Annotated in this window: 49 protein-coding genes and 1 pseudogene (1 of these 50 running past the window's edge); 17 read left to right on the forward strand and 33 right to left on the reverse strand. The window is 58.5% G+C overall.

The features are described 5' to 3' along the window. Positions 1-1,162 precede the first annotated feature (1,162 nt). The 11 genes and pseudogenes from tssB (Z945_RS19380) to tssA all read right to left on the reverse strand — a co-directional run. Positions 1,163-1,672: pseudogene (gene tssB, locus Z945_RS19380) on the reverse strand (type VI secretion system contractile sheath small subunit); the annotation flags it as partial. A gap of 6 nt (positions 1,673-1,678) precedes the next feature. Then, on the reverse strand, positions 1,679-2,512 hold the full coding sequence (locus tag Z945_RS0105175) for an ion transporter (RefSeq protein ID WP_037970646.1): 834 nt from the start codon (positions 2,510-2,512) through the stop codon (positions 1,679-1,681). A 99-nt stretch (positions 2,513-2,611) separates the two neighbouring features. After that, positions 2,612-5,323 carry a type VI secretion system ATPase TssH gene (tssH, locus tag Z945_RS0105180; RefSeq protein WP_025051050.1) on the reverse strand — a complete coding sequence of 904 codons (2,712 nt, stop codon included), beginning with the start codon at positions 5,321-5,323 and terminating at the stop codon, positions 2,612-2,614. 22 nt (positions 5,324-5,345) lie between these two features. Beyond that, complete coding sequence (gene tssG / locus Z945_RS0105185) at positions 5,346-6,386, reverse strand: type VI secretion system baseplate subunit TssG (RefSeq protein WP_025051051.1); 1,041 nt, start codon at positions 6,384-6,386, stop codon at positions 5,346-5,348. Further along, the gene (gene tssF, locus Z945_RS0105190) at positions 6,350-8,227 is read right to left on the reverse strand and encodes a type VI secretion system baseplate subunit TssF (protein ID WP_025051052.1); all 1,878 of its coding nucleotides are present in this window, start codon (positions 8,225-8,227) and stop codon (positions 6,350-6,352) included. Before tssF ends, tssG begins: the two co-directional genes overlap by 37 nt. A gap of 6 nt (positions 8,228-8,233) precedes the next feature. Next, complete coding sequence (gene tssE, locus Z945_RS0105195; protein ID WP_025051053.1) at positions 8,234-8,731, reverse strand: type VI secretion system baseplate subunit TssE; 498 nt, start codon at positions 8,729-8,731, stop codon at positions 8,234-8,236. Then, the gene (locus Z945_RS0105200; protein WP_025051054.1) at positions 8,724-9,539 is read right to left on the reverse strand and encodes a type VI secretion system accessory protein TagJ; all 816 of its coding nucleotides are present in this window, start codon (positions 9,537-9,539) and stop codon (positions 8,724-8,726) included. The genes tssE and Z945_RS0105200 overlap by 8 nt, the downstream gene beginning before the upstream one ends. A 96-nt stretch (positions 9,540-9,635) precedes the next feature. Beyond that, positions 9,636-10,136, reverse strand: coding sequence for an Hcp family type VI secretion system effector (locus Z945_RS0105205; protein ID WP_025051055.1), 501 nt, complete (start codon positions 10,134-10,136; stop codon positions 9,636-9,638). 70 nt (positions 10,137-10,206) lie between these two features. Next, positions 10,207-11,703 carry a type VI secretion system contractile sheath large subunit gene (gene tssC / locus Z945_RS0105210; protein ID WP_025051056.1) on the reverse strand — a complete coding sequence of 499 codons (1,497 nt, stop codon included), beginning with the start codon at positions 11,701-11,703 and terminating at the stop codon, positions 10,207-10,209. 3 nt (positions 11,704-11,706) lie between these two features. Then, entirely contained in the window at positions 11,707-12,216 is a 510-nt protein-coding gene (gene tssB, locus Z945_RS0105215; RefSeq protein ID WP_025051057.1) for a type VI secretion system contractile sheath small subunit, read from the reverse strand. A gap of 74 nt (positions 12,217-12,290) precedes the next feature. Beyond that, entirely contained in the window at positions 12,291-13,319 is a 1,029-nt protein-coding gene (gene tssA / locus Z945_RS0105220) for a type VI secretion system protein TssA (protein ID WP_025051058.1), read from the reverse strand. 216 nt (positions 13,320-13,535) lie between these two features. On the opposite strand from tssA, the gene Z945_RS0105225 reads away from it, so the two are divergent. The 6 genes from Z945_RS0105225 to Z945_RS0105250 are packed head-to-tail and all read left to right on the forward strand — an operon-like array spanning position 13,536 to position 18,367. Further along, positions 13,536-15,047, forward strand: coding sequence for a hypothetical protein (locus tag Z945_RS0105225; protein WP_025051059.1), 1,512 nt, complete (start codon positions 13,536-13,538; stop codon positions 15,045-15,047). 18 nt (positions 15,048-15,065) lie between these two features. Next, a complete protein-coding gene (locus Z945_RS0105230) occupies positions 15,066-15,497 on the forward strand; it encodes a hypothetical protein (RefSeq protein ID WP_025051060.1) in 432 nt (143 codons plus the stop codon). 1 nt (position 15,498) lies between these two features. Next, complete coding sequence (locus Z945_RS0105235) at positions 15,499-16,125, forward strand: MotA/TolQ/ExbB proton channel family protein (protein ID WP_025051061.1); 627 nt, start codon at positions 15,499-15,501, stop codon at positions 16,123-16,125. A 27-nt stretch (positions 16,126-16,152) separates the two neighbouring features. Continuing rightward, positions 16,153-16,578, forward strand: a complete 426-nt coding sequence (locus tag Z945_RS0105240) for an ExbD/TolR family protein (RefSeq protein WP_277618912.1) — start codon at positions 16,153-16,155, stop codon at positions 16,576-16,578. Then, on the forward strand, positions 16,575-16,973 hold the full coding sequence (locus Z945_RS0105245; RefSeq protein ID WP_025051063.1) for an ExbD/TolR family protein: 399 nt from the start codon (positions 16,575-16,577) through the stop codon (positions 16,971-16,973). Before Z945_RS0105240 ends, Z945_RS0105245 begins: the two co-directional genes overlap by 4 nt. Next, positions 16,970-18,367, forward strand: a complete 1,398-nt coding sequence (locus Z945_RS0105250; RefSeq protein WP_025051064.1) for a DUF4384 domain-containing protein — start codon at positions 16,970-16,972, stop codon at positions 18,365-18,367. The genes Z945_RS0105245 and Z945_RS0105250 overlap by 4 nt, the downstream gene beginning before the upstream one ends. Positions 18,368-18,373: 6 nt before the next feature. Here Z945_RS0105250 and Z945_RS0105255 read toward each other — a convergent pair whose 3' ends face one another. After that, positions 18,374-19,072 carry a CpXC domain-containing protein gene (locus tag Z945_RS0105255; RefSeq protein WP_025051065.1) on the reverse strand — a complete coding sequence of 233 codons (699 nt, stop codon included), beginning with the start codon at positions 19,070-19,072 and terminating at the stop codon, positions 18,374-18,376. Beyond that, positions 19,072-24,156, reverse strand: coding sequence for a hypothetical protein (locus tag Z945_RS0105260; protein ID WP_025051066.1), 5,085 nt, complete (start codon positions 24,154-24,156; stop codon positions 19,072-19,074). Before Z945_RS0105260 ends, Z945_RS0105255 begins: the two co-directional genes overlap by 1 nt. A gap of 275 nt (positions 24,157-24,431) precedes the next feature. On the opposite strand from Z945_RS0105260, the gene Z945_RS0105265 reads away from it, so the two are divergent. From Z945_RS0105265 to Z945_RS0105295, 7 genes are all read left to right on the forward strand, one after another. Further along, on the forward strand, positions 24,432-26,207 hold the full coding sequence (locus Z945_RS0105265) for a ShlB/FhaC/HecB family hemolysin secretion/activation protein (RefSeq protein ID WP_241434464.1): 1,776 nt from the start codon (positions 24,432-24,434) through the stop codon (positions 26,205-26,207). Next, complete coding sequence (locus tag Z945_RS0105270; RefSeq protein ID WP_037970643.1) at positions 26,152-31,722, forward strand: two-partner secretion domain-containing protein; 5,571 nt, start codon at positions 26,152-26,154, stop codon at positions 31,720-31,722. Before Z945_RS0105265 ends, Z945_RS0105270 begins: the two co-directional genes overlap by 56 nt. Before the next feature lie 12 nt (positions 31,723-31,734). Then, positions 31,735-33,681: a caspase family protein gene (locus Z945_RS0105275; protein ID WP_025051069.1), complete on the forward strand. Its 1,947-nt coding sequence runs from the start codon at positions 31,735-31,737 to the stop codon at positions 33,679-33,681. Positions 33,682-33,731: 50 nt separating this feature from the next. Further along, a complete protein-coding gene (locus Z945_RS0105280) occupies positions 33,732-34,181 on the forward strand; it encodes a MarR family winged helix-turn-helix transcriptional regulator (RefSeq protein WP_025051070.1) in 450 nt (149 codons plus the stop codon). Between the two features lie 74 nt (positions 34,182-34,255). Continuing rightward, positions 34,256-35,368: a cupin domain-containing protein gene (locus Z945_RS0105285; protein WP_025051071.1), complete on the forward strand. Its 1,113-nt coding sequence runs from the start codon at positions 34,256-34,258 to the stop codon at positions 35,366-35,368. Positions 35,369-35,385: 17 nt separating this feature from the next. Then, positions 35,386-36,309 carry a fumarylacetoacetate hydrolase family protein gene (locus tag Z945_RS0105290; protein WP_025051072.1) on the forward strand — a complete coding sequence of 308 codons (924 nt, stop codon included), beginning with the start codon at positions 35,386-35,388 and terminating at the stop codon, positions 36,307-36,309. Continuing rightward, on the forward strand, positions 36,306-37,163 hold the full coding sequence (locus Z945_RS0105295) for an alpha/beta hydrolase (RefSeq protein ID WP_025051073.1): 858 nt from the start codon (positions 36,306-36,308) through the stop codon (positions 37,161-37,163). The genes Z945_RS0105290 and Z945_RS0105295 overlap by 4 nt, the downstream gene beginning before the upstream one ends. Before the next feature lie 2 nt (positions 37,164-37,165). Here Z945_RS0105295 and Z945_RS0105300 read toward each other — a convergent pair whose 3' ends face one another. The 8 genes from Z945_RS0105300 to Z945_RS0105335 all read right to left on the reverse strand — a co-directional run bounded on the left by Z945_RS0105300 (position 37,166) and on the right by Z945_RS0105335 (position 43,472). Continuing rightward, positions 37,166-37,576 carry an acyl-CoA thioesterase gene (locus Z945_RS0105300; protein WP_025051074.1) on the reverse strand — a complete coding sequence of 137 codons (411 nt, stop codon included), beginning with the start codon at positions 37,574-37,576 and terminating at the stop codon, positions 37,166-37,168. Between the two features lie 75 nt (positions 37,577-37,651). Beyond that, complete coding sequence (locus tag Z945_RS0105305) at positions 37,652-38,044, reverse strand: RidA family protein (RefSeq protein WP_025051075.1); 393 nt, start codon at positions 38,042-38,044, stop codon at positions 37,652-37,654. Positions 38,045-38,098: 54 nt separating this feature from the next. Further along, complete coding sequence (locus tag Z945_RS0105310) at positions 38,099-38,788, reverse strand: ABC transporter ATP-binding protein (protein ID WP_025051076.1); 690 nt, start codon at positions 38,786-38,788, stop codon at positions 38,099-38,101. Next, positions 38,785-39,540, reverse strand: coding sequence for an ABC transporter ATP-binding protein (locus Z945_RS0105315; protein WP_025051077.1), 756 nt, complete (start codon positions 39,538-39,540; stop codon positions 38,785-38,787). Before Z945_RS0105315 ends, Z945_RS0105310 begins: the two co-directional genes overlap by 4 nt. Beyond that, positions 39,530-40,516: a branched-chain amino acid ABC transporter permease gene (locus tag Z945_RS0105320; protein ID WP_025051078.1), complete on the reverse strand. Its 987-nt coding sequence runs from the start codon at positions 40,514-40,516 to the stop codon at positions 39,530-39,532. The genes Z945_RS0105315 and Z945_RS0105320 overlap by 11 nt, the downstream gene beginning before the upstream one ends. A gap of 1 nt (position 40,517) precedes the next feature. Further along, positions 40,518-41,435 carry a branched-chain amino acid ABC transporter permease gene (locus Z945_RS0105325; protein WP_025051079.1) on the reverse strand — a complete coding sequence of 306 codons (918 nt, stop codon included), beginning with the start codon at positions 41,433-41,435 and terminating at the stop codon, positions 40,518-40,520. A 54-nt stretch (positions 41,436-41,489) separates the two neighbouring features. Beyond that, positions 41,490-42,671 (reverse strand): ABC transporter substrate-binding protein, encoded by a 1,182-nt coding sequence (locus Z945_RS0105330; RefSeq protein ID WP_037970652.1) that lies wholly within the window; start codon positions 42,669-42,671, stop codon positions 41,490-41,492. A 336-nt stretch (positions 42,672-43,007) separates the two neighbouring features. Continuing rightward, positions 43,008-43,472 (reverse strand): c-type cytochrome, encoded by a 465-nt coding sequence (locus Z945_RS0105335; RefSeq protein WP_025051081.1) that lies wholly within the window; start codon positions 43,470-43,472, stop codon positions 43,008-43,010. Positions 43,473-43,629: 157 nt separating this feature from the next. On the opposite strand from Z945_RS0105335, the gene Z945_RS20585 reads away from it, so the two are divergent. Together Z945_RS20585 and idi are read left to right on the forward strand one after the other, a co-directional pair. After that, on the forward strand, positions 43,630-43,779 hold the full coding sequence (locus Z945_RS20585; RefSeq protein WP_161634075.1) for a hypothetical protein: 150 nt from the start codon (positions 43,630-43,632) through the stop codon (positions 43,777-43,779). A gap of 12 nt (positions 43,780-43,791) precedes the next feature. Then, positions 43,792-44,334, forward strand: a complete 543-nt coding sequence (gene idi / locus Z945_RS0105345; RefSeq protein WP_025051083.1) for an isopentenyl-diphosphate Delta-isomerase — start codon at positions 43,792-43,794, stop codon at positions 44,332-44,334. A 621-nt stretch (positions 44,335-44,955) separates the two neighbouring features. Here the strand turns inward: idi and Z945_RS0105350 are convergent. Together Z945_RS0105350 and Z945_RS0105355 are read right to left on the reverse strand one after the other, a co-directional pair. Continuing rightward, on the reverse strand, positions 44,956-46,032 hold the full coding sequence (locus tag Z945_RS0105350; RefSeq protein WP_025051084.1) for a ParB N-terminal domain-containing protein: 1,077 nt from the start codon (positions 46,030-46,032) through the stop codon (positions 44,956-44,958). Then, positions 46,029-47,333, reverse strand: a complete 1,305-nt coding sequence (locus tag Z945_RS0105355; protein ID WP_025051085.1) for an AAA family ATPase — start codon at positions 47,331-47,333, stop codon at positions 46,029-46,031. The genes Z945_RS0105350 and Z945_RS0105355 overlap by 4 nt, the downstream gene beginning before the upstream one ends. A gap of 511 nt (positions 47,334-47,844) precedes the next feature. Between Z945_RS0105355 and Z945_RS0105360 the strand changes: the two genes are divergently transcribed. After that, complete coding sequence (locus Z945_RS0105360; RefSeq protein ID WP_025051086.1) at positions 47,845-48,522, forward strand: hypothetical protein; 678 nt, start codon at positions 47,845-47,847, stop codon at positions 48,520-48,522. 6 nt (positions 48,523-48,528) lie between these two features. Here the strand turns inward: Z945_RS0105360 and hemE are convergent, their stop codons facing one another. Continuing rightward, positions 48,529-49,563 carry a uroporphyrinogen decarboxylase gene (gene hemE / locus Z945_RS0105365; protein WP_025051087.1) on the reverse strand — a complete coding sequence of 345 codons (1,035 nt, stop codon included), beginning with the start codon at positions 49,561-49,563 and terminating at the stop codon, positions 48,529-48,531. Between the two features lie 102 nt (positions 49,564-49,665). On the opposite strand from hemE, the gene hemC reads away from it, so the two are divergent. Continuing rightward, positions 49,666-50,613 carry a hydroxymethylbilane synthase gene (hemC, locus tag Z945_RS0105370; protein ID WP_025051088.1) on the forward strand — a complete coding sequence of 316 codons (948 nt, stop codon included), beginning with the start codon at positions 49,666-49,668 and terminating at the stop codon, positions 50,611-50,613. Positions 50,614-50,888: 275 nt separating this feature from the next. Here hemC and Z945_RS0105375 read toward each other — a convergent pair whose 3' ends face one another. The 9 genes from Z945_RS0105375 to Z945_RS0105410 form a co-directional block, all read right to left on the reverse strand. Continuing rightward, positions 50,889-51,692, reverse strand: coding sequence for an ABC transporter substrate-binding protein (locus tag Z945_RS0105375; protein ID WP_025051089.1), 804 nt, complete (start codon positions 51,690-51,692; stop codon positions 50,889-50,891). Further along, positions 51,689-52,405, reverse strand: a complete 717-nt coding sequence (locus Z945_RS0105380; RefSeq protein ID WP_025051090.1) for an ABC transporter ATP-binding protein — start codon at positions 52,403-52,405, stop codon at positions 51,689-51,691. The genes Z945_RS0105375 and Z945_RS0105380 overlap by 4 nt, the downstream gene beginning before the upstream one ends. Next, the gene (locus Z945_RS0105385) at positions 52,399-53,103 is read right to left on the reverse strand and encodes an ABC transporter permease (protein WP_025051091.1); all 705 of its coding nucleotides are present in this window, start codon (positions 53,101-53,103) and stop codon (positions 52,399-52,401) included. The genes Z945_RS0105380 and Z945_RS0105385 overlap by 7 nt, the downstream gene beginning before the upstream one ends. A gap of 29 nt (positions 53,104-53,132) precedes the next feature. Further along, positions 53,133-53,261 carry a hypothetical protein gene (locus Z945_RS20930; RefSeq protein ID WP_277618913.1) on the reverse strand — a complete coding sequence of 43 codons (129 nt, stop codon included), beginning with the start codon at positions 53,259-53,261 and terminating at the stop codon, positions 53,133-53,135. Between the two features lies 1 nt (position 53,262). Further along, positions 53,263-53,793: a c-type cytochrome gene (locus tag Z945_RS20990; protein WP_338152100.1), complete on the reverse strand. Its 531-nt coding sequence runs from the start codon at positions 53,791-53,793 to the stop codon at positions 53,263-53,265. Positions 53,794-53,802: 9 nt separating this feature from the next. Next, positions 53,803-54,570 (reverse strand): WD40 repeat domain-containing protein, encoded by a 768-nt coding sequence (locus Z945_RS20995; RefSeq protein WP_338152101.1) that lies wholly within the window; start codon positions 54,568-54,570, stop codon positions 53,803-53,805. Further along, a complete protein-coding gene (locus Z945_RS0105400) occupies positions 54,571-55,764 on the reverse strand; it encodes a formate dehydrogenase subunit gamma (protein WP_025051092.1) in 1,194 nt (397 codons plus the stop codon). A gap of 85 nt (positions 55,765-55,849) precedes the next feature. Then, entirely contained in the window at positions 55,850-56,443 is a 594-nt protein-coding gene (gene fdh3B / locus Z945_RS0105405) for a formate dehydrogenase FDH3 subunit beta (RefSeq protein ID WP_025051093.1), read from the reverse strand. Between the two features lie 12 nt (positions 56,444-56,455). After that, positions 56,456-57,671, reverse strand: partial view of a formate dehydrogenase subunit alpha gene (locus Z945_RS0105410; RefSeq protein ID WP_025051094.1) — the 3' portion only. It continues 1,886 nt past the right edge of the window; the window shows 1,216 of its 3,102 coding nt (coding positions 1,887-3,102); its start codon lies off the right edge, out of view; it ends in the stop codon at positions 56,456-56,458.

The raw sequence follows: 57,671 nt of genomic DNA on the forward strand, positions 1-57,671 counted from the left end.
TCTCTTCAGCAATCTCGATCCCCGCAAGAACCTCCGCGGCGCTCTCCTGCACCGGCTCTTGTGCAACCGTTTCAATCCCCGCGAGGATATCAGCGGCATCCCCATCTGGCTCAGTGTCTTCAACCGCCTCCAACCCGCCGAGGATATCGCTCGCGTCCTCCGTATCGTCGACCTCCGCGACCGGTTCGATCTCGGCGAGAACATCGGCTACGCTCTCCTGCTCGGGTTCTTCCATGGCGGCTTCAATGCTTGCGAGAATGTCGGTGGCATCTTCTTCCGGTTCGACCTCTTCGATCAGATCCAGACCAGCAAGCACCTCATTTGCGCTGTCTTCGACAACCGCGCCATCAACAATTTCTATGCCCGCAAGAACCTCCGCCGTGTCGTTAGCCTCCTCGGTCTCGGGAACAGCGCTTTCCAGTCCGGCCAGAATATCGGTGGTATCCTCGGTGTCGTCAGTTGGGGGCTCAACCGCTTCGATCCCGGCGAGCACATCTACGGCGGTGTCTTCTTCAGGCACCACTTCCACGGTGTCCAAACCAGCGAGGACATCTTCGGTTTTGTCTGCCTCCTCTGGCACTTCGACGCTTTCGATTCCGGCAAGGATATCATCGGACGTTTCGACCGCTGTATCATCCTCGACGGTCTCCAAACTGGCCAGCGCTTCGGCGGCGGCATCAGGCGCGTCGGGGGCATCCGTGGGCGTGCCCTTTTCGATCCCGGCCAGGACCTCTGCGGTACGGTCCTCCGCTAGCGCTTCTTCTGACGGGTTTGCCTCAAGCGCCGCAAGCACGGCTGCACTCTCATTAATCTCCTCCGGCGTGGCCGGCTGAACCGCACGCAAAGCGTCAAGAGTGTTGCCGCTTTCATCGGTGTGCGGCGCGTCCTCAGGAGCAGATGCCCGAAGTGCATCCAGTGCATCAGAACCGCTCTCGGTCGGTGCGACATCCACCGTTGTTTGCCGTAAGGCGTCCAGCGCGGCGTTGCTGTCGTCGGTCTTGTCTTCCGGGACCAACGTGTTGCGTAGGCCTGCGAGCGCGGCGTCGGTTGTATCATCAGGGGCAACCTCGGGCGGGGATGCGGTGCGCAAACCATCCAGTACGCCGGATGTATCGGTGCCCTTCGGTATCTCCACTTCGACGGTGCGCAATGCGTCGAGCGCTTGGGCATGGGCATCCGTTTGTTCCGCCGGATCCGTCGCCAAAGCAGAGAGCAATGCAGGGTTTGCGAGCACCTTTTCAATCAGGCTTTCGGCCCCCGCTTTGCCATCCATATAGGTCATAAGGTTGGTCAACTGCGTGCGCGCCTCAAGCAGTGGGCGCAAAGCCTCGGTCCGGGCGGCAATGGCACCCGGTTCGAAATCGGCCATTTTCTCGAACGTCAAATCAATCGCCAGATTGCCTTCGCCGGTCAGCGTATTTGGCACGGTAAAGGCCGCGCGCGGGGCTATCGCTTTCATCCGGCTGTCGAAATTATCGACGTCGATTTCCAGAAACTTGCGATCCACGACAGATCCCTGATCAACCTCTGATTTACCCGCAAGGTCGCTCATCACGCCCATCACAAAGGGCAGCTGCACCTTCTTCTCGGCCCCATAAAGCTCCACATCATATTCGATCTGGACCCGGGGTGCCCGATTGCGGGCAATGAACTTTTGCGAATTCCCGGCCATTGCGGATCAGCCTCCTCCTTCGCCACGGCTGGCGGCAATCTCTGCACGCAGAGCTTTGACCTCTTCCATCAGGGCCAGCACATTACGGTCCACCGTATCCGTTTCGTCGCGGACAAGCGCACGCAGGTTTTCAAACTCGGCCTCTGTTTCTTCTTCCACGGCCCCCTGCATGGTGTTGACCAGCAGGCCGATAAACAGGTTGAGCACGGAGAAGGCGGTGATGACGATGAACGGGACAAAGAAGGCCCAGGCCGATGGATACTGCTCCATCACCGGGCGCACGATGCCCATTGACCAGCTTTCCAGCGTCATGATCTGGAACAGTGAATAAAGGGATCGGCCCAGCGTGCCGAACCATTCGTCAAAGGCGTTGCCGTACATCAATGTGGCCATCACACCAAAGACGTAGAACACGATGGAGATCATTACGATCACCGCGCCCATCCCCGGCAAGGCATCCAGCAACGCCTGCACCACCGCACGCATTTGCGGCACCACCGACAGAAGACGCATGGCCCGGATCACGCGCAATCCGCGCAGGGCAGACAGCCCTTCCTGGCTTGGCAACAGGCCCAGACCCACAACCGCGAGGTCAAAGATGTTCCAGGCAGAGCGGAAGAATGCGAGCCGGTAGGCATAGAATTTCAACAGAAGTTCGGCCACAAAGATCGTCAACACAACGTTATCGAGCACGGACAAGAGCCCACCCATCTGCGCCATCAGATAGTCAGAAGTGGACATGCCAAGGGTGATGGCATTGAAAATGATAACGACCATGATGGCGTTCTTGAACCAGGAGGCCTCGACCAGATCATAGACCCATGCCCGGCGTGCGCTCATCTTGGTTCTGTCAATCTCTTGCACAATCTCTTTCCTTTTCGTCCGCCCGCCCCCGTTGCTTCGGGCTGTCGTTGATCAGTCGCTCAGCATGGCTTTGTGTCATCCGTCAAAGCTGTAGGTGAAGGTGCTGTCGGTGACATCGATGTTGACCGCCTTGACCGGTTTGCCCTCCATCATCCGGCGCAGAAACTCGGCCGAGATGTCGGGCAGCATGGTGTTGGTCACGATCGCGTCGATCATCCGTCCGCCGCTTTCAATCTCCTGACAACGGTCCACGATCAGATCGACCACGGCATCGGAATAGGTGAAGGGCACGTCGTGCGTTTGCTCCACCCGCTTCTTGATGCGATTCAGCTGCAGCTTCGTGATTTCGGCGATCATATGCGGGCTGAGCGGATAATAGGGGATCGTCACCAGCCGCCCCAGCAGGGCCGCCGGGAAAATCTTGAGCAGAGGATCCCTCAGCGCCTTGGCGATGCCTTCGGGTTCGGGCAGCAGATCAGGATCGCTGCACAGGTCCATGATAAGATCGGAGCCCGCGTTCGAGGTCAGCAGAATGAGCGTGTTCTTAAAATCAATCGTGCGACCTTCGCCGTCTTCCATGACGCCCTTGTCGAACACCTGAAAAAAGATCTCGTGCACATCGGGGTGAGCCTTTTCCACCTCGTCCAGCAATACGACGGAGTATGGTTTGCGCCGCACTGCTTCGGTCAGCACGCCCCCTTCTCCATAGCCGACATACCCCGGAGGCGCGCCTTTCAGTGAGCTGACGCTATGCGCTTCCTGATACTCGCTCATGTTGATCGTGATAACGTTCTGCTCGCCACCATAAAGCACCTCGGCCAAAGCCAGCGCCGTTTCGGTCTTACCCACACCGGATGTACCCGCCAGCATGAAAACGCCAATGGGTTTGTTCGGGTTATCAAGGCCCGCGCGGCTGGTCTGGATGCGTTTGGCGATCATCGCCATCGCGTGGTCCTGACCGATTACACGTTTGCCCAGATGCTCCTCAAGGCTCAGGACCGTGGCAAGTTCATCGCTTACCATGCGGCCCACAGGGATGCCCGTCCAATCACCGACAACGCTGGCGACCGCCTGTTCGTCGACGATGGGCAGGATCAGCGGGCTTTCACCCTGCGCTTCATGCAACTTTGCGTTCGCGGCCTTCAGCTTTTCCATCACTTCGGCGCGTGCAGTCTCATCCAGCGCGTCTTCGCCGCCTTCGGGGGCAAGCTCTGAACCTTCTTCAACGGGCGCACCACCGGCACGCAGTTGCGCACGCAGGTCCAGAATTTCGGCAACGATCTCTTTTTCCACGTCCCAACGGGCCTGCAGGCCGGTCAGTCGCTCTGCGACCTCGGCCTTTTCCGCCTCGACCTTGGCGCGGCGGTCTTCCACGTCAAAGCCGGCAGTTTCGTCGCGCCCGATAATCTCGAGCTCGGTCTCCAGCGCTTCGATCCTGCGCTGTGCATCGTCGACCTGCGCGGGCACGGCATGCTGGCTGACCGCCACACGGGCGCAGGCGGTGTCCAGCACGCTGACCGATTTGTCCGGCAGTTGCCGCGCAGGAATGTAGCGGGCCGACAGCGCCACTGCAGCCTCGATCCCTTCGTCGAGCACCTGCACCTTGTGATGCTTTTCCAGCATCGACGCGATGCCGCGCATCATCATGATGGCTTTGGGCACATCGGGTTCATCCACCTGCACCACCTGAAAGCGGCGGGTCAAAGCGGGGTCTTTTTCGATGTATTTCTTGTATTCGGCCCATGTGGTCGCGCCGATTGTGCGCAATGTCCCTCGTGCAAGCGCCGGTTTCAACAGGTTCGCCGCGTCGCCCGTCCCTGCTGCACCACCGGCACCCACCAGCGTATGGGTTTCATCGACGAACATGATGATCGGCGTGGGACTGGCCTGCACCTCGTCAATGACGGAGCGCAGGCGGTTTTCAAACTCGCCCTTCATGGACGCGCCAGCCTGCAGCAGACCGACATCCAGCACCAGCAGCCGCACATCATGCAGCGCGGGCGGGACATCGCCGCGTGCAATGCGCAGGGCAAAACCCTCAACCACAGCGGTTTTACCGACACCTGCCTCGCCTGTCAGGATCGGGTTGTTCTGCCGGCGCCGCATCAGCACATCAACAATCTGGCGTATTTCCTCATCGCGGCCCACGATGGGATCAATCTCGCCATTCCGCGCCTGTTCGGTCAGATCGGTGCAAAACTGCTCCAGCGCTTCGCCCTTGCCCATCTGGGCTGGCGACATCGCGTCAGAAGCTTCGCCCGGAACCGCCCCGCCGCCCGTATGCGACCCGTCCTGTGCGCCCATATGATCTTCCGGCGAGCCATTGGTGGCATCGTGAAAATTTTCGGCCAGATCGTCATGTTTGATCTTGGCCAGTTCGGGCGAAATGCTTGATAATATGTTGCGCAGCGCGGGCGTCTTCAGCATGCCAAGCAGCAGATGCCCGGTGCGCACATTCGAGGAGCTGTAAAGCAGCGAGCCAAAGACCCAGCCGCGTTCCATCGCATCCATCAGGTGATCGCTCAGGTCGGAAATGGCCGTCGCCCCGCGCGGCAGACCGTCCAGATTGCGGGTCATCTCGGCGGCGATCTTGCCCACATCCAGATCATAGTGATCGACAATGCGGTGGAGGTCACTGTCTTGCCCCTGCAAGATCTGGTGCAGCCAATGCACGACTTCGACGTATGGATTGCCACGCATCTTGCAAAAGACAGTAGCCCCCTCAACCGCCTTGTACCCAAGGCTGTTCAGCTTTCCGAACAATGCGACCCTGCTGATCTCGCTCATTGTGTTACTCCCTTAAATTCGTTCATGCCGAGGCGCTTAAATTGGTTGCCGGGGCCAGAAAAAGATCCCCCGCATCCGGGCGCGGCGTGTCATCGTCTTTCTTCATATCGACCCATGAGCTTTGGCCCAGGCGGGTGGTGCCACCCAAAACTGCGCGCGGCACGTCCTCCCCCTTGAGGATCAGCTGCACATCCCAATCCAGACTGTCGCCGACATAACTGCGCACTATCGCTTCGAGCCGGGAGAACCCCTCGTTGCCGGGTAGAAAGCGGTCATAGCGTTCGCGGTCCAATGGCCCGATGCGTAGGCGAAACTTGGCGGTGCGGCTCCAGACTTTGTTGCCAATGCTGGCGGTCTGGCCTAACCGCGCCATGCTGCCCATTTCCCAGCGGTCATCCGGCTCCAGTTGCAGCCAGCATCCCACGAATTGCTCCAGCTCGACCTGCACGTCAAAGAAGGCGGAGAGAAACGACTTCAATCCGTCCGGGTTCTTGGAATTCTGGGCCATATAGGCGGCGAAGTGACGGCGCGAGAGGTCCGGCATCGCGTCGCGTTCCTGCATCGCATCGCCGCGAAAACCTGCAACAGCCGCGACGCGGCGCTCGAACTCGTCATCCTCGCGGTCAAAGCTTGCGGCGGGCTGGCCGCTGCGCCAGGCACGGTAGAACAGACTCATCATGCGGTGGGTCAGCATGTTGGCAAAGGCCACGATCGTATGGTCGCGCTGGTTCCGCTGCCGGTTGCGCGCGTATTCTGTGAGGTGCAGCGGCAGGGGGCCATGCGGGCCGAACATCCCGAAGAACCGGTTCAGCAGCTTGCCCGGCAATTTGCCTACGCCGGGTTTGAAGCTTGAGATCGTGGAGGGCGGGAACGCCAGTTCTGCTTCTTGACCAAGGCGCACGCGGTCTTCGCGCGGACGGCGTGCGTCGCCCAGTCGTGGCGCATCGGGATAGGCCGCGTCGATGACCCGCATCGCCTGAAAGATATGATGCTTTTCAGGGTCTTCTACCAGTTTGTCGAAGTGGCTCAGAGTATCTGACCCAACCCGCTTGTTGGTCGCCATCGGGCAATTTCCCCTCGTCGTTCGGTCTTGAGAACGGTTTCTGTAAAGCTGTTGATGGTGGCATATTTGCGGAAAAACCGCTCCATCACGGAACCCAGCACATAGACGCTGGTCCCCTCAAAAAAGGATTCGTCAAATTCGATTGTGATCTCCATCCCGCGCACAGCGGTCGACAGGATCTCGTCACTCATCCGGCGCACGATGGGGCGGCTGCGCACATCGGTGATGCCTTCCAGCTGCTTTTCCGTGACGCGGTTGCCAAGCGGCGCGTAAATGCCGATCAACTCGCGCAGCGCCTCGGCTGAGCTGCCCTCATCGGTTTGTGCGATGGACAAATAATTCAGCGACAAATGACTGATCAGGCGCCATGCGGTATCGCCCTGCGCCAACGTCGGATTGGGCCGAGTGGGCGAAATGGGCGTGCGCACGGATTTGACCGGGCCACCATCAGGCAGGTGAAACACATCTGTGTCCCCAACCGACAGGAGCATCGGCAGGTCGCGGTTGGTGCACAACGCGGTGACAGCAAGCTGGTCAAGGCTGGCGCTGTAGGGGGCCTGTTTGCGGTCCACCAGCGACAGGTAAAGCTCTGACCCCAGATAGGAGGTGCGCACACCGCGCAGGCGCTCTTTCTCACTGCGCTGTCGCATCTTGCGGCTTTGGGTGTAATAGGACGTATGCACATCGCCCGCGGCGGTGAAATCGGTCGCGGAATAAAACGGCCGGAACACCACATCGTCAGACCCGTCACCGCTGATGCCCGTGACACTTTCGATGTTGTAAATCTCGTAATCCAGACCGGCGGTGCGGTTGGGTACCACATGCTGCTCTATGTCTTTCGAGGTCACATGCACCCGGTCGCAGCGCTTCTTGAACAGATTGATTGCAGGTACAGCGTTCAGGCCAAAGGCCTCCGGGGTGACAGCCGCGGCAAGGTCGCGGTTGCCATCGCCCAACAGGATATAGATGTCGACTTCATCGCCCTTGGCTTCCTTAAGGGCGGGTTGCAATCCGGCCAGCTGCACGAACAAAAAGCGTTCAGGCATCGCGAAGTATTCCTGCAGCAAACGGTAGCCGTCAAAAGAGCGGCGCGGCGTGGGCAAGAGAGCTTCTTCAGGGGTAAACCCCAGGGGATTGAGCTTGCCGTCCGGCAAGGCGAGGGTCCAATCGGCGCGCCTGTCCGCAGAGCGGCCTGCCAAGGCAACCGTTTGGGTCGAGAGCAATTCGTGCAATTGCCAGCTGCGCCCTGATTGACGTTCGAGATAGAGCGTCAGATTGTCCAGCGCCAGATCAGCGATCGGATCACCGTCCAATCGTTTGAGCCGCAAACGGATGCCCGCCCGCGCAGCCGTATCTGCCCCAACGCCAGCGGCCACCAGACCACCACGGCTTTCGATATACTCCGCCTCTGAAATCTCGATGGGCCAAAGCGTAAGATCATTGGCGGTGCGAAATTCGCAGGCGGTTTGTTCCCCGTCGAGTAGGCGGCTGCGCAGGGTCGTGTGGCGTGGAATTTTATAGCCCTTCTTCAGCCCGGCATTGGCCAGATCGGGCCGTAGCTGCGCGATCATCATCGACGGTGTGGGAGCCAGATAATGGGGATAGATGATCTCGAGCAGGTGCGAGGTGAAGACCGGAAACTGCATTTCGAGTTCCAGCTGAACCCGCGCGGACAGAAACGCCACACCTTCCAGCAAGCGCTCCACATAGGGGTCGAGCACTTCGACCCCTTCCATCCCCAACCGCGATGCGATCTTGGGATAGGCTTCGGCAAACTCGGCCCCCATGTCGCGCATGAAGGCCAGTTCGTTTTCGTAATGTCTGAGCAGCCGGGTATCCATTTTGCGTCAGCCCACCCTGTCCAGCGTCACTTCGCCAGAGGCCATATCGACCTTGCTGCGCAGATAAAGCTCGAGCGGCATGGGCTGGGCCCACATATCGGCGTGAATATCAAACGCGATCTGCGTTTCACCTTTGCTTTGCTCGGTGCGCAGCTCAACCGCAGCAGAGCCACGGATGATGCGCGGCTCGTGAATCGCAATGGCGTTGAGGATTGATTTACGGATCATCTCGGCCCGCTGTGACGTGGAATATTCACCTGCGACCTCGGTTACACCGTAGTTCAGAACCGAACGCGCCGCATGGGGGTAGCGGTTCGCGTCTAAGGTCTTGCCCAGATTGTTGGTGTTCAACAGCCACGACAGATCCCGCTTGATGATCTCGCGCAGGCGCGAAATGTCGATGGCGCGGTGCGTGCGGGATTCGGCTTTCTCGTTCGGCGCATCGTCGGTGAGCCGGTCCAGCAGCGAGGGCTGCAAGCGTTCCGAGAGCAGGTTGTCAGCCATCGCTGGCCGCCTCTCCGGGTGCCGAAGCCAGCACCAACTCGCGGATGTCGAGCAAGGCGATGTCTTCCTGATCCGTCGCAAACAGGCGCTGCCCGGTGCCAAGATAGGTGTCGTTGCCTGCATCGCGCCAATCGGTGGCGCGGGCTAGTTTTGCGGCATCGGTGCCTGTCTCGGGCGTGCCTGCATAACGGGTCGGGATCAGCGCCACGACCTCGCCGCCATTGCGCAGCGTCAGGGTGGCAGCCGTCCAGACATAGTCGCGCAGATCGGCGGGCGGCTCCATCTCAAGCTTGCTAATCTGCGAAAACGGCAGCCAGAAATAGCGTCCGTTCACGATGACTTCCAGAACCGGACCCAGACGCATGTCAGCATCGGCAATCCACTCGAACGCGGTGCCATTGACGGTGCCACTGGTCGCAGGCGCATCGGCGAACGCCTGTTCGCGCAGCTTTGCGGCCTCTTCCAGTTTGCCGGTGGCCAGCAGTTTTTGCGCTTCAATCAACAGGGCAAGCCAGGGCTCAGGCTCGCCAAAAATCATCGGGTCTTTCTCACCCTTGAACACCTTTTCGCGGTAGACCTCGCAGATGATCCCCTCGCGGTAGGTCTGCGCCATCATTAGGGCCAGCGGGTCCATCTCTGCGCTGATTTTAAGCTGCGTGATCGCACGTTTCCAATCGCCCAGAACGCTCAGAAGCTGGAACAGAAAGATGCGCAGCTTGGCATCGGACGGATCGGCGCGCACCTTGTCCTGCAACGCCTTCAGCGTTTCGGTCAGGTTGCCGGATTTCAGATGCTCTTCGGGCGTCATAAGACAGCCTCCGCTCGGTCAGGATGCGAGGAGAATGGTCGCGTAGAAGGTCGAAAGCCGTGCGCGCAAGCCACGCGCACGGCAAAGTCGGAACAATCAGCTGACGTCGCCGGTCCGCAGGTTCCATTTGAACACGTTCTTCGTGGTCAGCGCACCTGTCTGCTGGTTGGTTTCCTTATACTCATGCTCCACCCCGATATAGGCCAGCGCCCATGTTTCCTCGGGGATGCCATCCTCGGAATAGGCGATGGAGTACTTGTCGATGATCACATGCTTGAGCGTCCAGACCGAGAATGCCTTGAGACCCTGAGCCGCACTGTCACCAGACCGGCAGAACTCGATCTTGATTTCGGGGCGGACGGTGCCGTTTGCCACAGATTTAGCGATCTCGTTCGAGGCGATCCCGATTTGAGAGGTCACTTCGATCTTCTGGAAGTTGGTGTTGGCGTGTGCACGCTGGTTTGAGCCGAGATCGGTCATATCAACCGACCGCTCCATCTCGAAGTTGGCGCTTTGGATGACAATCCATTTGTCATGATTGATCTCTGTCGCATCGCCGGGAATATCCGAGATGTGGACGAACATATTAGCAGCCATTGTGCTATTCCTTTCAAAAAGTAGTTTGCGTTATGCGTTATGCGGGCCGACCCGACGGAAATACGGAGGGTTAGGCACCTTTCTCAGAAGGGAGCTTGGAAACAAGCCGCAACGATACCGAAAGACCTTCCAACTGGTAATGTGGTCGCAGGAAGAACTTTGAAGAATAATAACCGGGGTTGCCTTCCACCTCTTCGACCACGACTTCCGCCGCTGCCAGAGGTTTCCGCGCCTTCTCACTTTCCGACGAAACGTCGGCGTTGAAATCAACGTAATTGTTGATCCACTCCTGCAACCAGGCTTCCATATCCTGACGGCTCTTGAACGAGCCGATCTTGTCGCGCACCATGCATTTGAGGTAATGCGCAAAGCGGCATGTGGCGAAAAGATAAGGAAGTCGGGCGGCAAGATTTGCGTTGGCCGTGGCATCCGGGTCGTCATACTCTGCCGGTTTGTGCAGGGATTGAGCGCCCATAAAGGTTGCAACGTCCGTGTTCTTCCGGTGGATCAGCGGCATCATACCATTCTTGGCAAGCTCCGCCTCGCGCCGGTCATCGATGGCAATTTCTGTGGGACATTTCTGGTCCACGCCGCCATCGGTTGTGGGGAAGGTGTGGCTGGGCAGATTCTCCAGCGTACCGCCGGATTCCACACCACGAATGCGGCTACACCAGCCGTATTCCTTGAAGGATCGGTTGATATTCACCGCCATGCCATAGGCCGCGTTGACCCAACCGTATTTGGTAGCATCCGACCCGTCGGTGTCTTCTTCGAAGGCAAACGCCTCCACCGGTTCGGTTTTGGCACCGTAGGGCAAACGACCCAGAAAGCGCGGCATCGCCAGACCGACATACTTTGAATCCTCGCTTTCGCGCAGGGATTTCCAAGAGGCATATTCCGGCGTCTGGAAGATTTTGGTCAGATCGCGCGGATTGCTCAGCTCTGACCAGTTGTCCATCTGGAACAGGCTGGGCTTGGCCCCCGTAATCAACGGTGCGTGGCCTGCGGCGGCAACCTTGGCCATCTCGCCCAACAGCTCGACATCCTGCGGGCTGTGATCGAAATGGTAATCCGCAATTAGCGTGCCGTAAGGCTCACCACCCAGCTGGCTGAATTCCTCGGTATAAAGCTTCTTGAAGATCGGCGACTGGTCCCAAGCGGTACCTTTGAACTTGCGCAGGGTCTTGTGCATGTCCTTCTTGGAGATGTTCATCACCCGGATCTTCAACATCTCGTCCGATTCAGTGTTGTTCACCAGATAATGCAAACCGCGCCAGGCGCTTTCCATCTGCTGGAATTCTTCATGGTGCAGGATAAGGTTCACCTGCTCTGTCAGTTTTTTGTCGATCTCGGCCACGATGCTTTCGATCGAACGCAGCGCATCGTCCGAGATCAGGGCGGTGTTGCTGAGCGCCTGTTCGGCAAGCGCCTTGACCGCCGATTCAACGGCCGTCTTGGCCTGATCCGACTTGGGGCGGAATTCCTTTTGCAGCAGGCTTTCAAACTCCGAAGAGCCAAAGGCCGTGCCACCACCTGCTTCTTCTACCTGGGCTTCTTGTTCGGCCATGAATTATTCCTCCTCTTTCGCGCCGGGCTTGGGCTGAGCGGCCAAAGTTTTCAGCAGGGCAGGATCCTGAATGATCTTGCTGATCAGATCCTCTGCGCCGGTTTTGCCGTCCATGTAGGTCATCAGATTGCTGAGCTGCGTACGCGCATCCAGAAGCTCAGCCAGCGGCTCTACCTTGGCGGCGATGGCAGCAGGGCTGAAATCGTCCATGCTCTCAAATGTGATATCGACAGCCATGTTGCCCTCACCCGTCAGGGTGTTCGGCACAGTGAATGCCGCACGCGGGGCGATGGATTTCATCCGGTCGTCAAAGTTATCAACGTCAATCTCAAGGAACTTGCGATCCGCCACGGCGGGCTGTTCCTTTTCGGATTTACCGGCAAGGTCGCTCATCACGCCCATCACGAAGGGCAGCTGCACCTTTTTCTCGGCACCATACAATTCCACATCATATTCGATCTGGACACGGGGTGCCCTGTTGCGGGCTATGAATTTTTGGGAACTACCGGCCATGAAGGGCTCCTTGGTCTTGAAAAATATGATGCAGGGCGGAACCTGCGGTGAAAAACGAAACCGGGGTCAGGATATTAGTAGTAATCTTCATCTTTCAGCCCCCCCAATTGCTTAACCTGCTCAAAGCCTGATGGTGCAATTTCCTTGATGATCGCGGCGAATTCCATATCGACCAGCTTTTTGCAGCGCTCCAGAAACATCGGCACCGGGCTCGAAGGCTCGTAGCGGGCGTAATAGCCCAGAATACGGTCCATCGTGTTCAGCACATCCTGACGGCTGCTGATTGCGCCGGGTGTCCCCCCGCGCGGGGCGGGCGCTTCGCCTTCGGCAACTTCACCCGGCTCACCAGCTTCTTCACTGGCGGCGTCTTCGGTGCCCATGGCATCCGACAAACGGCGCACCATCGCGTTCAGCGTCTTTGTCACCTCGTTCAGATCAGGCCCCTGCCCCGGTGTCTTGTCCGAAAACACCTCGTCGATCGCTTTGATGTCGGCCTGCGCGGCGATGGTCGATGCCAGGATCGCGGCCAGAACATCAGGGTCGGTATCCTGAAATGCCGCGCCCACCGAAGATGCATCAGGGATGTCCGTCATGCTCGCCGGAGGCGGGATCGTCCCTTCCGCCACATCAATCGCGCGCAGGCTCATCTGGCCGAACATGCGGCTGTCGGTCAGCTTGGTCCGGCGCAGTGCCTTCACGACCGTATCTGTACCGTTCAATCCCTGCACCGCGTTGATCCGCATGGTCGGATCGTTGCCGTCATCCTCGTCCAGTTCCGGGTGACAGGTATCCCAGAAATTCTCGAGGTACCCGCGGATCAGGGCGGTGGCTTCGGCAAAACCTTCCATCCCTTTCGAATATAAAACCGCCTCTGCATAAAAAACTGCAGCGCGAATATCGTGGCTGCGCCCGAGCACAGCTTCAGCCTTCTCGATGACCTCCCCAAAATCGGGATCTTCGGCCTCGAGTATCTTGTCGCCCTCCTGACGTTCCTCGCCAGGCTGCGCCGCCAACTCCATCTCGACGAAGGCGGGGTCATACTCCAAATTCTCACCGCTCGGGGCATCGTCCCCAAGAGAAGAGAGAAGGCTGGTCACGTCCATAATGGCCCCCCGTTGCGCGTGTATCTTGGGAAGTCTGGCAGCAGACCAGGCTAAATCGCTAATACCAAAATACACAAACGGTTCAAAACACTTAAAAAAACAAGCCCGCGACCCGACCCAAAACAGGGGAAAGAAAAATGCAAGCTTGACCAATAGTCAGCCTTATCGTCATTTTTATGTCAATGGCTTTCCACGAAAAAAGCGAAGGAATGTAATTTGGCTTACACCCCTGTCCAGCCCGAAGAGCTTAAAAAAAGCGTGATGATGGGCAAGAAGCGCGTGATGAACCTGGCTTATAACCCCGGACCACAAGGCGATGATCTGCTGATTATCGAGCGGATAAAGGCACCCGAAGTCATTGGAAGAATTGCAAAAAAGCAAGGCGAAGGCACCAAGGTCGCCATCGGCACATTCGAACTGGATGGCAAGATACTCCGCCTGACCGCAAGTCAGGTTGTACCGGCACTTGCCAAACGACTGCGTAAATATCTCAAGACGCTGGATTTATCGTTTCGAATCGAGGTGCTGGACCCAAGCGGCGACCTGATTGAGAGCGAAGACGACGAGGGCGCTCAACCTCAGGGTGCTGTTCCCGCCTCCGCCGGGACAGAAAATGCCCCCTCGGATACCGACCGCAAGGCTGCGGTGACCGAAGCGTTGAAGGCGGCGCAAGCCCCCCTTGCGGCACTCGGTCCTGCCGGGAACGATCTGCGGAAAGTCGCGGCGGCGATTGTCGGGTTGATCAAGGCGGGAGACCTTGAAAAGGCCGAGAAGGCGCTGGCTCTTTTGCAGCGGGGGATCGAAAAGGCCGAGGCGCAGGACACGGCCAGCGACCAGATCGACGCGAAGGGGACCAGCACGCCTGAGGCCAAAGCGGTTCTGGCGCGTGTCTCTGACGTGAAATCCGTTTTGGAAGATATGCCGAAGGCCGAGGCGGACATAATAAAAGCGCATCTGAAACAGGCGCTTGAGGCCTTGTCTGCGCAAGACATTGCCGAAGCCGAAGCGCAACTCGCGCTGGCCGAAGCAACACAGTTGTCGACTGTAAATCCTGTCGATGAAGATGCGCAAGCCGCATCTGAAAGACCCGACCCCGCGCAGCAAAAATGGGAAACCGCAGCGCCCCAGTTGCAAGCCCGCGTCGATGCCGCAATGGCCGCCCGGACGGGCGATACCGCCGCAATTCTGCGTGCCTTTGACTATGCCAAATCGCAGGCTGAAGCGGGCGATTTCACCAGCGCCCTCAAGGCGGGCAGCACCACCGTGGGTCTGTTGAAAGAAGCCGCCGGTGCACCCAACGCCCGCATTCGCGAAGCCGAAGACAGCACCGCTGACAATACGGTTGCCTATGTCCAATCGCGCCTGAGCTGGATCAAAACCCGCAATGGATTGCAGGCTGAATTGGTCAAACTGAAAATGGCCATCGACACGCAAACCAAAGGGATCGAAGGGCTGGAAGAGATTGCCCAGAACACAGGCGTATTGTTTGACTATCTGGACGCGCTCGACACATCACTGGAAACCAAGCTGGAAGCTCTTGTGGAGACACCAGACAGCCCCGCCCGCGCTGCATTGAAAGCCGAAGCGATCAAGGTCATCAGCCATTACCGCGAGACACTGGACAGCGATTTCTTCAAGGCGGTTGACGACAACGGCTTTACCAAGACCACCATCCGCAGCACCGCCCTTGACGCACTTGCGGATGTAGAAACGGCGCTAGCCGCCTGAACCATGATAGGACAAACCATGACCCTTTCGAGATTTTTTGCCACCTTGGTTGCCGGTTGCTTCGCTTTCCTTCCCCTAGTGGCAGTCGCGCAATCTACCGGCGGGCTGACAGTCGAGTTGAACAAGGTAGAGCCTTCTGAAACCGGTGGCTGTAGCGCCTTCTTTCTTTTCCGAAACGAAACTGAAAACAGTTTCGAAGGGTTCGAAATGTCCTTGGCCATTCTCGATAGCGGCGGCGTGATCGACCGCCTTTTGTCGATTGATGCGGCCCCCCTGCCGCTCAGCCGGACAACCTTGAAACTATTCGAGATCCCGGAAATTGCCTGCAATGACATATCGGAAATCCTGTTGCATGACCTCACTGCCTGCCGCCCCCAGAACGGGGAGGAGATGGATTGCTTTCCCATCCTGACCCTGACCAGCCGCGCCCCTGTCGCCTTGGTGAAATAGGATGTCGTTTGACCTCAGCACCCTTGGCCCCGGCGGCGTGATCATCGTTGTACTCGCCCTCTTGTCGGCTTTGTCGCTCACCCTGATCGTGGTTAAGATTGTTCAGCTTTTGCCCGCCCGTGCCGGAGCCGCGCGACGCGACGCTGCAGTGACGATGTGGGCGGAAGGCAAGAAAGATGCGGCCCTTGCCTCGGTCAAGGATGGCAAAAGCCCGGCTGACAGGGTAATATCATACGCAATGACCTCGCTCGCAAAAGGGTTCAAGGGCGCGCCTTTGAATACGGAGCTTCTGCGCCGTGGCAACGAAGAGGTTGCCCGCATGAATAGCATGATACGCGTGCTGGAATTAATCGCGATGATCAGCCCCCTGCTGGGTCTTCTGGGCACCGTGCTTGGCATGATCCAGTCCTTTCAGGCGCTGGAAATGGCGCAGGGGGCGGCCAATGCCTCTGTCTTGGCGGGCGGCATTTGGCAGGCGCTTTTGACCACTGCCGTGGGCCTTCTGGTCGCCATTCCCGCCGCTGTCGGTGCCACGCTTCTGTCAGCCCGCGCTGAAAGTGCCGCGCAGATGATTGAGAACGCCGTAGGACGCCTGATGCTGGTCGAGGAGAACCCCAGTGCCGCGTGACACCCGCCAAACACAGAGAGTAATAGAGTGAGCCAGGCCGACGCCATCATTCTCAGACGCCCGCGCCCGCCGCGTGCGCTGATCTCCTTGGTGGCGATGATCGATGTTCTCTTGATCCTTCTGGTCTTCTTCATGGTTACCTCCACCTACCTTGATCTCGACATGATTCCGGCAGTGTCACAGGACGAGAACACCGCCAGTACCGCGCCTTTGCCTGACCAGCGCAGCCGTCCTCTGATGATCCGTATCGGTGCGGATGGGCGGCCCTTTGTGCGAGGCCAGCCGCTTGATGATCAGATGCTCGCAGCACGGGTGCGTGATGCCAATGGTGCCCCGGTTTTGATCCTGCCCACCGGCGTGGCGCAAACGCAGTCTTTGGTCACAGTCATGGATATTGCCACCCGCGCGGGCGCACGCGAAGTGCGCGTGATCCGGCTTGAGGCGCGGCCATGAGGCTCACGCGCCCCCCTGCCCGGCAGGCACCAGAGACGATTGTCGCCCTCATCGACGTCGTGTTCTTTTTGCTGGTGTTTTTCATGCTGATCGGCCGGATGGATGCAACCGCCCCTTTCGAGGTCTCTCCCCCCGTGGCCCAAACCGGCAGCGACATGCCCGCGGGCGGCATCACCCTGTCCGTTGCCGCTGATGGCGCGATGGCGGTGGATGGTTTGCCCGTTACTGATCCGATGGTGCCCTTGCTCGCAGGGATACGTGAAACACCCGAAACCTTGGTGCGTATCAATGCCCACCACACGGCCGAGCTGCGCCATATCCTGCCGCTGATCGCAGAGCTTGAAGCCGCTGGTGCAAGAGAGGTGGCGCTTGTTGTCACCCCGTCCGCTCCATGAAGAACCCCGCAGGCATATGGGCGCTGGGGCTTGTTGTTTCCATGCTGGTGCATTTGGGCGCAGCGGTCGGATTGCGTGCCGCATTGCAGCCCGAAGAAGTTCAGGACCAGCAAATGCCGGAAAGTCGCCTGTCGGTACAAGCGCAGGACGTCACGCGCAGTTCAGCGGCGGAGAAGGCCCCCGTCAGCGAAGCGACCAAACCGCAAGAGGCCGACGGCGCTTCCCTTAACGCAGGTGCCATCGCGCAATCGAGCGCAGCATCGGTTGCGCCGCAGGTACAGAGCGCGGCCGTACAAGATCCTCAGGCAGCAACGCAGGGCGTATCGGCGGCCGAGGTCAAGCCAATGTCGCAAACCGCCGCCGCCCCTGTTGCCGACAGGGTGCCACAGCGCCCGCCCCGCACGGATCAAGTAACACCCGTCCCGCCGCCAAAGACCGACGCGAGCGAAATGCCCCCGACCGCCGCAGAAGCAGAGGCCGCGCAGGTGCAACCCATCGCTGTCGCATCCCTGAACCCACCAAGCGTCAATACCGCGCCGCGCACCCCTGAGACCCAAAGCACCCCTTCGAGAACCCCGAAAGCCACCGCAAGCAAAGCTGTTCTGGCTTTTCCCGCTGACGGTGCCGTCGATCCTGTTTCGCTTGCCGCATTCCAAAGCTTTACCGCGCCGCAGCAGACCGACAGTGATAATGTCAGGGACAGCCTGACCGCCGCGCTTTCCGTGCCCTGTTCGCGAATGCAAGTCACATTTGATCCCGTGACAACCTCTTTGCAGGTCAGCGGCCATGTGCCCTCGCCCGATCAGCGCGCCCCGGTGTTGCAGGCTTTGCGTGCCCAGATGGGCGCGGATATCGACGTGACAGAGAATTTGCTGATCCTGCCCGCGCCGCAATGTGGCGCGTTGACGAGGATCGCCGAAGTAGGCCTGCCGCAATCCACCGATCAGATCACCAACCCGTTGATCGTTGGTGCCGATACCCACGCGCGGGCCTTTCGCTTTGTCAAAGACCGGCCTTTGGTCATCGAAATGGGCGGGCCGGATTATGCCGCCTACATCTATGTCGACTACTTTGATGCGGACGGAAATGTCATCCACCTCAGCCCGAATGACAGCGCCCCCCTACGCCAGATCGCGCCAAAGGAAGAGATTGTGATCGGGGCGAGAGGACCGGATGATCCGGGACTTTTTGTGCTCGTAGGACCGCCTTATGGCCAAGAGATCGCAGCAGCTTTTGCCGCGTCCGAGCCACTGTACGAGGGGAATCGCCCCGTGGTAGAACCGGCTGCGCCCTATCTCGCCTGGTTGCGCGGACAGGTGGCGCAGGCCCGCGACACCCATCCTGATTTCAAAGGGGAATGGGTCTATTTCTTTGTCACCACAGCCGAAAAATAGCACACGTCAGGCAGCATCCCGACCTGCGCCGAGGTAGAGTTTCTGCATATCCACAAACAAGCCTTGAGTGAGGCTGGAGCGTAGCGGTGCCCAGCCATCGGGGTTTGCTTCGATCTCTGACAGCAGTGCTCTCTTGGCCTGAAACCTTTGCAAAATGTCCTCGCTCGCGGTCTCGATCCAGATAAAATCGAACCCTGCTTCGCTAACGCGCTCGACCCTCAATTCCACACCCGGGCGCAGGGGTGCCTCTGGCAGACGGCGCAACAGATCGAGTTTGAGCAATTCGATCGCTACGTCATCAAGGCCATGTTGTTGCAACAACAGCTTTTCACATGTGCCGGGCCAACCGAAGGTCAGCCTCGGGCGCAGGCTGGCACCCACGGTCTGCGCCGCCTCAGACGCCGCCGCCCCATAGCTTTCATCAAACAGGCCTTGCACCTGATCCTCGAGCGCGAGGTAATCACCGATCTGACGCGGCGGATAGGCGGCCAGCCACAGACCCAGTTCCACGTCGAGATAGTTTAGCACAGGTTCCAGCCGCATGGCTTCACCGCATGAAGGACAAGTGACGTTCTGAAACGTATTGTCCAATATCGCATCGCGCAAATCCGGGCGCCGGTCTGCATTTACGCTGCCTGCTGCCTCAAAATCGGACGTCGTCGCACAGGCCGGGCACTGAATGGTTGTCGTCTCGAACAGGGACATCAGGCATCCTCCTTGACGCAGAGCACTTTGATTTCATCGCGGTGAGGGTGGTTGTCATTCAACCTGCCACTTGCCATCGCGGCATATATTTCCGAAAACCACTCTCCCGGCGCACGAAACTGGTAGCCGGACACCGCAAACCGCCGCGCGCTTGTCAGATACCGGTGCCATGAACCGGCATAGCTTTCGACATAGGTATAGTCGCCGATGGCACAGGCTTTGGCCACACTGGCCGATTGCCATGGCGCATTTGCTTCGCGGGCGCGGTCCACAAAATTGCGGCAGGCCTCTTTGCGGCGCTGCCATTCGTCACTGTCGCACCCTTTAGGCTCTGGTACAGGCAGATCGCGACCGGCGGACCCGGCCATGTATTCGGCTATATAATCGGCATCGAACTCAAACTCCGCAGCGATGATGCCAGCGGGCTCCGTCACGTTGCTGCCATAGGCTTTCCAGCCTGCCAGCCGTTCGCCGTGCTTTTTCATATACCCCAGCTTGTCGTCCACCGCATGGCCGACCTCGTGCAGGGTGTTCCAACTGAAGGCCGTGCGCGCCTCGCCTTCCTTGGGAACGGCATCGGGATCAATCTCGCCAATCTCATGCTCTACCGAAATCGCGTATATGCGCGAGGATGCTTCATCACCTTCGCGCATCACCACCCGCTTTTCCGATGGCTGGTATTCCGATCCGACCTGCGTGCCGCTCAGATGCTCAAAGCTGAGCATACTGTCATTATCGAGCGTATTACTGTCGGGCAATTTCGACATTTCCAAATAAAAACGGCGCAGGTTGGCGGCGGGCAGATCCATCTGGTCTTCGGCCTGCGGGTCCGCGCCGCCCGCCCCCGGTTTCATCATCTCAAGCTTGCAGCCAAAGCGCGCCTCAAACGCAACTGCCATGACCTTGCGCTGCACCGAAGCCTCAAGACTGTCGATCAGATCATCGAACATCGCAGTGCCCCCCGGTGCCTCAAGGATTGCCTTAATATCGCCCAGTTCGGGGGTCTTGTTTGTCGCCACCTCGGCCCGCAGCTTGGCCAATGCCAAACAATGCGCGGCGGCGGCGACTTCGGCCTTGGCATCGCGGTGATTGCGGTCGGCAGCACGGGTGGCGGCGGTATCAAGGTGTTTGCGCACCTGGGTCAGATCGGCACGGATCAGATGGCGCGTCTCGCCTTTTTCCAGCGCGGCAAGCTCTGTATCCACCGGCGCCCGTTGGGCCATATAGGCCTCATGCGCGTCGATGATCCCGCGCAGATCACGCAGGGCGGAGATGGCCTCTTCGATGTCATTGCGAGTCTGGGCGCGGTTCGCATGGTTATGCCGTGCCGCCGACATGGCCAGATCCACCGCCGAGATGCGCCCGGTAACATCCAGCCGGGCGATACTGCTGCCCGCTCCACGCGCCAACAGGCTTTCACCCAGACCGCGTGCGGTGCCAGCGGCGTCATTCAACTGATCGTACTGTGCCATCAGAAGACGCATTTGCACGCAGGCATCCACTGCCGCCTCCACATCGCGACGGGCGTTATAAAAATCGTCTGCGGCGATCTTCTCCGCCCCGTCCAGCAGCATGTTGCAGTCGAGCATCTGCGCGTGAACATACATCGCCGACGGCTCCCGCATCATCTTGCGCAATGTCAGGCGCACGGTGGCGATCAGCGGGATCAAATCCTCCGGTGTGTCCGGCGCCACTTCAGTAATCAGAGTTGTCATCGCCGCATAATCCTCGACCGAAGCCGCAGTGCTTTGCGCGGCGGCACATTCGTCTTTCAACTCGGCGTAAAGGGTGGCGGCGAGATCAAAGGCAAAAGACAGCATCTTGCGTTCGGCGTTGCGGTCCTTGCCCTCCAGCCGCACCAAGAGAGTCTCAATCGCTGAAGCGTCAAGCTGGCGGACGGCTACAAGAGCCTCGCGAGCGCGGGTTTGCTGAAGCAGGCAGTGATCATAGGCGTCCAACTGCGCAGCGGCGGCGTCGCAAGTCTCAGAAAATCCGTCGAGCCGTTTCAATGCACCTGTATAATTCTCCAGCGCCTCAAGTTCGGCCAAAGCATCAAAGCGCTGGCGCAGCGCGACAACCGCATCATGCCCCGGCCCTGCTTCGGGAACGCTACGCAGCTCAAGCGCGTCAAGCTTGTCAGCCGCCGCGATACGGACGGGCAGAAACGCGTCGAAACTCTCGGCCTTTTTGCGGGCACCGATCATCACCCAATAGGCATCGGTCGCCATCCCGTGCGCTTGTTTAAAGTTGCCCTTTTGCAGCGCCGCGAGGGCACCGTCGGTCAAAGTCTTAAGCTCGGCCATCTCCGGCACCGTGGTCGCATGCCCCTGCTCGACCCCCGCCTGCCCGATCACATAGGTGTAAAGCAACCCAACCGCCTCTTTGCAGGCTGTGCATTGGTCCGCCTGAAGTGCTGCCAGTGCCTCGCCTTTGGCGGCTTGCGCCCGCGCCTCTCTCAGGTCGCGGGCATCGAACGCCGCATCCATTGCGTCTCTGATCGCCCTAATCTGCGTGCTCTGCGCTTGCAGATAGGGTTGCACATCTGGCGCGCTATATGCGGCCATCGCCTTGTTCATCCTGGTACGCGCATCGGCAATGGTGGTTGTGTAAACCTCCATCGTATCCACCCCGCGCCGGGCGTTGATCTGGGCAGTGTTCAACAAGGTGATGGCACCGGCAAAATCATATTCCGGTGAGGCGGCAGCTTGCTCGGCTGCGTCCAGCGCCCCTTGTGCCGCATCGACTTCAGCGTCAACCACACCCTCGGCATTCGCACCGACAGCAGAGGCTACGGCTGTTTCTGCTAAACCAAGCTGGGTATCGAAGCTGGCCGCCGCTGACAATTTGAACGCGATGTCCCGGCAGGTGGCAAATGCCGCGTTCAGTGTCGCTTCCGCCTTGGCCAGATCGGTTTGCATCAGCCCTTCAACCGTCCGTGCCTGATCATAGGCGGCCACCAAAGCCTCGCTGAACAGCCCCTTTTTATCCAACCCTGCCACATGCCTATGGGTTTTGGTAAAGGCCGCATGCACCGTCTTAAAGTCACTGTCCCCCGTGAGGCTCATGCCATCTGTGCCACCCTGATGCCCGTCGATCAAAGCCGCCGTTTCTGCATCTTTCACAGCGCGGTGAATGTCGACGATAGCGCTTTCCAACAGAGTGGCCGCAGCCATCCAATTACCGCGCTGTGTTGCTGCGACCGCATGACCCAACATCGCCTGTGCTGTCGCCCTTGCCTCTGTCGCATCGGTGGAGCCGACGCCCTCCAACTTTTTAAGCTCGGTATCGAACTCCTGTTTGCAGGCCAGATAAGCCGCCGCATCGTCGGCCAGTCTGATCATCTCGCCATGTTGATCTTTGAGCCGCACAGACATGGCATGGGCGAGTTTGAAATCGCCCGACGCTTCCGCCGCATCTCGCTTGCCCTGATCCCCAACCAAGGCTTGATAATATCCTTCAATGGCGATCCGGCCTTTGGCCCCTTCCCGCGCCTGGGTTTCCTGCAATCGCTGGTCAAAAGCGGCTTTCTCATCAAGGTAAGAGGTAATCAACTCTGCCTTGGTCGCCATCTGGCTAAGATAGCGTTGCAACGCCAACAAACGCCCCGACGCCCGGCGGTGCGCGCCCGCGGCGGCATCATCGCGCGCCTCGTCCAGTGCCCGCGCGGCATAGGTGTTTTCGGAAGAGAGCATGCCCAATACCTGTGGCGCAAAGCTTGACTGAATATGGCTTTGCCACGCAATGCAGTTCTTCTCGCTATCTTTGAAATCTTTGGCGAACCGGTTCTGGTCCAGAATATCTTCAACGGCTTTGGGGATGGCATTTAACGCCGTCAGCGCGGCTGTCATCTGTCCGGCGCTCAGCGCGGTTGTTGCCTGTGTCAGCAGGTCATGCGCTGCAAGATGGTCATCCTTGAGATGCGGCAGCGCATAGGTGTTCGGCCCCGGCAAAGTCGCCAAAAGAGCGCGCCGTTCGGCAAAGACCGCTTTTATATTAGCGAAGTCGTCAGCGAAATCGAGCGCGTCCTTCAGATCATGCCGCACGGCGGCAATCTGCGTGCTGGCCTGTACATATTCATGGGCGTCAGCGCGCGCCTTGGCCTGTGCATAGGCCGCTTTGATCTTGTCGAATTCCGGTTTCACGAAACGCGCATTCTTGCCGGCCGGATGGGCGAGCATTACCGCATAGCGCACCTGAAAGGCCTCGTGATCCTTGACCCAGGCCTGCGCCAACGCGATCAGCTTGTCGGCGTCCCGGTTGACCTGCGCGAGCGCCGCCTCTGCATCCTCGGCCAGACCGGCCAGCGCATCGACTGGCGCATCAACGCCGGCATCCAGTTTGGTCTGTACCAAAGTACATCCCATTGCCAGCGAGAGCGGAATGGCCTCTGCCCCAAACTGAAGGGCAAGTTTCTCCTGCAAGACGGCCAGTTGATTATGGATGTCCGACAGTATCCGCCGCGCGGCCAGCACAGAGGGTTCCAACCCGGCTTCGGCATCTGCCTTGACCGAGCGCAGGGTCGGCTCTGCCACGGCAAACGGATTGTCATCGTCCGTCTGGCTTCGTGCGATCATCGCCTTCAATCGAGCCATCGCCTTCACCGCTGACTGAATATCGACCAACGTCACCGGCTCAGTTGCCAGTTTCTCCTGAATGAAGGTCCAAGTCAGCGTTACATCGCTTTGCGCTTTCTCAGGGTCTGACGGCCCTCCTCCCAGCCGTTCCATCGCCTCTTCCAATGGACCAATGCCAGCTTCGGCCTCAGCCTTGAGCCGCGCAATTTGCTGTGCTTCATCGACTTCGACCAGTAACTTGTGACCCCCCTCGAAGTTCAGCGCCTTCGGGTTTCGCTCGATCACCGCTTCTGCGGCGCGGAGTTTGGCCAACAGTTCGATCCGCAGATCAGGGTCCTGCAACAATTCAACTTCGGCGCGAATCACATCCTGTTCGGCATTGAACAGTCGAAACTGCTCTTGCGCGGCGCGGCGGCGTTCTTTTGCAGCCTTTCGATTGAATACCTTTGGCACTTTCAAAAAGCGTTCAACAAAATCGCTCTGCTGCTGGGTCAATCCTTCGATTGCCATTCCGGTCCTCCAGAAGAACATAAGCGGGACGCAGAAAAATAAGGTGCTTGAAATAAAGTGCGTGGCGCCCGCATGTTGCAAGTGAAAACCAGCGTTTGCAGCAATGCAAGGATTTTCACGCTTTGCGTCAAATTCGCGATGCAGGCCACTCCGGCACACCCAAGGGTATAAAGGTAAGGAAAATCGTGCCTTTACGGACTTCTCATCAAGGCTTAACCTGACCTAGCGGCATTTTGCCAAATATTGATTCAATTTATTGCTTCGGGAGTTCTGTTTTGCGGGAGCCCAAATTCAAGACCATGCGCAAAGCGCTTTGTTCGACTGCATCCATCCTTATGGCGGGCAGCGCTGTTGCGGTGCTTGTCCATGCCAGCCCGGTGACGGCACAAACCGCAAGCGAGATTACACCGCCCAGTTTTGCCCCCGACGCACAGCGCCTGACCGGCGCTGTTGTTTTTTCGGGTGAACGGGGCACAAAGCCGCCCGATGGCGCAGAGAAACTTCTGATCAACCTGTCAGGCGTGACCCTTGATGGCGGCATATCCCAGATGGCCGAGGTCAACGCCGCCACGCAGGCGCGTCTGTCCGGCAAGACAATCACTGTCGCAGAGATTTTTAACGCCGCTTCCGATCTTGAGACCGCCTATGCGCAGGCGGGTTTTGTGCTGGCGCGTGTCGTCCTGCCCGCGCAAGAGTTGCGCGATGGCGGACGCCTGAGGATCGCGGTAATCGACGGATTTGTCGAAACGGTCGATGCCTCCAGCGCGCCCGGCCCGGTCCGCGAGCGGATCGAACGCATCACCGGCCCGCTGGTCGGCAAGCGCAGCCTGCGTTTGCCCGAAATTGAGCGCCAACTGTTGCTGGCAGGCGATACCTACGGTGTCGCACTGGGCTCCGCTTTGTCCGCCGGTGCCACACCGGGCGGCACCACACTGATCCTCCAACCTGAGTTTCGTCCTGTTACCGGCTTTTTCGCTTTTGACAATTACAACGCCAGCTCCCTTGGCCCGGTGAACATAAGCGCCGGGATCGAGGTCAACTCACCCTTTAATTTGGGCGAGACATTCTATGCACGGATTTCCGGCTCTCCCTCGAACGATAATGACAACAATCTCGGTGATTTCTTTGGCAGTGATCCGCGGGTGCGGTCCCTGTCCGTCGGTGGTGTGATCCCGCTGGGCTTTGACGGTCTGACGCTGAACATTGAAGCGACCGACAGCCGCACAGCGCCTGATACGCTGGATGTACCGACGGTAAGTCGTTTCGACCGGACTTCGGTGCGCCTGTTTTATCCCTTCGTCCGCTCGCGCAACTTGAACATCTCGGGACAGCTGACCCTAGATAAGCAAACAGACGAGCAGTTGCTGGTACTGTCTGACGATGAACGCACACCGGTCTACCAAGACGAAGCAACCGTTCTGCGTGCCGCCGTCGATGGCTTCTGGTTGCTGGAAACCGGCACCGCGATCGAAGCCGGTGCCGTGCTGTCGCGTGGTCTTGATATTCTTGGGGCCCGCACCGCCGATGATGTGGGCAGCGGTGCACCCCTGTCCCGTCAGGGAGCCGATGCAACATTCACCAAGCTTGTTGTATCCGGCCGCGTGCGTGGCAAGATCAACGAACGGTTCAACTACGCCCTCTCGGGACGGGCGCAAACCGGTTTCGGCGATCCGCTGCTGACGGCCGAACAATTCGGCATTGCGGGCGGACAAGAGCTTTCGGGCTTTGATGCAGGCAGCGTGAAAGGCGACAGCGGCTTTGTCCTGCGCGGCGAAGTCTCCATGCCCCGACAGACCACCATTCGCGACATCCCCGTTTTAATCAGTCCTTATATTTTTGCAGCTTACGGCGATGTCTCGCTTGAGCAACCGACCGCACAGGAAAGCGCAAGTGTTTCGGCGACGTCCCTCGGTATCGGTGTCGAATTCAATTCATTCTCAGATTCAAATTTCTCGTCCGCAACGGTGCGGGTCGAATACGCGAGGGGAACCCGTGATGACGATCAACCCGACAACAACCGCTTCTCTGTCCAAGGCTCGTTCCGCTTTTAGCACGCGCTGGACGGCACGCGTGGCGCTGGTGCTTGGCACCGCGCTGACACCTGTTTTGGCGCAGACCCAAAGCCTACCAATCGGCGGCAGTGTCGTGGCCGGCGATGCCCAGATCAGCACCCCCGGCGCAGGCGCCATGACGATCAACCAAAGCAGCGACCGCGCTGTGATCAACTGGCAGGATTTCTCGATCGGGGCAGGTGGCCGTGTTGATATCAACCAACCTACCGCCAATTCGGCGATCCTGAACCGGGTGACCGGCGATACCACCAGCCAGATCCACGGCCAGTTGAACGCCAACGGGCGGGTGTTTGTCGTCAACCCGAACGGCATCTTTATCGGCCAGACGGGCAGCGTGAACACCGGCAGTTTTGTCGCGTCCACTCTGGGCGTGCGCACAGACCGTTTTATGACGGGTGAACTGGTATTCGAAGGGGATGGTGCCTCAGCCACCGTCAGCAACGCAGGCAATATAGAAGTGGTGACCGGCGGCTATGCCGCGCTGATCGGCGGCAAGGTCAAGAACTCCGGTACCATCCACGCCCCATTGGGCTTTGTTGGTCTGGGATCGGGCGAGCGTATCACGCTTGATCTGGCGGGCGACGGGTTCTTGCAAGTGGCGATCCCGACCGAGTCCGGCGATGACACTCTGGACGCGTTGATCGAGAATTCCGGCACGATACAGGCTAACGGCGGCACGGTTCAAATTTCGGCCGCCACCGCCCGCAATGCCGCACGCCACGCCATCAATATGAGCGGTGTGGTCGAAGCGCGCACCGTCTCGGGCCGCAACGGTCGCGTCACTCTGGGCGGCGGCAGCGGTGGCAAAGTCACCGTGAGCGGCAAGATCAAGACCAAGACGCGGCGCCCGGCCATTCAGGTCACCCAATCCCGCCGCCCAGCCCTGCGCCCCGCACGCGGCGGTGACATCACGATCACCGGCCAGAACATCGCATTGGAAGGTGCAACCATCGACGCCAGCGGCGCAGATGGCGGCGGCACCATCCGCATCGGCGGCGAATACCAGGGCGGCCCCGGCCTGATGACGGCTGATACTCTCAGCGTGGATGAGGCGACCGTGATCAAGGCAGATGCCTATTTCACAGGTGACGGCGGCCGGGTGATTGCCTGGTCTGATCTGAGGACTGATTTCGGGGGGGATATTTCTGCGCGAGGTGGTGCGACAGGCGGCAATGGCGGCTTTGCCGAAGTTTCTGGCATGATTAATCTCACTATGCGCGGCACGGCTGACCTACGCGCGCCCAATGGCATCTCAGGCATGCTTCTGCTGGACCCGACAAACATTGAGATTGTCGATGTTGATCCCGGCACAAACCAGCTCCTCAATACCTTCGTCAACAATCAACTTGGCCTTGGCGACTTTACCATCGACACTTCCACTTACTTCCCGGATGAAAGTGAACTTGGCACGATTTCCGTAGATGCGCCGATCAACTGGAACTCTGCCAATGCGCTGCGGCTAAACGCAGACAATGCGATCATCGTGAACGAGACGATCACTTCGACAAACGGTCCAATGCGCTTTGATGCTGACGGCAATGTCGACATTCTCGCCCCAATTTCAATTGGTGATGACTTTGTGGTGACTGGCTCGGATATTACCATCGGCGCAGATGTTACCAACGATAACGAGTTGAGCTTTATCGCAACTGGGACGCTAAACATCGGACAATTTGGAAACCCTATTTCCATCAATTCCAGCGGGGCCACTCTGGCTTTCGGAGCAGGCAGCGATATCGAAATGTTCCCGGATTCCGAGGTTGTAAGCAGTTTCGGCGATCTCGAGTTTACTGCGGGTGACGTCATCATCATCGAAGACCTGACGACGACCGACGGTGATATCGTCTTGTCTCCCAATACGGATATGGTGGCTGGTGGCTTTGATCTTGCAATTCTTGGCGAAGTTACCACGGACACCGGAAACATTACGATTAACGCTGAAAACCTTGTTGAATTTGAAGGTCCGCTTTCTGCACCGGGTGGTCGGCTTGCGATCAATGTAAATGGCGCGTTCCCAGACATTGAGGTATCAACCGGAGCGGCAATCGATGTCGACGAATTCGTTCTCAGTGGGGGTAACTGGTTTCAGGTCGATCCGAATCTGGCATCCTTCGACGCCAACAATTTTGTTCTTCAAGACGGGGTGAGTTTCCTACGTGTACTAGGTGGCACCGGGCAGAACAGCCCCATCATCGACCCTTATCTTATTGGTGACATCTATGGTCTTCAGGGGCTCTCGACGCTCACTTTTGATGTAGTAGAACTCGCCAACGATATCGACGCGTCCGTCACCTCGACGTGGGAATCCTTGGCTCCACTAACCAACGGATTCCGCAATTCAGGGTTCGTGCCGTTTTTCTTCAACGACGATATCGATGGTCAAGGCTATGATATCACCGGCCTCTTCGTCCGGCAGTACCCAGCGGCGGGGGGCGGCAATGCCGGTCTGTTCAGCGCCGTGGGCGACAATGCCCGCATCACCAACTTCAGCATCCTGAACGCGGATGTTGCCGGGGACAATGTCGGCATCCTCGCAGGCGAGAATGGTGGCTTCACCCAAGGCATTGAAGTTACAGGTACGGTTGTCACGTATGGCGAGAACGGCGGTGGTCTGAACGGTTTGATGCCCTTCGGTATCACCCGCGACAGTTCCGCGGATGTAGACGTCTCCGATGCAGTAGACCCGTCCGAAGGTGTGTCTGGCAACCCAGTCGGCCTCGTCAATCTTGGCGGGCTGGTCGGGCTCAATGATGGCGATATCATCAGCTCCAAAAGCACTGGCAGTGTGACCATCACAGCGGCAGCCGAAGGGTTCGCTGGTGGGCTTGTCGGACGCAACGAAGATATCATTCAGGACGTCTATTCAAGCGCCTCTGTTACGGCGGACAGCTCGGATCCCTCCGCCGAAGCGACCATTGGCGGGCTGGTGGGCGACAACCAGCCGGGCGGAACGATCGTGAACGGGCTGGCCACCGGTGCCGTCACGCTCGCCCCTGGGTGTTGTGGCGGGTTCGGCATCGCCAACGGCCTCGTCGGAGAGGACGACGGTTCTTCCGACCAGAGCATTCTATCGTCGTTCTGGAATCGTGAAACCACGGGGCAACTCCTCAGTGGGCAAGACGGCGAGATGCTTGGTAGCACCAACGCTATGGGGCAGTTCGAAGGTGCCTTTTCCGAAACCACAGCAAGCCTGAACGACGCCTTCAACTTCACCTTCGCCGCGTTCGTTTCCGGCTGGGATTTCGCCAATACCTGGTCCTATCCCCTCGACGGTTTAGATCATGCGCGGCTCTACTCGGTGGACCCGGTCATTTCTGCGGTAAGCACCGTATTCCCGAATCCTGTCTTCACCTACAACGGCACAGTTAACCAGGTGCTGGCAGAAGCCATCAACAACGGCGGCACGGGCGACTTCTTCTTCGGTCCGGTGGGGGACTCCGGCGCGCCACCGATCGCAAGCGTGCCAATCATCTTGTCGGGGCCGAATGTCGGTCCGCAAACTTTCACCTTCCCCACCGCTTTCACCAGCAATCTTGGGCAAGCATACACTGTACGTTCCCTTCCAACGGATGCCACAGTGAACCCGGCTCCGCTGACCGTCACAGTTAATGATACTCAGAAACAATTCGGTAACCAGCTTGCATTTTCCGATGTCAACATCAGCACCGAAACGCTATTCGGCAGCGATGCGATTACAAGCGCCGATGTTGTCAGCGCAGGAAATGAAACCGACACACCGATATCGGAAGAGGAGTACTTCCTCTCGCTTACCAATCTCGCCGGCCCCGGCCTGACGAACTACAGCGTTTCTGTTATACCGGGTCGTTTGCGTGTAATACCACGCGATGTGAACGTCATCATCAACGATGCCACAAAGACTTATGGGGAAGAATTGACGTTCAGCGGTGATGAGTTCACGTCCACTGGGCTTATTAACGGCGACATCCTCACCTCGTTAAACATCACGAGCGAAGGTGCTGCGGCGACCGCACAAGTCGAGGGTAGCCCGTTCGATATCCTTGGCACTGAACCGGTCGGTACAGGATTGCAGAATTACACAATTAACATCGTGCCTGGCATCCTGACGATCACGCCGGCACCGCTGACCATCACTGCTGACGATCAGACCAAAGCCGCAGGTGCCAGCTTCACCTTTGCCGGGACCGAATTCACTGTTGAAGGTCTATTGAACGACGATACTGTGACCTCCGCGACCCTGAACAGCGTTGCGATTGACCCCGACACGCCGATCACAGGGGATACCGGGATCGCGATCCTGATCACCGATCCCCAAGGCAGCGGCCTTGATAACTACACGGTCACTCTCGTGAATGGCGTCTTCATCGTCGCGCCAGGAAACCTGACCATCACCGCCAATGACCAGACCAAAGTCTACGGCGATACTTTTGCCTTCGACGGCAGCGAATTTACCGTTGTCGGGCTGGCAGAAGGGGACAGTGTGGACAGCGTGACCCTGACCAGTGACGGGGCGGACGCAAACGCGCAGGTGGCGGATGGTCCCTTCCTGATCACGCCAAGTGATGCGGTGGGAACGGGCCTCGAAAAATACACGCTGGTCTTTGCCGATGGCAGCTTTACTGTCACACCTGCACCACTAACCGTCAGTGCTGACGACCAAAGCAAACCCCAAGGGACCGCTTTTGTCTTTAGCGGGACCGAATTCACGACAGCAGGTTTGCTCAATGCCGATACGGTCGACAGCGCGATCTTGAGTAGTGAGGGCGCAGATGCCACAGCGCAGGCGGACGACAGTCCTTTTGCAATCACAATCGGTGATGTTTCTGGCAGCGGTCTGACCAACTATGACATCGCGACCGTTGATGGCGCCTTTACCGTCACACAGACCATCATTCCGCCCGTGATCAACCCGAACCCAAGCGGTGGCCCATCGATCAACAACCCGCCTGATCGGATCAACATCTCCTTCCCTGACGCAAGCGGAACGCCAGGTGGGATCCAGAGCCGGCCCGGCGGGGCTGGACCGCAGCAAAGCCTGCCCGATGCCGAAGCCACATTTGAAGCGGTAGACGACATTTCGGATAGTCTGGAACTGGCGGTACAATCCTGCGGCTCGGCGGATCAGGACTTTGCCAACTATATGGCCTGCCTCAGCGAATCGCTGGACACCTATTCCAACGCGCTGGATGAAATCGCCAATGATCTGCCCTCGGGACTGGAAACCGTATCGGCCACGATCCGTACTGCGCGGGATGCCGTGGATGCGGCGGCCGCACGCGCCACACGTCGTCTGGCCACCGCTACCACGGATGCACAGCGCCGTGCAATCCAGCGCGATGCGGTGAACGAGGCGCGCGGCGCCATTGACACGGCCAAGACCGAGATCCGCAAGGCGATCTCTCTGATCCGTGCCGATGATCCCGAAGTCGCTGCCGTACAGCGCCAGACAGGGGCCCGCATCGTTCAGGCTTTTGATGCGGTCGATTCCTCGCTGGCCCGCGCCGTTGATCTGTAATCGGAGTGCCCCATGCGCCTTGACCTGCTGATCCGATGCTTTCTGGTACTCGGTCTGTTGTTGCCGGGCCTGGCCGCCGCGCAGTCTACGGGTGAGCGCCGGGTCGCGTTGATTATCGGCAATTCCGACTACGAGCACGTCACACCGCTTGATAATCCGGGCAATGACGCCACGGATATTTCAGTGGCACTCGAGGGGTTGGGGTTTGACGTTTTCCTTGGGTTGGATGTAACCGAAATGGAGACCGAAGGACTGGTCGAGGGTTTTTCAAAAGCGATCCAGACAGCGGACGTATCCTTGTTCTACTACGCAGGGCATGGGTTTCAGGTGGGGGGGCAGAACTATCTGGTACCCACCGATGCGCAAATCCAAAAACCCGAGGATATTCAGGATCAGACCATTCGCCTGAACGCTGTGCTGGACCAAATGGCGCAGGCGCCCGGCATCAAATTCGTGTTCCTCGATGCCTGCCGCAATGATCCTTTTGAGGGCGTGGTCTCTGCTGTGTCCGAAGGGCTGGCGCAGATCGGCGATGCGCAGGACTTTCTAATCTCATTTGCGACACAGCCCGACAACGTGGCCTATGACGGCAGCGGGCGGAACAGCTATTTCACCAAGGCCCTGTTGGGCCATATCTATACACCCGGTCTGACAATCAATGACCTTATGATCTCGGTGCGGCGCGATGTACTGGCGGCCACCGGCGGGCGGCAAATCCCTTGGGAAAATTCGTCGCTGACACGTCAGTTCCAGTTTGATCCGCGCCCCAACACCATGTCGTCTGAAACGCTGCTTTGGCAGGTCGCCGCAAACGCAGGCGACCCTCAGTTGATGAAACTCTACGCCGAACGCTATCCCGGTGGTGCGCACGCGCAAGAGGTCATGGCGTTCCTCGATCCAGCGGGTCCGGGCGGTGAGGCCCTGTCCCGAGACTACTCTCCCCAAGAACGCGACGCACAAGAAGAACGCCTATGGCAATTGGCGCGGCGCAGCCGGATGCGGCCCTTGGTTCAATTCTACCTCGATCAATATCCCGAAGGGACTTATGCCGCGGATGCCGGACGCCTGATCGCAACCATGCCTGTGGAGGACGAAGGCGGTGCCGGGCCTTTGTGCGAAAGACTGGCCACCCATCCGCGTGATGCGACCGCCAGCACGGCAGGCGTGCCATTTGGCCGGTTACAGCAGAACGCCCTGTCCGCCATTCAGGCCTGTCAGGCCGCCGCAACCGCGCATCCCGAATTGCCCCATTATACCGCGCTGCTGGCCCGTGCGACCGTGGCCGCAGGCGATACCGACCGCGCGATCCAGCTTTATCGCGAGGCAGCAACGCGGGGCGATCTGCGCGCTATGGTCAGCCTTGGTCTAATGACCGAGGCCGGACGTGGTGTGCCACCCAGCTTGACCGAAGCCTTGCGGCTTTATCAACGCGCCGCCAGCCTTGGCAGTGCCGATGGCAAGATCAACCTGGCCGTGGCCCTGTTCGAGGGCATCGGCGTTGAGAAGAACGAGGATGAAGCGATCCGCCTGCTGAATGAAGCCGCCGATCTCGGCTCTCCGATCGCGACCTTCAATCTGGGCGTTCTGGCGCGTGACGGTGTCACCGGAGCGCCAGAACAGGCTTTGAGCTATTTCGAACGCGCCATCAAGGCGGGCGAACCACGCGCCTATATGGCCAGCGCCATTTTGCTGGATGAAGGCCGCATCGCGCCCCGCAATCCCGTTGCGGCGGCGAACATGCTGTTGCGCGGTGCCGCGGAAGACAGCGGTCAGACCATCGAGGAACTGACCCAACGTAGCGATGACTGGTCGCGTGATACAATTGCGGCGGTACAGGAACGGCTCAAGGCGGCCGGGTTCTATACCAGCACCATCGACGGGCGCAGCGGCCCGAATTTTGTAGCAGCGCTGGAGTCTTGGCGTAATGGCGGGTTTGAACCGGGCGTGTTGGTGGAGTAACTTCGGCGAATGCAAGACCCCGCACGACTGGAGCAACCAAAGGACAGCATGTGACCTCCGAGACACCCCTTGCGCGGCGGCGCCTGCGCACCTGGCTGCGCCTCTTGCGCGTCACGCGCAGCACCGAAAACCAGTTGCGCGAGTTCATGCGGCTTAATCACGAAACCACCCTGCCCCGTTTTGACGTGATGGCAGCGCTCTACAGCAGTCCCGACCCAATGAAGATGTCTGACCTTAGCAAGCGTTTGCTGGTCTCGAACGGCAATGCCTCGACCGTCGTGAACCGGCTGGAAAAGGACGGGCTGGTACAACGCACCGCAGAACAACAGGACCGCCGTGTGGTTCTGGTCGATCTGACGCCCGAGGGCCGCCGCCAATTTCAAGCACAGGCCAAAGGTCACGAAGCGGTGGTCGATGATATCTTCTCCGAACTCGATCATGCAGACCTCGATCTGATCCGCGATCTGCTGCACCGCGCCGAGGCACGCGAAAAGGTTTAAACTTAAATCATCTGTTGCCCATGCCGCTGCAATTGTTACCATCAGACGGTACCAGCACAGGGAGAACCAGAACCATGACACGGGAAAACCACCGCGAAGATGTCGCGGGCCGCGCCAATGTCGAGGATACACCCGAACTGCTGGCTTATTACGATGAACTTGACAGCCATCATACCGGCGCGCTTTGGACCGTCGCTAACAAGATCGAACCCTGGGAGCCGCAATCGCAATCCGTGCCGGTGCTGTGGCGCTATGCCGATCTGCGCGAGAAAGTCCTGCGCTCTGTCGATCTGGTCACGCCTGAAAAAGCGGGCCGCCGTGTCATTTATCTTAACAATCCTGGCCGCACCGATGTCTCTGCCGCAGTGGGCTGGATCTACGGTGGGTTGCAAGTGATGAACCCCGGTGAAAAAGCTACCGCGCACCGCCATTCCGCCTCTGCCATCCGCTTTATCATGGAAGGGTCTGGCGCCTATACGGTCGTAGACGGCCACAAGATGACACTGGGCCAGAACGACTTTGTCCTGACCCCGAACGGCACTTGGCACGAACACGCGGTCGAAGAAACCGGCACGCCGTGCATCTGGCAGGACGGTCTGGATATCCCTTTCGTCAACGCGATGGAGGCGAACTTTTTTGAAGTCCACCCCGACCTGAGCGAGCCTGTCGCCTTTCCCGTTGATGACATGACCAAGACATGGGGCAATGCCGGACTGACGCCGGGTGGCGGCGCGTGGGACAAAGGCTATTCGCCGATGTTCAAATACGAATGGGACCGCACTTATGAGGCGTTGAACGCCTATGCCAGTGCCTCTGATCCATCGCCGTTTGACGGCACGCTGATGGAATATGTGAACCCCACCACCAACGGTGCGGTGATGAAAACCATGGGTGCCAGCATGCAGCGGTTGGCCCCATCCGAGCGTACAAAAGCGCACCGCCATACCGGCAGCTATCTCTATCAGGTCGCCAAGGGGTCGGGGTATTCCATCATCAACGGTCAGCGTTTCGATTGGACCGAACGTGATATTTTCTGCGTGCCCTCCTGGGCCTGGCACGAACATGGCAATACATCCGACAGCGACGATGCGGTGTTGTTTTGCCTGAATGATTTGCCTGTCATCCGCGCCATGGGTCTCTACCGCGAAGAGGCACTTGGCGACAATGGCGGCCACCAACCTACCTGAACCTGGAAAGATCGAATATGAAACTTGTCACCTACCGCACCCATATCGAAGCCGAGGCCCGTCTGGGCGTGATCGAAGACGACATCGTCGTCGACGTGGCCGGGTTTGGCGAATATGCGGGCCTTGATCTGCCCTCACGGATGCTGGATTTTATCGACCTTGGGCCAGTGGCCGTCCGACAACTCAGTGATGCGTTGCAATTGGCCGAAGGCGACTGGGGCAATGCGCTTGCCCTGCCTCTGGCTACCGTCACGCTGCTGGCCCCGATCCCGCGCCCACGCAAAAACATCTTCGGCATTGGTCTGAACTATCTCGACCATATCGCTGAAAGCTCCTCGGCGCTTGATACTGCCCCTGATCTGCCCAAAGAACCGGTGGTGTTTTCCAAACCCCCTACCGCCGTTATTGGCCCCGGTGACCCCGTGCGACATGACGCAAATATGACCCAGCAGCTTGATTGGGAAGTTGAGCTGGCCGTCATCATGGGCACCACCGCCAGCCATGCCAAACGCGAGACCGCGCTGGATCATGTGTTCGGCTATTCGATCATGATCGACGTCTCGGCCCGCGACAACCGGCGCGCGGGACAGTGGATTTTCTCCAAGGGGATGGACAGCTACGCGCCCTTCGGCCCTTGCATCGTGACCGCTGATGAAATCCCCGATCCGCAAACGCTTGACCTTTGGCTGACAGTGAATGGCGTGGAAAAGCAGCGCTCGAACACGGCCAAGATGCTGTTCAAAGTGGACGAACTGATTGCCGATCTGTCCAAGGGCATCACGCTGGAACCCGGTGATATCATCGCATCCGGCACGCCCGAAGGTGTGGGCGCGGGCCGCAATCCGCAGGAATTCATGTGGCCCGGCGATGTGATGGAGGCGCATGTCGAAGGCATCGGCACGATCCGTCACCCGATCATCAACACCACCAGTTTTGAATGACGCAGTACCCGATTGATCCGCAGATAGACTATGATTTCAACGCCCGCGAAAGCGTCGCCTCCTTTGACGATGAATTCGCGGCCCTCGGGCGGCTGAGCGATCAGGCCCGCGCCAATGTGCCCTGCCAGCGCGATCTGGTGTTTGATCCCGCCAGCGGCAGCGCGCTTGACCTATACGGCGCGGGTAACGGGCGGCCGGTGTTTCTGTGGATACACGGCGGCTATTGGCGGATTGGTACGAAGGAGGGCAATGCCTTTGCGGCGCCGGGTCTGGTGGCCCAAGGCATCGCGGTTGCCGTGATGGATTATTCGCTGGCCCCCGCCGTGACGCTGGACCAGATCGTACATGAAGTGCGGCTGGCCGTCGCGTGGCTGCGCCGCGAGGGGCCAGGGTTGGGCCTTGATACGCGAAAAATCCATGTGGGCGGCTCTTCTGCAGGCGGGCATCTGACCGGGGCAGTTCTGGCCGGTGGGTGGCATGCTGAATATGGATTGCCCGAGAGTAGCATCGGCGCTGCCCTGGCGCTTAGCGGGATATTCGATCTGGAACCTTTGCTGCACACGCAGGTGAACGGCTGGATGGATATGGACATGGAAACGGTGGCAGCGCTGTCACCCATCCGGCATATTCCGGCCCGAACGGATGCGCAGCTGCTCATTTCTGTCGGGGGGGAAGAGCGTAATGGCTTCCTGCGCGAAACAGCCGCCTACCACGACGCTTGGACAAAAGCCGGACACAAGGCGGACCTGATCGACATGCCCGGCTACAATCACTTCGATATCACCGGAACACTCGCGGACCTCGACGCCACACTTGTGCAGCGCACCGCGCAAGCGATCCGCAGCTATAGCTGACCTTAAGCTGCCGCTTTCACGATCCGCGCGTCTATCCGCTGCCGCAAGACATCAGGCCAAGGCGTGGATTTGCCCTGCGCGTCTGTCAAAACCAAGGTTGAGGTCGCTAGAAACCGGCGTTGCCCTTCACAGGTCGCTTCGGTCTGAATGCCAAGGCTTGATCGCCCCAAACGGGTGCAGGTCAACGCGAGCTCCAGATGATCGCCATGGCGGCTGGGTGCGGTAAACTGCACCGAAATCTCGGCTGTCGGCACACCACCGTTCTTGTGCAAATCCTCGAAAGGGCACTCGAGCGCATCGTCGAAAAACGCCTCGACGCAGTCGTTGATCATCTCGAAATAACGCGGATAGAAAACGATCCCCGCAGGGTCGCAATGCTTGAACTTCACTTTTTGCGGCATGACAAAGCGCATGGCTTTTCCTTGATCTGAAACGCAACCCTTCGCGATGCCAAACGACATAGCCTTTCCCCTGCCCCGGGCGCTGCGTCAAAGCACCGCAGTCGCCTCGATTTCGACCAAAGCCTCGTCTTCGACAAGCCCGGCAACCACCACCATCGTCATGGCCGGAAAATGCCGGCCCAGAACCTTGCGGTACACCTCGCCCACCTCACGCTGACGCGCGACGTATTCCTTTTTGTCGACTACGTACCAGGTCAACCGCACCAGATCTTCGATCTGGCCGCCCGCCGCTTCCAGCACGGCCACAATGTTGCGCAATGCTTGCTCCATCTGCCCGATAAAATCATGTGTCTCGAACACCTGATCCGCGGTCCAGCCGATCTGGCCGCCGATGAACAGATGGTTGTCCGCCGTTTTCATGCCATTGGCATAGCCTTTGGCCTTCGCCCATCCCTCTGGCTGGATCACATCATGTGGCATCGGTTCACTCCCTTTGTCGTTCGTCCTGCGCAGGTCGCCCTGCATATCAACTTGTCATATTCCCAGATGCCGGTCGCGCACATCTGCGTCCAGATCCGTCATCGCGCCGTCCCAGACAGATTTGCCCCGCTCAAGGATCACCACCCGGTCTGCGATCCGGCGTAGCTCGCTAAGCGTCTTGTCGACCACCAGGATAGAAAGATCACCGCTTTGCTTGAGCGTAGCGATGGCGGCCCAGATCTCTTGTCGGACCACGGGGGCCAATCCCTCTGTCGCTTCGTCCAGGATCAGCAAACGCGGGTTCGTCATCAGCGCCCGCCCGATGGCCAACATCTGTTGTTCGCCGCCCGACAAAGATCCAGCCAATTGGGTGCTGCGTTCCTTGAGACGCGGAAACAGCGCGTGCACCTTGTCAAAGTCCCATGCACCCGGCCGCGCTGAGGCATAGAGGTTCTCGTAAACCGACAGGTTCGTGAAACAGCGCCGCCCCTCGGGCACCAGCCCCAGTCCCATCCGCGCGGCCCGGTGCGCGGGCAGTCCGGCAAGGTCCTGACCCGCGAATGTCACCTGCCCCATCGGGTTTTTCAGCAAACGGCAGATCACCTTGATCGTTGTGGATTTCCCCATGCCATTGCGCCCCATCAGGGCAACGACACTGCCTTCGGCTATCTCCAGATTAACACCGAACAGCGCCTGCGAGGCCCCGTAATGCGCGGTTACGCCTTTGAGAGAAAGCAAGCTCATGCCGCGTCCTCTTCACCCAGGTAGGCCGTGCGCACATCCGGGTTGGCGCGTATGTCGTCGACACTGCCGGTCGCGATGATCTTGCCGTAGACAAGCACTGAAATCCGGTCAGCGCAGGCAAAGATCGCGTCCATATCGTGTTCGACCAGAAGGATCGGGGCCTGATGCTTGAGCTCCTGCAAAAAGCGGGTCAGCGCCTTTGATCCTTCGGCCCCCATGCCCGCCATCGGCTCATCCATCAAGAACGCCTTCGGCGCGAGGGTCAGGGCCACGGCCACCTCCAGTTGACGGCGCTGACCATGCGACAGCTCGGCGGTGATCGTCGCCTCATCCTCTTCCAACCCCACTTGCGCAAGCGCCGCCCGCGCTTGTGACAACAACCCGGCATTCTTCATCGCGGGGCGGAAGAACGAGAAAACCGAACCGCGTTGCCCGATGGCACCCAGAACCGCATTTTCCAAAACCGTCAGATCCATTGCGAGAGCAGATATTTGAAAGGTGCGCGCGAGACCTAAACGTGCACGCTCTGCTACGCTATGGCGCGTTACGTCCTGATCCAGAAAAGTCACGCTGCCGCTATCGGGCCGCAAGCCACCTGCAATCTGTTTGATCAACGTCGACTTGCCCGCACCATTCGGTCCGATCAGTGCATGAATTTCGCCCTGCCGCAGATCAAGCGTAATGCCGTCACTGGCTTTAAGCGCCCCGAAACTCTTGTGAATATCGCTGACGCGCAGGATGCTATCCGCCATGGTGCGTCTCCTTCTTCGCCAGCTTGCCGATGATGCCGCCCTTGGCAAACAGCACCATTCCCAACAGGATAGCGCCCAGATAGATAAACCAATAGTCCGACAGCCCACCCAAAAAATGCTCGAGCAAGATGTAGACCGCAGCACCGACAACCGGGCCGAACAGCCGTGCAACACCACCCAGAATGATAAAGATCATGATCTCGCCAGAGATCGCCCAGCTGAACATCGTGGGGCTGACGAAGCGGTTGAGGTCGGCGAAAAGCGCCCCCGCCAAACCCGTGATCGCGCCGGAGATCACGAAGGCAACCAACCGAAGTTTATAGACGTTGATGCCTACGGTGCGGGCGCGTTCCTCGTTCTGGTGCGCCCCGTTCAGCGCCAGACCAAAGGGCGATTTATTCAACCGGTCCACAAACAAAAGCACCAGACAGAGAATGGCGAAGCAAATGCCGAAAAACTGGATCGGGTCCAGCGTGTTCAGCCCCGGAAACTGGTTGCGCACATAGATCGACAGGCCGTCCTCGCCGCCATAGGCAGGCCAACTGATAGCGAAATAGTAAAACATCTGCCCGAACGCGAGCGTAACCATGATAAAATACACGCCCGATGTCCGCAGGCTCAGCGCACCAATCAGCAGCGCCAGAAGCGCGGAACTGACAACCGCAACCACCCAGATCACCGGCATGGAGTTGGTCCCTTCGATCAGGAACGCCCCGTCGAAAATCGGATCGTAGTTTTGTGCGTGGCTGGCCAGAATACCCATCGCATAGCCGCCCATCCCGAAATAGGCCGCATGCCCAAAGCTGACCAAACCGCCCTGCCCCAGCGCAAGGTTCAACCCCACACCTGCCAGCGCAAAGATCACCGCGCGGGTGGCCAGCGTGATCGTGAAGGGTTCGTTCATCACATAGGCATAGGCGGGAACGGCCACCAACAGACACAGAATGACGATGTTCAGGGTGCCTTCGCGGATCATCTCAAGCGCTCCCGAAAAGGCCGGTGGGTTTAAAGATCAGTACCCCCGCCATGAGAATATAGATCAGCATGGACGCCAGTGCCGAGCCAACGGTCGTCGCGGCAGAGCCGTCCATGAAACTGCTGAACAGAACGGGCAACAGCGTACGCCCCAGCGTGTCGGTCAGCCCGACCAGAATTGCGCCGGCCAGCGCACCGCGAATGGACCCGATGCCGCCGATGACAATCACGACGAAGGCAAGGATCAGCACCGGCTCGCCCATACCGACCTCGACCGATTGGATCGCGCCGACCAGAGCACCGGACAAACCCGCGAGCGCCGCCCCCAGCGCAAAAACCATTGTATAGAGCACTGAAATATCCACGCCCAAAGCACCAATCATCTCGCGGTCGTTCTCTCCCGCTCTGATGCGCATACCGACACGGGTTTTGGAAATCAGCAGATAGAGCCCAAGTGCCACCGCGAGACCGATCAGAATGATCGTCAGCCGGTAAAGCGAATATTCAATGCCCCCCGGCAAGATGACCGTGCCTTTCAGCACAGCAGGAATGTCGAGAAACAGCGGGAAGGAACCAAAGGTCCAGCGGGTCGCTTCGGAAAAAATCAGGATCAGCGCGAAGGTCGCAAGGACCTGATCCAGATGGTCGCGTTTATACAGCCGCCGGATCACCGTCATCTCGACAATCACGCCAAATATGGCCGCAGCAATCAGGCTGGCAATCAGCGCCAGCAGGAAATTCCCGCTCCACCCCGCAACCGCAGCTGCGGCAAACGCCCCGATCATATAAAGCGAACCATGCGCGAGATTGATCAAGCCCATAACACCAAAAATCAACGTCAGCCCGGCGGCCATCAGGAACAGCATCACCCCGAACTGCAAACCGTTCAGGATCTGTTCGATCAAAAGGATTGTGCTCATGCGGTCCCCCGGCAAAATGGCTTCCGGCGACCAAACCGCCGAAAGCCTGACCGATTACCAGTCCAGCGCACACTCGGTGGCATAGACATCCTGACGGTCTTCCAGAGCGACTTCGACGGCGGTGTTGATAAAGGTGCCATCATCCAACTGGATCACCTTACGGACCCAGAAATCCTGGATAGGGTGCTGGTTATTGCCGAATTTGAAATCCCCGCGGGTGGAGGTGAAATCAGCCTCGCGCAGGGCCGCGCGGAAGGCATCGGCATCCTTGACATCCGCCTTGGTAGCCGCCGATGCGATCAACAAACCGGTGTCGAACCCCTGCTGCGCATAGATCGACGGGATGCGACCGTAAGCTTCTTTGAAGCTTTCGACGAAGGCCCGGCTGGCGTCATTGTCCAGATCAGGCGCCCATTGCGCCGTGTTCAACACACCTTCGGCGGCCGCACCGACCGCTGGCAGAATGGTCTGGTCAAAGCTGAAAGCCGGACCGACCAAAGGAAGGTCCACACCGCTGTCCGCGTATTGCTTGAGGAAGGAAATCCCCATACCGCCAGGCGCAAAGAAGAAAATGCCATCGGCGTCAGAGGCACGCATCTGTGCAATCTCGGCGGCATAATCGGTCTGGCCCAGTTTGGTGAAAACCTCCTGCGCGACCTCGCCCTCAAAAGTGCGTTTGAACCCGGTCAGCGCATCCTGCCCAGCGGGATAGTTCGGGGCCCAGATAAAGGCTTTCTTGATGCCCATCTTGTTGGCGGTCGCCCCCGCAGCCTCGTGCGGACCATCGTTCTGCCATGCGACGTTAAAATAGTTTTCATGACATCCGCGTCCGGCAAGCTGTGCCGGGCCCGCGTTAGGCGAGATGTAAAACTTGCCCTGCGCCGTGGCCGAAGGTGCCACCGCCAGCGCGAGGTTGGAGAAAACGATACCTGTCAGGATATCAACCTTCTCTGACTGGATCATCTTGTCAGCGACCTGCACAGCGATGTCCGGCTTTCTCTGATCATCCTCAACGACAACTTCGATTCCGGCATTACCTGACTGTTCAATTGCGAGCAGGAAACCATCGCGGATATCGACACCCAGACCGGCACCCCCCCCCGTCAGTGTCGTGAGCATACCAACCTTAAGTTTCCCGGCGTGGCCATCTGCGACAGCAACCTGGCCGAGCGACAAAGCCAAAGCTGTCGCCGCTCCCAAAGCCTTGACCGTACGTTTTGCGTTCTTCGAAATCATATTTTTCTCCCGGTTAATCGGATGCATTTGTGCATCTCTTAAAGCAGTTTGCGCCCGCAAGTGACGAAATGAAATGGGTTTCTGATACAAAACGTACGGCACCACCGTTATTACTTCAAGTTCAAAATATATCAGCTTGAAGCTTTGATGGCTCACTGCATCGCAGAAATCGACCTGCAGGTTCAGGCGCTCTATCCCGACCACCGCGCCCTGCGGCAAAAAAGCTCGGGACAGGGTAGGGAATGACCGCCTGTCGCACACTTGTGTTCATCAATAAAAAACGGCGCTGAAATTCCAGCGCCGTTCCAAATTCAAGTAAATCCAGTTTGGACAGGGTCAGTTGGTTACGTCTTCCGCTTCAACTTCCGGACCTACCGAAACGATATAGGCCCAGACGTTTTTAGCGTCTGTTTCGTCGCCCAGTTTGAACGACATTTTTGAGCGGGCACGCTTGTCGTCATTGTACTCGCGCAGGAATGCACGGGGATCAGCAACGTAGCTGACAAAATTCGCTTCGTTCCACTCCAGACCGTTTTCACCCGCTTCGACAAGTGCATCGCCGTACTTGCGACCGAAATCTTCATCGCCACCGGCAACGCGTGTATGGAGCCCGTACAGGTTCGGCCCGGTACGCCCCCCTTTGACGATCACATCACCATCAGCACTCACGATGCCATGGCAGGCTTTGCACTTTGAAAAGACGCCTTCGCCTTCAGCGGCGTCCCCTGTTGCATGGCCATCAGCAAACGCCGAGCCGGCCATCAATGCAAATCCTACGGCGGCAGTTCTCAATATCTTCATTTGCAGTCTCCCATTTATCTGGTCTCGCTATCCGAACCTAGCGCGGTTCCGGCCAAGTCCAAGTCTGCTCAAAACGAATCTCGTATCCCATGATCGTAAGGCAATTTCCCCAGCCCCGCCTATCAAATACAACAACACGTCAGTCCAGGGTTGCCCTATGAGAGTTTTATCCCATATCACCCCGCGCGCCCTGCCCGTCCCCGCGGCACTGTTAAGACGGGTCAAAGCCTGGTCCATGGCCAACCTCATGATCAGCATCAAGAACCTTGTACATCTCGTTGGCCATGTGTCAGAAACGCGCACCTGAAAGATCCCTGCAATGGACGGCAGCATGCAGCCCACCGACATCATGATCCCCGCCTGGGTGGAAGGCGTGCTCACACCGGTGGAAAAGCTGGCTGCCCATCAACGCGGCTTGCGCCATCTGGCGGTGTCGGTCTTTGTGGTGCGCGACGGTGCAATCCTGCTCCAGCGCCGCGCCTTGGGCAAATATCACACGCCCGGCCTATGGGCGAACACCTGCTGCACACACCCCGCCTGGGGCGAAAACCCGTTGGCTTGCGCCCACCGCCGCGTGGATGAAGAGCTTGGCATCACCGGCGTCACACTCACCCACCGCGGCCAGGTCGAATACCGCGCAGATGTCGGCAATGGTCTGACGGAACATGAAGTTGTCGAGGTCTATCTGGCACAGGCTGCCGACGATATGCCACTAGCCCCGAACCCCGATGAGGTGATGGACACGCGCTGGGTCACGCCCACAACCCTCGCCACCGAGATCGCCGCAACGCCTAACAAATTCACCCCCTGGCTGCGCATCTATCTCGACAAGCACCACAACATGATCCTCGGCACCGCCTGAACACAAACGCTTTCTCTGTTTGGCCCTATATCCTGCAGAACGCGAGATAGCGGCTCGCCCATTTTTCCCAAAGAAAAATGATAAGATCGAACGCGCGCCTTGCGCGCTAATCTGTAAAGACAAGACAGGTATTTCGACATCGCTCGAACAGGCGGTGCGATACTCATCTCATTACCTTGGATTACCAACATACGCCGCCCGTCGACTTCTGCGTTGTCATCGCCTTATAGGGCCCTATCACCCACCCCAGCGGCCTAAGCTACAAACGGGCGGCGGACCCGAACTATTGTGAGCCTAATACCCGGTCTAGAGCCTGCCAAGGCTGCCATTCGAATGGGCCGGAGCCTTATCATTCTACGCTAACCCGCTGCCGTGCGAATTTGGTAGTGAACAACATTGCAAGCCAGATTAAAGCCGCCCACACGATCTGGCGGCGTCCCTGTGGAGATATCGTGTTTCCCTCCCCGCACCGATGCACTTGCTAGGACTTCTGTGTTTAGTCAGTCATAAGAGAATTGAAGGGTAGATTGGCTCGGATGCTGGCCTTTATTCGGCGGAAAGAGACACAAAGTATTGAAATTAAACAGCAATAAAGCTCTGTCCCCGCGGGGACAGATCGCGTCAGGCTTCTAATTCGGTTAAAAACGCTGCGACGGCCTTTTCCAGCCGCTTCCGCTCGATCCCGGAGAAGTCGCGTTCCAACCGCAGCTCGATTCGACCATCGGCGACTGTGCACTTTGCATCCCCATCAGGCCGGCTCAGCCTGAATGTGGTTTTGGCGGCCCGTGCTGTTGGAGCAAGCTTCACCTTCTTCGCAGCAGGCGCGGCCATTTGTGATACAAAGTCGGTCAGCACGGCATGCTCTTGCTGCGCATCGCGGTCCGGCATCGCGGCGAGCATCCGGTTTAACACCCCCTGCCCTTCCGGGTTCTCGTCCAATCGTCGTACCACGGCCAAACCAAGCGCGCGTGGGATCGCATCCACATGGGTGATTTGCCCTTCGGTGGCTGAAAGCAGTCGGACAAAATGCTTGATGTAGCTGCGCTTTTGACGGCCGGATGAGGCAAAAAGCAATTCTACCGCGTGATCGTAGCCTTCGACCTCTGCCGCTTGTTTGCGATAATTGATCGCCAACTGCGCCATTTCACCGAATGAGACACCGCGCCTGACAAGGTTTTCGTCGACCATCTGCCGATAAAGCCGCAGCAGGTTTTCACCCTTCGCATTGATCCCTGCGGGGATGCGCGCGAAATTCTCGTCACCGGTTTCGGCCAACAGTTCGGAATAGGCGGTGAAGCGTCGGAACCCCTGGATCAGTTCATAGGTGTCGCCGACCTGCTCCACCCTGATCGGATTGCTTAGGCCCACGTCGCGGATCGATTGCTTTAGTTCGTCAATTTCCGGATCGCGGCCCGGTGCGCGGTCACGGGTCAGCTTGTCGGTTCTGATCGCGTCGAGCGGAATGAGATCGGTGATCAGCCCGGCCTTCTTCAACCTGACATGCTCATGTGCGAGCGCATCATTTTCCGCCCGGATTGCAGCCTCGGCCGTTTGGCGGGCGTTCAGGGCATCGGCATTTTCCGTGATCGCGGCGGCCATCGGGCCGCGCCGGGCTTCTGTCCCCGCGGGGACAGGTGTAGGTTCCTCGCCCGCGACGTCATCAAAGTTAATGTCAAAACCGCGCTTTTTCTTGCTCATGCCTGATCCTCTAGCTTGTCCCATGCAGTGATAAGATGCCCCTTAAATTCGCCATAAGCCTGATCGAATGACGCGCGCGCGCGCCGCCAGGTCTCGCGGGTCATATCGCGGTAATCTGTCTCATAAATTGAATTCAGAAAGCGCCCGGATTGCTCGACTGCGCGGGTCATTTCGATGGGATGTTCTGCCAATCTGTCGCCGAACACTTTGCCAAAAGCTTGCTGCATCGCGCGGTGCAAATCGTTGTTGGATTCGAAACGGGTCAGCAAGAACCGCACATCCGCAAACACCTTGGGCAACCGCAGCGTCCCCGCGGGGACAGATCCGCCGAACCGCTCGAGGTCTTCCAATGCCTCGGACAGTTGTCCGATGAAGGACGTCGTGGAATCGTATTCCCAATATCCGGGGCCCGAAGGGATATAGAGCACATCCGCCGCAAAGACTGCATTCATGGATTGATAACCGATCGCAGGCGGACAATCGAAAAGCACAAGGTCGTAGGCGTCATTCGGCAGCCCATCCAGGAACCGCGACACAGCCGCAAAGAACGACCATTCCGGGTTCAGGTGCCGGTACTGGGCGCTTGCGAATTCGACGAAAGCCGCGTTGGCGCAAGAGGGCAGGGCGTCAATAGTGGGCCAATTGGTTGGCTTGATGAAGTCGGTGACCCGCAGCTCATTCAGGCCCATCTCGGTAATGGCCGAAGGCAGTTTGCGTTGGGGCAGGGCGGCTCCGCTCTCTGCACCGCGTGTGGCTGCATTCATCCGCTCGGTCTCACGGATCAGATCCCGCGCCATGACACCCCAGACGGTGTATTCTTCGCTGACGTCGTTCAGGCCCATCGAATGGCTCAGCGTGGCTTGAGGGTCAAAATCAACCACCAACACCCGGTAGCCATCCAATGCCGCGGCATGCGCAAAGTGTAGCGCAACGGTGGATTTCCCAGCCCCGCCCTTGAAGTTGGCGATAGCCGCGCGAATTGCCCGCTTTCCTGCCGGCCGTTCTGGCATGAGGGATTTGCGTTTGACCTTCAAACGGCGACGCATCTCGTTGATCTCTTCGAGTGTGTACCAATGCTGGCGTCCATCTTCTTCGGTAAGTCCTTGTGGCAAAGATGGATCCGCAGCCAGTCGCCCGCGAAGCGTAGACTGATTTACCTTGAAGATCAGCTCCGCCACCTCCCAGCTTGAAAACCGGCGCAGGGTCTTTTCGTTCTCGGGCGAAAATGTCTGCTGGCGGATGAACCCCTGCATTTTAAGCGACTGCGCCTGCAGCTTCGCAAGATCTTGATGGGTGAACATGCTCAAATGCCTCTTATTACTTACTTTTCTTCGACTGTCCCCGCGGGGACAGCGCCTTGAGGGCGGCGATATGCACTTCAGGACGCAAATTCACCGCACTTCTTGATTTACGCCGAGTTTGTTAAATTTGTAAATCCCGTTATATAGTAGAAAGATGCTTTTCCTATACGCACACGCGAATCGCATGCTGCACCCGCCCACGACCGCCGAGGACCGAAATTGAGGTGACATGAATATTTCGAGCAGACCCTATTAGGGGACATAAGTCTCTAACTAGGGGTCAGCCAAGATGTCCCTCTATACCTATATACCAAGATATTCTTTTTGAATTTCAGGGTACTTCGGCGATAAGCGAAAGCTAATCCTTGACAGAATCGTCGCTTTGGACGCAAATCAGGGCACGGTCAGCAAAAGCGTTGAGTTGGTGCTAAGGCCGAACCGAACCGGAGAGTTCGGATACCGAGGTGAAGTGGCTTGGCGTTCCTCAGGCTGCAAAGAGCAGGGCACATAAATGCTCCAGACAAAACCAGTCGGGCCGGGGGCTTCGACGCGCAAATACGATTTGATTACGGCTCTTGGGGCACATGCGCTGTCCTTGGGCAAACATGATCAACGTCTTATCCTCCGGCTCATCATTTTGATGACGGCCCGGTACAATTGGGCGCGGGACGAGCTGTCGATGGGCCAGCGCGAAATCGCGCGACTGTGGTCGTGCAACGAACGGACCGTGAAACGTGAATTGGCCAAGCTGCGGGCGTTGGGGTGGCTCGTGGTCAAGCGGCAGGGCGCACGGGGGCGTGTGACAACCTACAGCTTTCAGACGACCGTGATGCTGGATGCGACCAAGAACATCTGGCCAGAGGTCGGACCCGATTTTGTTGTTCGTCTTGAAGGGCCGTCTGCCGAGACTGTCGTGCCATTTCCGGTCAAAGGCACGGTAACGCCACCGGAGATAGATACGGCAACCGAGTGGGGGCTGGCGCGCGCTGTTCTGTATGCCGAGGATGCGGGTCGTTTTGCCGCCTGGATCCAGGCCTTGCGACGGACGGGCAGGGCAGGGGGGCGTGTCACCCTTACAGCCCCCAGCCGCTTTCATGCGGCATATGTCCAAACCCATCTAGAGCCTGTTTTGCTGCGTGCCTGCCGCGAGGTTGATGGCGATGTGACCGCCATCGAAATCGTGGGATAGGGTCGATCAGTTGCCGCGCACGGTGTCGATCATCAGTTGCACATTTTCAGGATCCGCGTCGGGCGTGATCCCGTGGCCAAGATTGAAAATATGCGGCCCGCCCGACAGCGCGTCAACGATCTGGCGGGTTTCAGATACCAGGGCATCGCCGCCCGTCACCATGTGAGAGGATTTGAGGTTACCCTGCACACACCCATCGATCTGCACATTCTTGGCGGCCCACTCCGCGCTGACGCCATCGTCGATGGCAATACAGTCAGCCCCGATGGCCTGATGCGCACCGGCATAGCGTTCACCGGCACCGCGCGGAAAGGCGATGACAGGCACGCCGGGATGCAAGGCATGGATTTCGGAGGTGATACGCTGCATCGGCTTGATTGAATAGGTATCGAAATCAGCGCCTTGCAGGGATCCGGCCCAGCTGTCGAAGATCTTCACCACTTCGGCCCCCCCCTTGATCTGCTCGGACAGGTACAGCACCGTGGCTTCGGTGATCCGGTCCATCACGGCGTCGAACACCGCCCGGTTCTCGGCCTTGAGCGCATGTGCTGGCCCTTGATCTGGCGTGCCTTGGCCCGCGATCATATAGGTGGCAACGGTCCACGGGGCACCTGCGAAGCCGATCAATGTGGTCTCTGACGGCAATCCCTTTGAGAGAATTTTTACCGTCTCGTAGATGGGGCTGAGCGTATCGTGAATGGCCTCAACCGGTTTCAGGGCGTCAACTTCGGCCTGTGTTGTGATGGTGGATAGGCGCGGACCTTCGCCGGTGACAAACCACAAATCCGCGCCAAGCGCCTGAGGGATAAGCAGAATATCCGCAAACAGAATGGCGGCATCAAAACCGTAGCGGCGGATAGGCTGAAACGTTACCTCCGCCGCCAGTTCAGGATTGTAGCACAGCGACAGGAAATCGCCGGCCTGCGCGCGGGTCGCTTTATACTCGGGCAGATAACGGCCCGCCTGTCGCATCATCCAGATCGGAGGGGTCGGCAGGGTCTCGCCCGAGAGCGCACGCAGGATCGTTTTATCTTTGGTCATTCAACTTGTCTTTCGTGGCTACTGGTCTTTTGCGGTACCATGCTTTTTAAGCGAAGGTGATACAAGATTTGTCAGGCGAAGTTTGCAGTTGTACGGAAAGACATGATCAAGGATTTACCCACTCCGCAGAACCCGTTGAACATCGGCACCCGTGGCTCTCCGCTGGCATTGGCGCAAGCCCATGAAACCCGCAAAAGGCTGGCGCATGCCTTCGATTTGCCGTTCGAAGCCTTTACGATTGTTGTGATCAAAACAACAGGGGACAAGATCATTGACCGCCCCTTGAAAGAGATTGGCGGCAAAGGGCTGTTCACCCGCGAGATTGAAGAAGACATGATGGCGGGCAAGATCGACATCGCTGTGCACTCGATGAAGGACATGCCGACCTTGCAGCCCGATGGGCTGATCCTTGATACGTATCTGCCGCGCGAAGATGTGCGCGATGCGTTCATTTCGCCCCGCGTCAAAAGCCTTGATGATCTGGCCGAAGGCACGGTGGTTGGTACGTCAAGCCTGCGCCGCAAAGCCCAGCTTAAACTGAGGCGGCCCGATCTGGAGGTCGTCGAGTTTCGCGGCAATTTGCAAACCCGTTTGATGAAGCTGGAGCAGGGCGTGGCCGAGGCGACTTTCCTTGCCATGGCGGGTCTGAACCGGCTGAACATGGACGAGGTGCCGAAAACGGCGATTGAAGTCGACACCATGCTGCCCGCCGTGGCACAGGGGGCCATCGGAATCGAACGCCGCATGGATGACGCCCGCGTAGCGGAAATGCTGATGGCGATCCATGATGTACCCACAGGCCAGCGTTTGGCAGCCGAACGCGCGTTTCTGGCCGCTTTGGATGGCTCTTGCGAGACGCCGATTGCGGGACTGGCTGTGCTGGAGGACGGCGATATTCATCTGCGCGGCGAAGTACTGCGCCCGGACGGGTCGGAAGCGATTGATGATGCGGTACGTTGCACGATCGAAGACGGTGCCGCCGCAGGGGCGGAAATGGCCGCCAAAATGCTGGCGCAGGCCGGTGACGGGTTTTTCGACTGGCGGGGTTAGGTAGCGCTCAACTTGTTTTCAAACACAGCCAGATAGGCGGGCATTGCTGCTTTGATGCGGAAAGCCAACTAAATGTTCGTTCCCTGGCGTTCTGGGCTCAGACCTTGGCACGGATGTCGCTATGCGGTCTATGATCAAGCTAATTGATAGCCAGTCATCATTTATAACATAATCAGTATTACGAGATAAAGCTGCGCCGTGCCCCCATAGGTCCAACTAGGGAGGTACAGCGGTTGAACAGATGATACCCTAGTACCAAAGCGAGCGTTGATCGCTCAGTCCTTTGGTGTCGCGTTGAACACGAACAGCGGCTCACCACCAATGGTATAGCCATCGATCAACGCCTGAGCGGTACTGCTGGTTAGCCACTCCTCAAGCTTTTGGGCTGCCTCCGCTTTTACATGCGGGTGACGCGCTGGGTCGACCGGAAGGTAGGCGTATTGGTTAAAGAGCACAGGATCGCCGGAAAACAACAAAGCCAAGTCGCCTTTGTTGCCGAAATTGAGCCAGCTGGCACGGTCCGCCAGGATGTAGGCGTCAAAGCCTGCCGCGGTGTTCAGGCTGGCCCCCATGCCTGCGCCGACCGCCTTGTACCATGCAGCAAACTGGTCCGGGTCAAGCGTGGCTTCGTTCCACAGGGCGCGTTCTTTCTTGTGGGTGCCGCTGTCGTCCCCGCGGCTGACGAAATTGGCTTCGGCCTCTGCAATGCGCTGGAGCGCGGTGACGGCATCAGAGGCGGTGCCGACCTTTGCCGGATCATCCTTGGGCCCGATGAAGACAAAATCATTGTACATGATTTCGCGGCGATGCGGGGCGTATCCTTCTGCGACGAAAGCGTCCTCTGCGCTGCGCGAGTGGACAAGGATCGCGTCCACATCACCCGCCTCACCAAGGCGCAACGCCTGGCCTGTGCCCACGACGAGCAGTTGAACCTCAAGCCCGGTGTCGGTGGCAATGGCCGGCAGCAGCACGTCCGACAGACCGGAATTGTGAAAGCTTGTGGTAACTGCCACTTTCAATTGCTCGGCAAGGGAACCGGTCGCCAGAAGGCAAAACAGAATTGCAAGAACGCGTGTCATTCGACGATATCTCCTTGAAGAAATGCTTTTGTTTTTGGCTGACCGGGATTTGTGAATATGTCCGCTGCAGCGCCCTGTTCATGTAACTGGCCCTGGGACAGAAAAATAACGTCGTTGGCAAGGCGCCGCGCCTGTCCAAGGTCATGGGTCGTCATGATAATACGGGTACCATCGCTATGGGCCGCTTGCAACACAGCCTCGATCTCGCGGGTGGAACGTCCGTCCAGATTTGCGCATGGCTCATCCAGAAACAGCACGGATGGGGCGCGGATAAGGGCGCGTGCGAGGGCCAGCTTTTGCTTTTCGCCGCCTGAGAGGCGCGGCGCGTGTTGGTCCAGCAAATTGCCCAGCCCGACCCGCCCGGCCCAATGCTCCACCTGAATCGCGATCTCGGATTTCGGCCGTCCCAACAAAGCCAGGGGATACGCCAGATTTTGCCGGACCGAGCGGCGCAGCATGATGGGGCGCTGAAAGACATAGGCCTGTTCCTGATCCATGCGACTGCGGGGCATGGACCATGAAACGGTGCCTGTCGCAATGCGTTCGACACCATGCAGCACTTTCAACAGAGTTGTTTTGCCCGCGCCATTCGGGCCCAGAACGATGGTGAACCCCGTGGCTTCAAGATCGAGATCGAGGGGCCCCAGAATCGTCTTGCCACGCTTTTTGACGCGCAGATCTCTGAGGGCGACGCTTGGGGGCTTGGCTACCATGTGTCGTGCCGTTCGGTGCGGGACAAGGTGTGGATCGCAAAGTTCAAAAGGATGGCCAAGGCAATCAGTACAAAGCCCAGACCCAGTGCCAAGGCAAAATCCCCTTTGCCGGTTTCAAGTGCGATGGCCGTGGTCAGGACACGTGTTGCATGGTCGATGTTTCCGCCAACGATCATGATGGCACCGACTTCGCCGATCGCGCGCCCGAACCCCGCAAGCGCCCCGGTCAGCAAAGCCCGGCGCCCGTCCCAGATCAGGGTCAAGACACGTTGCCGGTTGGTGGTGTTCAGGGAAATCAGCAGATCGTGATATTCCGCCCAAAGCTCGCGCATCGCTTGATGGGTGATCGAGGCGATAAGCGGCGTGATGATGATGACCTGTGCGATGATCATCGCTGTGGGGGTGAACAAAAGACCCAGAACGCCGAACGGACCAGAACGCGACAGGAGCAGATAGACAATCAGCCCGACGACAACTGGGGGCAGGCCCATCAGCGCGTTCAACGTTGCAATCGCAGCCCGGCGAAAACGGAACCGGCGAATGGCCAGCCAGGTCCCCAGCGGCAGCGCGATAAGCGAGGCGATCACCAAGGCAGAAAGACTGACTTTCAGCGAGCGCAATGTGATATCGACCAGATCGGCATCGAGTGTAATCACCAGCTGAAAACCGGCCAAAAGTCCGGCCCAGATGTCATTCATGGAAAGACTGTCCTACCCGGGTTTCAAATTTAGTCGTCCAGGCGCACGGAAGGACCAGATCCGCGATCCTGGCTGGAGAAACCGGCTTCGTTCAGGATCAGGTTCGAGCCGACAGCGATCACAACGATGGCCGTAAGTGCCGCAAGCATGGCTTTCATGTCATTTCTCTTTCTGCACTGTATTGGTGCGCAAATAGTCGATCAGATCGTCCCGGTCCGATTGCTTTGCAATCCGCTGCATCGGCATCTTGGTCCCGGGAATATAGTGGTCAGGGCCAAGGTCGAACAGGGCGTTTATGGTATCTGAGGACCAGATAATATCTGCCCCGTCCAGCGTATCGGAATAGGTGTAGTCCGCAACTGTGCCAGCGCGCCGTCCAAATAGCCCATAGAGACTGGGTCCCGCCTTGCGCGCACTGCCTTCGGTCAGGGTATGGCAGATCGAGCATTTGCGTTTGAACTGACGTTCACCGTTCTTCAACGTCTCCGGCTTTTCAAGAAAGCTGCGGGGTGTGCCTGCCATAGCCTCGCTTTGATCCAATGTTGCAACAGGCCAGGAATAAACAATGTTTTCGATCCCGCCGGCGTGAATGTTCTTTCCGTCCGGCGAAAAAGCCAGCGCCCAGATGGGACCATTCAATGTGGCGCGAAAGTCGCGGGAGATGGTCATTTCATTGGTATCCACAACCATGATGTAGCCTTATCCATCCCCGACGGCGAGTTGCGCCGTTGGCGCGTGAAAAGCCATCGACAGGATCGGGCGGCGGTCGAGGGTAAAGTCCGCGATTTCCGTGCCGGTATTTATGTCTACTAGCCGCGTGCCCCCGTCGACGGCACCGTAGGCGACCCACTCATCGGTCACGATCAACTTGTTGATGCCAAAACCGTGCTTGACCAAGGTACGAGATGTGTTGCCATCCCAAATCCGCAAAGTGCCGTCCGAAGATGCTGAAAACAGATTCCCGGCGGGGGCAAAGGCCACGGCAGTCACGTTGGACCGGTGCCCTTTAAGTATCTGCGTTTCAATGACCGTAGGGTGCAAAGCGGTAGTCTGCAGCGGTTCTCGCAGCGTGGTGAGGTTGATGAAACCGTCCCAGCCTGCACTCGCGATGACGTCGCCTTTGGGGTGCATGGCAATGTCGCTGACTTTGCCCAGATGCTCCGTGACTTCTAGTGGCTCAGCCTGCGCGGGCTGCCACAGTAGAACGCGGAAATCATCGCCACCTGACAGGATCGTGCCGCTTTCATCATAGGAGACCGTGGTAACGGCGGCGCGATGCCCCTCGCGCCAGATAGGAGCGAGGCCGTCCCACAGCCCGACCGAGTTGTCAAAACTGGCGGTGGCAATCTGGCCGGAGGGACCCACCGCGATGTCCATGATCGGCCCGCCATGGCCCTTAAGCGTATAGAAGTCCTGCGCAGCCAAAGGTGCCGCGAGGCAAGCTACTATGGCTGCGGTGCGCCACATCTATTCAGCAGGGGTGGCGCTTTCGGTGGGGGTCTTTGCCTTGGCTTCGACCTCCTCAACCCAAAGCGAGTGATGCTCGCGCGCCCATTGCTCTTCGACTTCGCCGCTGCCCATCGCATCATAGGCACCTTCCATACCCAAAGTACCGATGTAGATATGTGCAAGAATGATCGCCATCAGCACAAAGCTGACGATGGCGTGCCACAACTGTGCGTATTGCATTTCCTCATGCGGAGCGAGCGTTGCGGGCAGTTCACCCAGACCCATTGCGCCAGAGATGCCCCAGCTGTTGAGCTTGTCAAAGGTGGCACCGAACAGGTTGATCTCGAACGGGAACAGCAAGGCTAGGCCAGAGACCGAGATGGATGTGCCTAACACAATAACCGACCAGAAGATCAGCTTTTGGCCCGCGTTGAATTTCTTGGCGGGTGGATGCCCCTTCGAGAAGATTCCACCGCCTTTTAGCAGCCAATTGATGTCAGAGCGATGCGGCAGGTTGTGATACACCCACATTACAAAAACCATCACCAGTGCGATCATGAACGCCCAGGAGACGTTGTTGTGAATCCACTTTGATGGTGCAGCCAGTGCGGCAAAGGCTTCATGCCCGAATGTAGGAATGATCACCTTGCGTCCCATCAGCGTAACCAGGCCGGTTAAGCCCAGCAGGATAAAGGACCCCGACAAAAGCCAGTGGCCAAAACGCTCTACGGCTTTGAACCGCTCGATCTTGCGGCCTGTCTTTGTACCATCAATGCGGATGCGGCCACGGATCAGATAGAAGACCAGCAACAGCAATATCGTGCCGCCCAACAGCAAGCTGCCGTAGGTGATAAGCGGCCCTTTGCGAAACTCCAGCCACCACATGCCGCCATCCTGAAACAGCGTCGTTGCCGCCGGACCGTTATTCGACGCCGTGACATCAGCTGTCCCGTGTTTCAGCGCCCGCCAAAGATCGGGGTCGGATGCGCCGCCAAGCGGCTGCAAGTGACCCACGTTCGGTACATCGTCGCCCGTGGCGCCGGTTCCCAAGTCATCCGCAACCACTTCACCGCGCTGCCGCGCTAGAATATCGTCAAGCGTTTGTGCACCACCGGTCGCGGAGCGATCCGGGGCCGGTGCATCAGCCGATTGTGCATGGGCAATGGTGACAAACGACAGGCAAAGTAGCAGGGCCGTCAGCGTGCGCAGCATGGTGTATCCTTTAGCGTTCAAATGAGCGAAAAAGAGCGGCCCACCAACGAGCCGCTCTGATTTTCAAAAGTCCAGTCAAGGACAGTTAGCCATCGCGCTGGCCGTAGGCCGAACCCCAGCCCCATGCGCCGGAGCCGAAACCACGGGCCACCACACGTTCGCGGTAGATGCCCGAGACAACGTCACCGTCACCGGCCAACAGCGCCTTGGTGGAACACATCTCGGCGCAGATTGGCAGCTTGCCTTCCGCAATCCGGTTGCGGCCGTATTTGGCGAACTCGGCGGTGGAGTGGGTTTCCTCAGGGCCACCGGCGCAGAAGGTACATTTGTCCATCTTGCCGCGAGACCCGAAGTTACCAGCCTGTGGGAACTGCGGTGCGCCAAAGGGGCACGCGTAGAAGCAGTAACCGCACCCGATGCAGAGGTCCTTGGAGTGGAGAACCACACCTTCCTCGTTCTGGTAAAAGCAGTCCACGGGGCAGACCGCCATACAAGGCGCATCGGAACAGTGCATACAGGCCACGGAAATCGACCGTTCACCCGGTGAGCCGTCATTGATCGTGACGACTTTCCGGCGGTTGATGCCCCACGGCACTTCGTGTTCGTTCTTACAGGCTGTGACGCAGGCGTTGCATTCAATGCAGCGTTCGGCGTCGACGAGAAACTTTGCTCTTGCCATTGGTTGTTCTCCTTATGCTGCTGAGATTTTGCAAAGAGTCGCTTTGGTCTCTTGCATTTGCGTGACTGAATCGTAGCCGTAGGTCTGAGCGGTGTTGGTGCTTTCACCCAACACATATGGATCGGCACCATCAGGATATTTGCCCCTCAGGTCCTCGCCTTCCAGATGACCGCCGAAGTGGAATGGCATAAAGGCCACGCCTTCACCAACCCGTTCAGTCACCATGGCCATCACTTTGACCTTGCCGCCTTCGGGACCTTCGACCCAGACCTGTTCGCCATCACGCACACCAAGGTTATTGGCGTCGCGTGTGTTGATCTCGACGAACATGTCCTGCTGCAACTCGGCCAACCATGGGTTCGAGCGTGTCTCGTCACCACCCCCCTCGTATTCGACCAGACGACCGGACGTCAGGATCATCGGGTAATCCTTCGAAAAGTCGTTCTTCTGGATCGAGGCATACATGGTCGGCAAGCGGTAGAACTTACGGTCCTCATATGTTGGGTAGTCCTCCACCAGATCGCGGCGGTTGGTGTAGAGCGGTTCGCGGTGGACCGGTACCGGATCAGGGAAAGTCCAGACCACTGCACGCGCCTTGGCGTTCCCGAAGGGCGCACATTCATGCGCAATCGCCACACGTTGGATACCGCCCGACAGATCGGTCTTCCAGTTCACGGCAGCGACCTTTTCGTTGTAGTCCGACGGGAACGGCGACATGGAAGCTTCGCCAACTTCCTCGGCCGCGCCCTGTTCGCCGGACGGTTCGGAGAGGTTTTGTGCTTCCGCAGTATCCTGCACCTCGTCCGTCTGGCCCTCTTCGGTGCTGGCGTTGGATGCTTCCTCGCCATCGTCCTGATTGCCAACGGAAGCGTCATCCAGCCCTTCCATTCCGACCACACGGCCCATCGCCCGGCGTTCTTCGTCGGTCAATTCGCTGTCCCAGCCGAGATCGACAAGCATCTGATAGGTGAACTCGGGATAGCCATCTTGAATGTCCGACCCAAGGCTATAGACCCCTTCGGCCAACAGGTTATCACCGTCGCGTTCCACCCCAAAGCGGGCACGGAACGTCAGACCCCCCTCGGAGACACGTTTGGACATGTCATAGAGGTTCGGGGTGCCGGGGTGGTTCATCTCGGGCGTACCCCAGCAGGGCCACGGCATCCCGTAATAATCGCCATCCGCTGGCCCGCCAACGGCCTGCAATGTTGTGCGGTCAAAGGTATGC

It is taken from the genome of Sulfitobacter noctilucae (genome assembly GCF_000622365.1).
Classification (GTDB): domain Bacteria; phylum Pseudomonadota; class Alphaproteobacteria; order Rhodobacterales; family Rhodobacteraceae; genus Sulfitobacter; species Sulfitobacter noctilucae.

Excerpts from the sequence above, each read along its gene's own strand:
- Z945_RS0105400 (WP_025051092.1), bottom strand. The coding sequence starts at position 55,764 with ATGCTGCGCACGCTGACGGCCCTGCTACTTTGCCTGTCGTTTGTCACC.
- Z945_RS0105295 (WP_025051073.1), top strand. The coding sequence starts at position 36,306 with ATGACGCAGTACCCGATTGATCCGCAGATAGACTATGATTTCAACGCC.
- Z945_RS0105355 (WP_025051085.1), bottom strand. The coding sequence starts at position 47,333 with ATGTTCACCCATCAAGATCTTGCGAAGCTGCAGGCGCAGTCGCTTAAA.
- Z945_RS0105360 (WP_025051086.1), top strand. The coding sequence starts at position 47,845 with ATGCTCCAGACAAAACCAGTCGGGCCGGGGGCTTCGACGCGCAAATAC.
- tssH (WP_025051050.1), bottom strand. The coding sequence starts at position 5,323 with ATGAGCGAGATCAGCAGGGTCGCATTGTTCGGAAAGCTGAACAGCCTT.
- Z945_RS0105300 (WP_025051074.1), bottom strand. The coding sequence starts at position 37,576 with ATGCGCTTTGTCATGCCGCAAAAAGTGAAGTTCAAGCATTGCGACCCT.
- Z945_RS0105315 (WP_025051077.1), bottom strand. The coding sequence starts at position 39,540 with ATGGCGGATAGCATCCTGCGCGTCAGCGATATTCACAAGAGTTTCGGG.
- Z945_RS0105245 (WP_025051063.1), top strand. The coding sequence starts at position 16,575 with ATGAGGCTCACGCGCCCCCCTGCCCGGCAGGCACCAGAGACGATTGTC.
- Z945_RS0105260 (WP_025051066.1), bottom strand. The coding sequence starts at position 24,156 with ATGGCAATCGAAGGATTGACCCAGCAGCAGAGCGATTTTGTTGAACGC.
- tssB (WP_025051057.1), bottom strand. The coding sequence starts at position 12,216 with ATGGCCGGTAGTTCCCAAAAATTCATAGCCCGCAACAGGGCACCCCGT.
- Z945_RS0105255 (WP_025051065.1), bottom strand. The coding sequence starts at position 19,072 with ATGTCCCTGTTCGAGACGACAACCATTCAGTGCCCGGCCTGTGCGACG.
- Z945_RS20930 (WP_277618913.1), bottom strand. The coding sequence starts at position 53,261 with ATGAAAGCCATGCTTGCGGCACTTACGGCCATCGTTGTGATCGCTGTC.
- Z945_RS0105320 (WP_025051078.1), bottom strand. The coding sequence starts at position 40,516 with ATGATCCGCGAAGGCACCCTGAACATCGTCATTCTGTGTCTGTTGGTG.
- tssA (WP_025051058.1), bottom strand. The coding sequence starts at position 13,319 with ATGGACGTGACCAGCCTTCTCTCTTCTCTTGGGGACGATGCCCCGAGC.
- Z945_RS20995 (WP_338152101.1), bottom strand. The coding sequence starts at position 54,570 with ATGTGGCGCACCGCAGCCATAGTAGCTTGCCTCGCGGCACCTTTGGCT.
- fdh3B (WP_025051093.1), bottom strand. The coding sequence starts at position 56,443 with ATGGCAAGAGCAAAGTTTCTCGTCGACGCCGAACGCTGCATTGAATGC.
- Z945_RS20585 (WP_161634075.1), top strand. The coding sequence starts at position 43,630 with ATGAGAGTTTTATCCCATATCACCCCGCGCGCCCTGCCCGTCCCCGCG.
- Z945_RS0105200 (WP_025051054.1), bottom strand. The coding sequence starts at position 9,539 with ATGACGCCCGAAGAGCATCTGAAATCCGGCAACCTGACCGAAACGCTG.
- tssC (WP_025051056.1), bottom strand. The coding sequence starts at position 11,703 with ATGGCCGAACAAGAAGCCCAGGTAGAAGAAGCAGGTGGTGGCACGGCC.
- Z945_RS0105235 (WP_025051061.1), top strand. The coding sequence starts at position 15,499 with ATGTCGTTTGACCTCAGCACCCTTGGCCCCGGCGGCGTGATCATCGTT.
- Z945_RS0105335 (WP_025051081.1), bottom strand. The coding sequence starts at position 43,472 with ATGAAGATATTGAGAACTGCCGCCGTAGGATTTGCATTGATGGCCGGC.
- Z945_RS0105325 (WP_025051079.1), bottom strand. The coding sequence starts at position 41,435 with ATGAGCACAATCCTTTTGATCGAACAGATCCTGAACGGTTTGCAGTTC.
- Z945_RS0105175 (WP_037970646.1), bottom strand. The coding sequence starts at position 2,512 with ATGAGCGCACGCCGGGCATGGGTCTATGATCTGGTCGAGGCCTCCTGG.
- idi (WP_025051083.1), top strand. The coding sequence starts at position 43,792 with ATGGACGGCAGCATGCAGCCCACCGACATCATGATCCCCGCCTGGGTG.
- Z945_RS0105275 (WP_025051069.1), top strand. The coding sequence starts at position 31,735 with ATGCGCCTTGACCTGCTGATCCGATGCTTTCTGGTACTCGGTCTGTTG.
- Z945_RS0105310 (WP_025051076.1), bottom strand. The coding sequence starts at position 38,788 with ATGAGCTTGCTTTCTCTCAAAGGCGTAACCGCGCATTACGGGGCCTCG.
- tssE (WP_025051053.1), bottom strand. The coding sequence starts at position 8,731 with ATGGCTGACAACCTGCTCTCGGAACGCTTGCAGCCCTCGCTGCTGGAC.
- tssF (WP_025051052.1), bottom strand. The coding sequence starts at position 8,227 with ATGGATACCCGGCTGCTCAGACATTACGAAAACGAACTGGCCTTCATG.
- hemE (WP_025051087.1), bottom strand. The coding sequence starts at position 49,563 with ATGACCAAAGATAAAACGATCCTGCGTGCGCTCTCGGGCGAGACCCTG.
- Z945_RS0105375 (WP_025051089.1), bottom strand. The coding sequence starts at position 51,692 with ATGACACGCGTTCTTGCAATTCTGTTTTGCCTTCTGGCGACCGGTTCC.
- Z945_RS0105250 (WP_025051064.1), top strand. The coding sequence starts at position 16,970 with ATGAAGAACCCCGCAGGCATATGGGCGCTGGGGCTTGTTGTTTCCATG.
- Z945_RS0105305 (WP_025051075.1), bottom strand. The coding sequence starts at position 38,044 with ATGCCACATGATGTGATCCAGCCAGAGGGATGGGCGAAGGCCAAAGGC.
- Z945_RS0105205 (WP_025051055.1), bottom strand. The coding sequence starts at position 10,136 with ATGGCTGCTAATATGTTCGTCCACATCTCGGATATTCCCGGCGATGCG.
- Z945_RS0105385 (WP_025051091.1), bottom strand. The coding sequence starts at position 53,103 with ATGAATGACATCTGGGCCGGACTTTTGGCCGGTTTTCAGCTGGTGATT.
- Z945_RS0105380 (WP_025051090.1), bottom strand. The coding sequence starts at position 52,405 with ATGGTAGCCAAGCCCCCAAGCGTCGCCCTCAGAGATCTGCGCGTCAAA.
- Z945_RS0105330 (WP_037970652.1), bottom strand. The coding sequence starts at position 42,671 with ATGATTTCGAAGAACGCAAAACGTACGGTCAAGGCTTTGGGAGCGGCG.
- tssG (WP_025051051.1), bottom strand. The coding sequence starts at position 6,386 with ATGGCGACCAACAAGCGGGTTGGGTCAGATACTCTGAGCCACTTCGAC.
- hemC (WP_025051088.1), top strand. The coding sequence starts at position 49,666 with ATGATCAAGGATTTACCCACTCCGCAGAACCCGTTGAACATCGGCACC.
- Z945_RS20990 (WP_338152100.1), bottom strand. The coding sequence starts at position 53,793 with ATGGTTGTGGATACCAATGAAATGACCATCTCCCGCGACTTTCGCGCC.
- Z945_RS0105350 (WP_025051084.1), bottom strand. The coding sequence starts at position 46,032 with ATGAGCAAGAAAAAGCGCGGTTTTGACATTAACTTTGATGACGTCGCG.
- Z945_RS0105290 (WP_025051072.1), top strand. The coding sequence starts at position 35,386 with ATGAAACTTGTCACCTACCGCACCCATATCGAAGCCGAGGCCCGTCTG.
- Z945_RS0105285 (WP_025051071.1), top strand. The coding sequence starts at position 34,256 with ATGACACGGGAAAACCACCGCGAAGATGTCGCGGGCCGCGCCAATGTC.
- Z945_RS0105270 (WP_037970643.1), top strand. The coding sequence starts at position 26,152 with ATGACGATCAACCCGACAACAACCGCTTCTCTGTCCAAGGCTCGTTCC.
- Z945_RS0105230 (WP_025051060.1), top strand. The coding sequence starts at position 15,066 with ATGACCCTTTCGAGATTTTTTGCCACCTTGGTTGCCGGTTGCTTCGCT.